49 protein-coding genes, 1 other RNA gene, 1 pseudogene and 1 other annotated feature are annotated in these 57,283 nt (G+C 45.5%); of the genes and pseudogenes, 28 read left to right on the forward strand and 23 right to left on the reverse strand.

Annotation, left to right across the window (positions count from 1 at the left end; genetic code table 11):
• Positions 1 to 127: 127 nt before the first annotated feature.
• Both Q1A40_RS16035 and Q1A40_RS16040 read left to right on the forward strand, forming a co-directional pair.
• Positions 128 to 1,354: a hypothetical protein gene (locus Q1A40_RS16035; protein WP_300001862.1), complete on the forward strand. Its 1,227-nt coding sequence runs from the start codon at positions 128 to 130 to the stop codon at positions 1,352 to 1,354.
• Positions 1,355 to 1,948: 594 nt separating this feature from the next.
• Positions 1,949 to 2,224, forward strand: a complete 276-nt coding sequence (locus Q1A40_RS16040; RefSeq protein ID WP_300001865.1) for a hypothetical protein — start codon at positions 1,949 to 1,951, stop codon at positions 2,222 to 2,224.
• A gap of 130 nt (positions 2,225 to 2,354) precedes the next feature.
• On the opposite strand, the gene Q1A40_RS16045 is transcribed toward Q1A40_RS16040, so the two are convergent.
• The gene (locus Q1A40_RS16045; protein WP_300001868.1) at positions 2,355 to 2,939 is read right to left on the reverse strand and encodes a hypothetical protein; all 585 of its coding nucleotides are present in this window, start codon (positions 2,937 to 2,939) and stop codon (positions 2,355 to 2,357) included.
• Positions 2,940 to 3,138: 199 nt separating this feature from the next.
• Here Q1A40_RS16045 and Q1A40_RS16050 point away from each other — a divergent pair, with 199 nt between their 5' ends.
• The 3 genes from Q1A40_RS16050 (at position 3,139) to Q1A40_RS16060 (ending at position 7,610) form a co-directional block, all read left to right on the forward strand.
• A complete protein-coding gene (locus Q1A40_RS16050) occupies positions 3,139 to 3,909 on the forward strand; it encodes a hypothetical protein (protein WP_300001871.1) in 771 nt (256 codons plus the stop codon).
• A gap of 116 nt (positions 3,910 to 4,025) precedes the next feature.
• A complete protein-coding gene (locus tag Q1A40_RS16055) occupies positions 4,026 to 6,053 on the forward strand; it encodes an alpha-amylase (protein ID WP_300001873.1) in 2,028 nt (675 codons plus the stop codon).
• 216 nt (positions 6,054 to 6,269) lie between these two features.
• Entirely contained in the window at positions 6,270 to 7,610 is a 1,341-nt protein-coding gene (locus Q1A40_RS16060; RefSeq protein ID WP_300001876.1) for an anaerobic C4-dicarboxylate transporter, read from the forward strand.
• 277 nt (positions 7,611 to 7,887) lie between these two features.
• On the opposite strand, the gene Q1A40_RS16065 is transcribed toward Q1A40_RS16060, so the two are convergent.
• Complete coding sequence (locus tag Q1A40_RS16065) at positions 7,888 to 8,853, reverse strand: AraC family transcriptional regulator (RefSeq protein ID WP_300001879.1); 966 nt, start codon at positions 8,851 to 8,853, stop codon at positions 7,888 to 7,890.
• Positions 8,854 to 9,191: 338 nt separating this feature from the next.
• Between Q1A40_RS16065 and Q1A40_RS16070 the strand changes: the two genes are divergently transcribed.
• The 3 genes from Q1A40_RS16070 to Q1A40_RS16080 are packed head-to-tail and all read left to right on the forward strand — an operon-like array spanning position 9,192 to position 13,451.
• Entirely contained in the window at positions 9,192 to 11,183 is a 1,992-nt protein-coding gene (locus tag Q1A40_RS16070) for a TonB-dependent receptor (RefSeq protein ID WP_300001881.1), read from the forward strand.
• Positions 11,173 to 12,204 carry a methyltransferase gene (locus tag Q1A40_RS16075; protein WP_300001883.1) on the forward strand — a complete coding sequence of 344 codons (1,032 nt, stop codon included), beginning with the start codon at positions 11,173 to 11,175 and terminating at the stop codon, positions 12,202 to 12,204. Before Q1A40_RS16070 ends, Q1A40_RS16075 begins: the two co-directional genes overlap by 11 nt.
• On the forward strand, positions 12,201 to 13,451 hold the full coding sequence (locus Q1A40_RS16080) for an MFS transporter (protein ID WP_300001886.1): 1,251 nt from the start codon (positions 12,201 to 12,203) through the stop codon (positions 13,449 to 13,451). The genes Q1A40_RS16075 and Q1A40_RS16080 overlap by 4 nt, the downstream gene beginning before the upstream one ends.
• 51 nt (positions 13,452 to 13,502) lie before the next feature.
• On the opposite strand, the gene Q1A40_RS16085 is transcribed toward Q1A40_RS16080, so the two are convergent.
• Positions 13,503 to 14,357, reverse strand: a complete 855-nt coding sequence (locus tag Q1A40_RS16085; RefSeq protein WP_300001889.1) for a PA4780 family RIO1-like protein kinase — start codon at positions 14,355 to 14,357, stop codon at positions 13,503 to 13,505.
• A 410-nt stretch (positions 14,358 to 14,767) separates the two neighbouring features.
• On the opposite strand from Q1A40_RS16085, the gene Q1A40_RS16090 reads away from it, so the two are divergent.
• Positions 14,768 to 15,466: an RluA family pseudouridine synthase gene (locus Q1A40_RS16090; protein ID WP_300001892.1), complete on the forward strand. Its 699-nt coding sequence runs from the start codon at positions 14,768 to 14,770 to the stop codon at positions 15,464 to 15,466.
• An 11-nt stretch (positions 15,467 to 15,477) separates the two neighbouring features.
• Here the strand turns inward: Q1A40_RS16090 and Q1A40_RS16095 are convergent, their stop codons facing one another.
• Positions 15,478 to 16,017, reverse strand: a complete 540-nt coding sequence (locus Q1A40_RS16095) for a DUF2058 domain-containing protein (RefSeq protein ID WP_300001895.1) — start codon at positions 16,015 to 16,017, stop codon at positions 15,478 to 15,480.
• 321 nt (positions 16,018 to 16,338) lie between these two features.
• On the opposite strand from Q1A40_RS16095, the gene Q1A40_RS16100 reads away from it, so the two are divergent.
• Positions 16,339 to 17,649 carry a porin gene (locus Q1A40_RS16100; RefSeq protein ID WP_300001897.1) on the forward strand — a complete coding sequence of 437 codons (1,311 nt, stop codon included), beginning with the start codon at positions 16,339 to 16,341 and terminating at the stop codon, positions 17,647 to 17,649.
• A gap of 10 nt (positions 17,650 to 17,659) precedes the next feature.
• Positions 17,660 to 18,580: a ParB/Srx family N-terminal domain-containing protein gene (locus tag Q1A40_RS16105; RefSeq protein ID WP_300001900.1), complete on the forward strand. Its 921-nt coding sequence runs from the start codon at positions 17,660 to 17,662 to the stop codon at positions 18,578 to 18,580.
• Between the two features lie 158 nt (positions 18,581 to 18,738).
• Here Q1A40_RS16105 and Q1A40_RS16110 read toward each other — a convergent pair whose 3' ends face one another.
• The 8 genes from Q1A40_RS16110 to Q1A40_RS16145 all read right to left on the reverse strand — a co-directional run bounded on the left by Q1A40_RS16110 (position 18,739) and on the right by Q1A40_RS16145 (position 27,880).
• Positions 18,739 to 19,425 (reverse strand): GntR family transcriptional regulator, encoded by a 687-nt coding sequence (locus tag Q1A40_RS16110; protein ID WP_300001902.1) that lies wholly within the window; start codon positions 19,423 to 19,425, stop codon positions 18,739 to 18,741.
• Between the two features lie 192 nt (positions 19,426 to 19,617).
• Positions 19,618 to 20,901, reverse strand: a complete 1,284-nt coding sequence (locus tag Q1A40_RS16115; protein ID WP_300001905.1) for a TRAP transporter large permease — start codon at positions 20,899 to 20,901, stop codon at positions 19,618 to 19,620.
• Positions 20,898 to 21,377 carry a TRAP transporter small permease gene (locus Q1A40_RS16120; protein WP_300001907.1) on the reverse strand — a complete coding sequence of 160 codons (480 nt, stop codon included), beginning with the start codon at positions 21,375 to 21,377 and terminating at the stop codon, positions 20,898 to 20,900. The genes Q1A40_RS16115 and Q1A40_RS16120 overlap by 4 nt, the downstream gene beginning before the upstream one ends.
• Before the next feature lie 64 nt (positions 21,378 to 21,441).
• Positions 21,442 to 22,386, reverse strand: a complete 945-nt coding sequence (locus tag Q1A40_RS16125; RefSeq protein WP_300001989.1) for a C4-dicarboxylate TRAP transporter substrate-binding protein — start codon at positions 22,384 to 22,386, stop codon at positions 21,442 to 21,444.
• A 572-nt stretch (positions 22,387 to 22,958) separates the two neighbouring features.
• A complete protein-coding gene (gene yiaK / locus Q1A40_RS16130; RefSeq protein WP_300001909.1) occupies positions 22,959 to 23,984 on the reverse strand; it encodes a 3-dehydro-L-gulonate 2-dehydrogenase in 1,026 nt (341 codons plus the stop codon).
• A 45-nt stretch (positions 23,985 to 24,029) separates the two neighbouring features.
• Entirely contained in the window at positions 24,030 to 25,043 is a 1,014-nt protein-coding gene (locus Q1A40_RS16135; RefSeq protein WP_300001912.1) for a Zn-dependent oxidoreductase, read from the reverse strand.
• Between the two features lie 28 nt (positions 25,044 to 25,071).
• Positions 25,072 to 26,286, reverse strand: coding sequence for a D-mannonate dehydratase ManD (manD, locus tag Q1A40_RS16140; RefSeq protein WP_300001915.1), 1,215 nt, complete (start codon positions 26,284 to 26,286; stop codon positions 25,072 to 25,074).
• An 877-nt stretch (positions 26,287 to 27,163) separates the two neighbouring features.
• Positions 27,164 to 27,880 (reverse strand): GntR family transcriptional regulator, encoded by a 717-nt coding sequence (locus Q1A40_RS16145; RefSeq protein ID WP_300001918.1) that lies wholly within the window; start codon positions 27,878 to 27,880, stop codon positions 27,164 to 27,166.
• A gap of 185 nt (positions 27,881 to 28,065) precedes the next feature.
• Between Q1A40_RS16145 and Q1A40_RS16150 the strand changes: the two genes are divergently transcribed.
• The gene (locus Q1A40_RS16150) at positions 28,066 to 29,388 is read left to right on the forward strand and encodes a 6-phospho-alpha-glucosidase (RefSeq protein WP_300001921.1); all 1,323 of its coding nucleotides are present in this window, start codon (positions 28,066 to 28,068) and stop codon (positions 29,386 to 29,388) included.
• A 62-nt stretch (positions 29,389 to 29,450) separates the two neighbouring features.
• Complete coding sequence (locus Q1A40_RS16155) at positions 29,451 to 31,010, forward strand: alpha-glucoside-specific PTS transporter subunit IIBC (protein ID WP_300001924.1); 1,560 nt, start codon at positions 29,451 to 29,453, stop codon at positions 31,008 to 31,010.
• 270 nt (positions 31,011 to 31,280) lie between these two features.
• Here the strand turns inward: Q1A40_RS16155 and ssrA are convergent.
• Positions 31,281 to 31,644: a transfer-messenger RNA gene (gene ssrA / locus Q1A40_RS16160) on the reverse strand.
• Between the two features lie 646 nt (positions 31,645 to 32,290).
• Positions 32,291 to 32,773 carry an SsrA-binding protein SmpB gene (smpB, locus tag Q1A40_RS16165; protein ID WP_300001926.1) on the reverse strand — a complete coding sequence of 161 codons (483 nt, stop codon included), beginning with the start codon at positions 32,771 to 32,773 and terminating at the stop codon, positions 32,291 to 32,293.
• A 153-nt stretch (positions 32,774 to 32,926) separates the two neighbouring features.
• Here smpB and Q1A40_RS16170 point away from each other — a divergent pair, with 153 nt between their 5' ends.
• Positions 32,927 to 33,364, forward strand: a complete 438-nt coding sequence (locus Q1A40_RS16170) for a type II toxin-antitoxin system RatA family toxin (protein ID WP_300001929.1) — start codon at positions 32,927 to 32,929, stop codon at positions 33,362 to 33,364.
• Positions 33,354 to 33,644 carry an RnfH family protein gene (locus tag Q1A40_RS16175; protein ID WP_300001932.1) on the forward strand — a complete coding sequence of 97 codons (291 nt, stop codon included), beginning with the start codon at positions 33,354 to 33,356 and terminating at the stop codon, positions 33,642 to 33,644. Before Q1A40_RS16170 ends, Q1A40_RS16175 begins: the two co-directional genes overlap by 11 nt.
• A gap of 56 nt (positions 33,645 to 33,700) precedes the next feature.
• Here the strand turns inward: Q1A40_RS16175 and bamE are convergent, their stop codons facing one another.
• From bamE to nadK, 3 genes are all read right to left on the reverse strand, one after another.
• Positions 33,701 to 34,042, reverse strand: a complete 342-nt coding sequence (gene bamE, locus Q1A40_RS16180) for an outer membrane protein assembly factor BamE (RefSeq protein WP_300001935.1) — start codon at positions 34,040 to 34,042, stop codon at positions 33,701 to 33,703.
• Between the two features lie 217 nt (positions 34,043 to 34,259).
• On the reverse strand, positions 34,260 to 35,921 hold the full coding sequence (gene recN, locus Q1A40_RS16185) for a DNA repair protein RecN (RefSeq protein WP_300001938.1): 1,662 nt from the start codon (positions 35,919 to 35,921) through the stop codon (positions 34,260 to 34,262).
• Positions 35,922 to 36,005: 84 nt separating this feature from the next.
• Positions 36,006 to 36,884, reverse strand: coding sequence for an NAD(+) kinase (gene nadK, locus Q1A40_RS16190; protein ID WP_259052780.1), 879 nt, complete (start codon positions 36,882 to 36,884; stop codon positions 36,006 to 36,008).
• A 123-nt stretch (positions 36,885 to 37,007) separates the two neighbouring features.
• Between nadK and grpE the strand changes: the two genes are divergently transcribed.
• Positions 37,008 to 37,592, forward strand: coding sequence for a nucleotide exchange factor GrpE (gene grpE, locus Q1A40_RS16195; protein WP_300001943.1), 585 nt, complete (start codon positions 37,008 to 37,010; stop codon positions 37,590 to 37,592).
• Between the two features lie 305 nt (positions 37,593 to 37,897).
• On the opposite strand, the gene Q1A40_RS16200 is transcribed toward grpE, so the two are convergent.
• Together Q1A40_RS16200 and Q1A40_RS16205 are read right to left on the reverse strand one after the other, a co-directional pair.
• On the reverse strand, positions 37,898 to 39,181 hold the full coding sequence (locus Q1A40_RS16200; protein ID WP_300001947.1) for an HlyC/CorC family transporter: 1,284 nt from the start codon (positions 39,179 to 39,181) through the stop codon (positions 37,898 to 37,900).
• Between the two features lie 26 nt (positions 39,182 to 39,207).
• Complete coding sequence (locus tag Q1A40_RS16205; protein ID WP_300001949.1) at positions 39,208 to 39,996, reverse strand: inner membrane protein YpjD; 789 nt, start codon at positions 39,994 to 39,996, stop codon at positions 39,208 to 39,210.
• Positions 39,997 to 40,161: 165 nt separating this feature from the next.
• Between Q1A40_RS16205 and ffh the strand changes: the two genes are divergently transcribed.
• From ffh to Q1A40_RS16250, 9 genes and pseudogenes are all read left to right on the forward strand, one after another.
• Positions 40,162 to 41,523 carry a signal recognition particle protein gene (gene ffh / locus Q1A40_RS16210; protein ID WP_300001952.1) on the forward strand — a complete coding sequence of 454 codons (1,362 nt, stop codon included), beginning with the start codon at positions 40,162 to 40,164 and terminating at the stop codon, positions 41,521 to 41,523.
• 111 nt (positions 41,524 to 41,634) lie between these two features.
• Complete coding sequence (gene rpsP, locus Q1A40_RS16215) at positions 41,635 to 41,883, forward strand: 30S ribosomal protein S16 (protein WP_259052773.1); 249 nt, start codon at positions 41,635 to 41,637, stop codon at positions 41,881 to 41,883.
• Between the two features lie 18 nt (positions 41,884 to 41,901).
• On the forward strand, positions 41,902 to 42,450 hold the full coding sequence (gene rimM / locus Q1A40_RS16220) for a ribosome maturation factor RimM (protein WP_300001992.1): 549 nt from the start codon (positions 41,902 to 41,904) through the stop codon (positions 42,448 to 42,450).
• Between the two features lie 46 nt (positions 42,451 to 42,496).
• Positions 42,497 to 43,262 (forward strand): annotated as a pseudogene (trmD, locus tag Q1A40_RS16225) (tRNA (guanosine(37)-N1)-methyltransferase TrmD).
• Between the two features lie 43 nt (positions 43,263 to 43,305).
• Complete coding sequence (rplS, locus tag Q1A40_RS16230) at positions 43,306 to 43,656, forward strand: 50S ribosomal protein L19 (protein ID WP_300001954.1); 351 nt, start codon at positions 43,306 to 43,308, stop codon at positions 43,654 to 43,656.
• 1,366 nt (positions 43,657 to 45,022) lie between these two features.
• The gene (locus Q1A40_RS16235; RefSeq protein ID WP_300001956.1) at positions 45,023 to 45,514 is read left to right on the forward strand and encodes a hypothetical protein; all 492 of its coding nucleotides are present in this window, start codon (positions 45,023 to 45,025) and stop codon (positions 45,512 to 45,514) included.
• A gap of 692 nt (positions 45,515 to 46,206) precedes the next feature.
• Positions 46,207 to 47,277, forward strand: coding sequence for a 3-deoxy-7-phosphoheptulonate synthase AroF (gene aroF / locus Q1A40_RS16240; RefSeq protein ID WP_300001959.1), 1,071 nt, complete (start codon positions 46,207 to 46,209; stop codon positions 47,275 to 47,277).
• A gap of 11 nt (positions 47,278 to 47,288) precedes the next feature.
• Positions 47,289 to 48,410 (forward strand): bifunctional chorismate mutase/prephenate dehydrogenase, encoded by a 1,122-nt coding sequence (gene tyrA, locus Q1A40_RS16245; RefSeq protein ID WP_300001962.1) that lies wholly within the window; start codon positions 47,289 to 47,291, stop codon positions 48,408 to 48,410.
• Positions 48,411 to 48,480: 70 nt separating this feature from the next.
• Positions 48,481 to 49,356, forward strand: a complete 876-nt coding sequence (locus Q1A40_RS16250) for an SMP-30/gluconolactonase/LRE family protein (RefSeq protein WP_300001965.1) — start codon at positions 48,481 to 48,483, stop codon at positions 49,354 to 49,356.
• A 55-nt stretch (positions 49,357 to 49,411) separates the two neighbouring features.
• On the opposite strand, the gene pheA is transcribed toward Q1A40_RS16250, so the two are convergent.
• From pheA to bamD, 4 genes are all read right to left on the reverse strand, one after another.
• Positions 49,412 to 50,572 (reverse strand): bifunctional chorismate mutase/prephenate dehydratase, encoded by a 1,161-nt coding sequence (pheA, locus tag Q1A40_RS16255; RefSeq protein WP_300001967.1) that lies wholly within the window; start codon positions 50,570 to 50,572, stop codon positions 49,412 to 49,414.
• Between the two features lie 21 nt (positions 50,573 to 50,593).
• Positions 50,594 to 50,718, reverse strand: a sequence feature (Phe leader region).
• Positions 50,670 to 50,717 carry a pheA operon leader peptide PheL gene (gene pheL, locus Q1A40_RS16260; RefSeq protein WP_300001994.1) on the reverse strand — a complete coding sequence of 16 codons (48 nt, stop codon included), beginning with the start codon at positions 50,715 to 50,717 and terminating at the stop codon, positions 50,670 to 50,672. (Overlaps the previous feature by 48 nt.)
• Positions 50,719 to 50,838: 120 nt before the next feature.
• Positions 50,839 to 51,183: a ribosome-associated translation inhibitor RaiA gene (gene raiA, locus Q1A40_RS16265; protein ID WP_300001970.1), complete on the reverse strand. Its 345-nt coding sequence runs from the start codon at positions 51,181 to 51,183 to the stop codon at positions 50,839 to 50,841.
• A 461-nt stretch (positions 51,184 to 51,644) separates the two neighbouring features.
• Entirely contained in the window at positions 51,645 to 52,382 is a 738-nt protein-coding gene (gene bamD, locus Q1A40_RS16270; protein ID WP_300001973.1) for an outer membrane protein assembly factor BamD, read from the reverse strand.
• Positions 52,383 to 52,515: 133 nt separating this feature from the next.
• Between bamD and rluD the strand changes: the two genes are divergently transcribed.
• The 3 genes from rluD to clpB all read left to right on the forward strand — a co-directional run bounded on the left by rluD (position 52,516) and on the right by clpB (position 56,919).
• Positions 52,516 to 53,496, forward strand: coding sequence for a 23S rRNA pseudouridine(1911/1915/1917) synthase RluD (gene rluD, locus Q1A40_RS16275; protein ID WP_300001976.1), 981 nt, complete (start codon positions 52,516 to 52,518; stop codon positions 53,494 to 53,496).
• Positions 53,493 to 54,224 (forward strand): purine nucleoside phosphorylase YfiH, encoded by a 732-nt coding sequence (gene yfiH, locus Q1A40_RS16280; RefSeq protein ID WP_300001978.1) that lies wholly within the window; start codon positions 53,493 to 53,495, stop codon positions 54,222 to 54,224. Before rluD ends, yfiH begins: the two co-directional genes overlap by 4 nt.
• Before the next feature lie 121 nt (positions 54,225 to 54,345).
• Positions 54,346 to 56,919: an ATP-dependent chaperone ClpB gene (gene clpB / locus Q1A40_RS16285; protein ID WP_300001980.1), complete on the forward strand. Its 2,574-nt coding sequence runs from the start codon at positions 54,346 to 54,348 to the stop codon at positions 56,917 to 56,919.
• Positions 56,920 to 57,283 lie beyond the last annotated feature (364 nt).

Here is a 57,283-nt window from a genome sequence, read left to right on the forward strand (position 1 = left end):
TTGTTGTATTAGCGACAACTTCCAGTCGTTGCAAAAATGCAACTTCATGTTAATCAGGTAATATAGGTTACAGGTACCGTTTTGAACAAACGGCCAAACGTGAGTAAACAATAGGCTGAACTACGATATGACCAATTATACGGATGTAACGGTGAAAGCGCAGAATGCTGGACCTGGCCTCTGCTTTTTGTTGTTGTTAGCTGTTTGGGCTGGCGTGTTTTTCATACCGGAAGCGATTTTTCTTGTTGTTCCCGGGATGATTGTTTTTGCACTTCTGTTTTTTATTTACTATCTGGCATCGGAAGGGCACCTTGCGGGTATTCTGGGCGGGATCATTGTTAGCGTCATTTTGATGGCAATCGCCGTTGCGATACCCGTTATAGGCTGGATAATCCTAATATGTTGGATACTGTACAACATCGCGAGGGCATTTGAGAGCATTAAGAATTTGCTGCCGGATGCCCTGCTGAGCGCTGCGTTGTATGCCAGCCTCTTAATTCCTGTCATCTATCAGTTTAACCATTACGATACCAGTAATGCGTTACTGACGGCAGGATGCGGAATTGTCTACTTTTTCGCAGCGGCGGGAGCTATTGTGCGTATCAGCGAGCGTTCGGATACGCCAAAACATAGTCTGTTTCTCTTCTCCGTTATGTTGCTATCTGTACCGATGATTGTGCTGTTGTTTGCATCTATTGTCGCCTCGCTGCGTACTGCATTCCAGACGAGCTTGGTTAAAACGACCGCAAAACTTCCCCAGTCGGTGAGCGGATACACCACTGCACGAGGAACGGTCGTTGCCGATTACACGCGCAACGTTACCCAAACGGTGGTTACCTCCACGATCGTTCCTGGAGGTGGAGCCGTGGGTGCATCGTTAACCGGTTCACTGGCTGAATTAAGCACCCCTGCTGATGAACAGCCCGCCAGGCAGTTGAATCATGAAAAAGAACAGCGCTACGAGACGCATAAAGATCATCACTTTTATCGTTACGATGGACTGAATGATAAAAAAATCGGTAATTTTCTTCAGGCTGTTGCCGCAGCTGGAACATTGCCGACTCTTAACAAAGAGGATGTCCTTGTTTACTTTGATGAAACGCTGATGGGAAAAGGCGATCGTGGTGTAGTGCTAACCGATGAGGCCATCTATTGTTTGCCGGGCATGTTTGAGGATGAAGAGAAATTCTTCACACGGTTCAGTGATATTGAGAAAGCCACTTTTTCAGGAGCGATGAATAAACAAATAACGCTCTGGCTGAAAGAGGGGAAAAAACAGAAAATCACGCTGACGCAATCCAACGCCGGTGCGAAAAAAGTCTTCGAGATGATTGAGCTAGCGATTGCCTCATAATTAGGCTCAGTGCCAAGGAGTGCCTTTTGCGATTATCATCCAGTGAAACTGCATCAGGCATGTCCGGCATGCCTACGTCCGGGACTGCCGGGAAGGTGAGCACTGTGAACAGCAACCGGTAGCCCCGGAGGTGATTGCAGTCGCAATATTGATTACAATTGAACCTTGCACACTACGACAGGTATATTCCGCTTGGTGTCTACAGCAGATATTATTGCACTGACTCTGCATGTGCCTGGCCGATGAGAATTGATAATGAAAGGAGCGTTAGCAGGAAGTTCTTTTTCTGATAAAGTTACCGGGTGTATAACGAGCCAATATAAAGCGGCAATAGCCATAATAGTGAATGTGATAATCTTTTTCATGGGGTTTTCTTCTGGGATAAAGCATCAATTACTTACCCAAAAGGAAGCCTGATGTTAGCTAAGGTGATTATAAACCAGGTACGTTTATATAGAACTGACCATTATTATCAGTTTTCTGTATATCATAGGTTATTGGTAGTTCGGTCGTGTTCGACAGTTTTGATTGTTCATCTGTCATGGTCATTTGAAGACTGTCTGTGCACTGATAAGTATCGACAGAAGAGTCATAGTGCGTTGTTCTGACCTTAATAACCCTCAGTATCAAGCTATCGGTATTACCGGGAACCATGCCTTCCAACTGAGAGTTTCTGAGTTGCTAAAATTGGTTTTTAATCTGTTTGTGAACTGCATGACAGAGACAACGAAGAGTAAGCCATCTCGTGCTGACATCGTTCGCTCAGTTACAACGTCTACGGCTGTTGAAGCCGGTCAGTCCTCTGCGAAGATTGAAGCTTCCCTTGAAGCGACGCGTAAAAAATTTGCTCATTTACGTCTTGTGGTTTAATCCCTTCTTAATGTCTCTCTGAACCAGTGTTTGGCTGGTTCGTCGTCCATTGATACGCCAGCATGGATAGTCGAGATATACTGGGTTTTGTTTTACTTCCGGTTTTGGTGAACCAGCGGTTATATATGAATCACATCACAGGCCGAATGATAACCTGGATGGCACCCACGGCAACAAAACACTTTGTTGCGGCCCATAGTATATTATCAGCCTCTATCAATAGATTATTATTAATAGTGACAGATAATTGATTGTTACTGGATTCTTGAATAGAAGTGAGGGCATGAAGGGATTTTTCTTTTACCCACCGGGCGGCACTTTCAAGTGAATCTATTTTAGACTTATAATGATTTGAATTCGCGATAAAAAATATCCACGCCTCTGATGTATCATTGTCATTAATATTTTTATTTTTTATTATTTTGTTCTTAACATCACTGATGATGCTTTTGATATCTTTATGTGTTGATGGGTAAACAACCTTAAGTTCAATATATTCATTGCCACTGGCTGTCTTTATTTTTAAATCAATTTTATTGACTTCATCAAACGCCCACTCACCTGGTGAGTTTATAAAGTTATGGTCAAGTTTGAAATTCATCACTTTACATATTTCATTTCGTAACCAATTTTCACAAGAGGCGAACAAAAAATTTTCTTTGTAGTCTTTTTGATGATGTGAAATGTATTCGCAAACTTCAATGAATCTGTTCATCAAAACCTCGATTTGGAATAAACGTATACTCATAACCGTATAGTTACTCTATTACATCCGGGATGAAAATCGAATAAATACTATTTGTCAGAATACTGCTCTGGTTATACCTATAGGGTTATTATAACATAATGACCCATACAAAATTGGTATTAATTCTGCTTCGGATGTCAGCGAGATAATGAGAAATGGAGTTCTTGTGCTTAAGCCCTGTATCCTGGTATTTGCCACACTAATGGCATTATGTTCTCTGACATACGCAAATATGCGTGCGCCGATGCGCATTGATTATGCTCCTTCCTTTTCTTTGAATGCGCCGAAAGCCAGTCAGCTTATCGTAGAGAGAGAAAAGCTGAATATCGATTGCAACTATCAATATTGCGACGTGCAGGCGGTTTACTTTATTCACTCAGAGGTATCGGAAGAGCTGGCATTTGTGTTTGTTTTGCCAGAAAACACTCCCGTTGAGGTAAGAGTGACCGGGGCCCTGCGGCCGAGCAAGGTAACACAGGATAAATCGCAAACCTGGATATTGCCGGAATGGCATTCCCGGCCCCTGCCACTGTATCAGGCCGCATTTAGCGGGAGCGTAAGAACGGGTATGAATATTATTAATATTAAATATCGCCAGTCGTTAACCATTCTGGAAAGAAGCTATGGTTACTTTACTGCCAGTCGCTCAATTGAACAATTTACCTACCAACTGGGGCCATTAAAAGAGTGGACGCTTGCGGATAATTTTTCACTGCAAGTGACGTTATCTTCTTTACGTCAACGCCCAGACCGCGACGGTGGCTGGAGTCTTATGAAATCGCGAGCCATCAGTTGTTTAACGGCCGGTCAGATTCTGGAAAATGACCGCGATCACCTGAATCTGACGCTAACCTTCGGAAAAAATTTTCCGGATACGCTGGTGTGTCAGGCAGGGGATAGCGATCTGCTGGACAGTACGGAAGAGTCGACAGGCTAACGCGTGACTTGGCTCACTCATCCCTTTTAATCCTCCCTGGAAAACAACCGGCAGGATGAGTTCATTACCCCAGGATACGGGCAAACTGAGTAAAATACCCTTCACAGGATCGCTCAATGAAACTCACTGTGCTTGCGTCATTACTTTTACCCGGAATGGCTTTTGCCGGCTGGACTAGCGCTGATTTCCCTGCTTTTACTGAACAAGACACTGGTCGATTTAGCAGCCAAAATGAGGTTGCAAAAGGCACTCATCCGCTACGGGTACATTTAGACCAGCAGTGCTGGCAGCCCGCCGCCACAATTAAGCTCAACCAGGTTCTTTCGCTGGAACCCTGTCGCGATGCCGCACCACAATGGCGAGTATTTCGCGATGGTCGCTATATCCTGGAGATTGATACCCGATCAGGAACGCCAACTCTGATTGTCTCTCTGGAAGATAAACCGCTTGTAGCGGCGACACCACAACTTAAGCAATGCCCTGAATGGGATGGCAAGCCGCTGACAATTGATGTCAGCCACTCTTTTGCCGAAGGGGAGAAAATCCGCGATTTCTACAGCGGTAATATTGTCAGCGTAAGCGATGGCAAAATTACCTTGAAACCTGCGCCTGACAGTAATGGCTTACTGTTACTCGAGCCTGCCCGGACCCAAAACATTGCGCCGTTTAACTGGCACAACGCGACGGTGTATTTTGTTCTGACGGACCGTTTTGTGAATGGAAACCTGGATAATGACCATAGCTATGGTCGTCAGAAAGACGGTATGCAGGAAATCGGTACCTTCCATGGCGGTGATTTACAGGGCTTAACCAGTAAACTTGATTATCTGCAACAGCTTGGCGTTAATGCTCTGTGGATAAGCTCCCCGCTGGAACAAATTCATGGCTGGATTGGGGGAGGTACTAAAGGTGATTTTCCGCATTACGGCTATCACGGATATTACACCCAGGACTGGACTCGGCTGGATGCGAATATGGGGACCACGGACGATTTGCGTCGTCTGGTCGACGAAGCGCATAAGCGTGGTATCCGTATTTTGTTTGATGTGGTGATGAACCATACCGGTTATGCAACCTTGGCGGATATGCAGGAGTTTCAGTTTGGTGCGCTGTACCTTCAGGGTGATGAACTGAAAAAAATATTCGGTGAACGCTGGACGGACTGGAAGCCCGGCAAGGGACAGAGCTGGCACAGCTTTAACGACTATATTAATTTTGTTGATAAAGACGGATGGGAAAAGTGGTGGGGTAAAAAATGGATCCGCACCGATATCGGTGATTACAACAGCCCGGGTTTTGACGATTTAACCCTGTCTCTGGCTTTTTTACCTGATCTGAAAACGGAGTCTACAGAACCATCTGGTTTGCCTAATTTCTATCGCCATAAGCCAGACACCATGGCAAAAGAAATCCCCGGCTATACCCCTCGGGATTATCTGACTCACTGGCTGAGTCAGTGGGTGCGCGAGTATGGTATCGATGGCTTTCGCGTTGATACAGCTAAGCACGTGGAGCAAGCTGCCTGGCAGCAATTAAAAAACCAGGCAACAGAAGCCCTGGTGGAATGGAAGAAGGCCCATCCTGACAAGGCGCTGGATAACGCCCCCTTCTGGATGACAGGGGAAGCTTGGGGGCATGGCGTGATGCAGAGCCATTACTATCGCCACGGCTTTGACGCGATGCTGAATTTTGATTACCAGGACCAAGCGGCAAAAGCGGTAAACTGTCTGTCCGATATGGATCTTACCTGGCAGCAAATGGCAGAAAAATTGCAAGATTTTAATGCCCTGAGTTATCTCTCCTCACACGATACCCGCTTGTTCCGGGAAGGGGGACGTTCTGCGGCTGAGTTGCTGTTGTTAGCGCCAGGGGCGGTGCAAATATTTTACGGCGATGAATCTTCCCGGCCATTTGGCCCAACGGGGTCCGATCCGCTACAGGGAACGCGTTCGGATATGAACTGGCAGGATATCACTGGTAAAGCTGTGAGTAGCGTTGCTCACTGGCAGAAGCTGGGACAATTTCGTGCCCGACATCCGGCAATAGGTATGGGAAAACAAACCCAGCTCTCGCTGCCAGAAGGCTACGGTTTTATCCGTGAGACAGATAATGACAAAGTGATAGTTGTGTGGGCGGGCCAGTAGTCACTGGCTGACGAATAGCTCCTCTGGATATCAGGGGAGCCAATATTTATTTTTCTATCTTTCTATTTTTATACTTTCCTCACTGTTATGAAAAAACGCCTGTATTTTCCGTATCACAATATCGTTTAAATCAAAAAGTAATCAAATTATGCCTCCTATAGTGGATTTATGTGAGCTAGGACGACGGTTTATTTAAAACTCTAAAAGGGGCTAGTTATGGATTTTTTTATCCAGCTTATTGTCGTGTTGATCTGTCTGTTTTACGGGGCCAGGAAGGGGGGAATCGCGCTAGGATTATTAGGAGGGGTAGGCCTGATTATACTGGTTTTTGTCTTTCACCTTGCACCGGGAAAACCACCAGTAGATGTAATGCTGGTTATTATTGCTGTTGTTGCCGCTTCCGCGACATTACAGGCTTCTGGGGGACTGGATGTTATGCTTCAGATAGCCGAGCGGCTGCTGAGACGTAACCCTAAATATGTTTCAATCGTCGCGCCTTTTGTTACCTGCTTACTGACAATTTTGTGTGGTACCGGGCATGTCGTCTATACCATATTACCTATCATTTATGATGTAGCGATTAAAAATAATATCCGTCCGGAAAGGCCGATGGCTGCCAGTACTATCGGTTCCCAGATGGGGATCATCGCCAGCCCCGTATCAGTCGCCGTGGTGTCGCTAGTGGCCATGCTTGGCGATGTGACATTGAACGGCAAACATCTTGGATTTGTTGATTTACTGGCAATTACCATTCCTTCAACGCTTATCGGAATATTGTGCATCGGAATATTCAGCTGGTTTCGCGGCAAAGATTTGGATAAAGATCCAGATTTTCAGGAATTTATTTCAAAACCGGAAAATAAAGAATATGTCTACGGTGATACCGTTACCTTATTGAATAAAAAACTACCACGTAGCAACTGGATAGCCATGTGGATATTTTTAGCTTCCATTGTTGTTGTGGCATTACTGGGCGCATTTCCTGAATTACGACCGATGTTAGATGGTAAAGCGTTATCGATGGTATTAGTGATTCAGATTTTTATGTTATTTGCAGGTGCGTTAATTATTATTTTTACCAAGACTAAACCGGCTGATATTTCAAAAAATGAAGTCTTCCGTTCCGGGATGATTGCGATTGTTGCAGTCTACGGTATTGCATGGATGGCAGAAACGATGTTTGGCGCGCATCTCGGTGAGATCAAATCGGTACTAGGAACGCTGGTTACAGAATACCCTTGGGCCTATGCGATTGTTTTATTGCTGGTATCAAAATTTGTCAATTCTCAGGCAGCTGCGCTTGCTGCAATCGTACCTGTTGCGTTGGCGATTGGCGTAGATCCGGCTTATATCGTCGCATCTGCTCCTGCTTGCTATGGCTACTATATTCTTCCTACTTATCCAAGCGATCTTGCTGCTATTCAGTTCGATCGTTCCGGCACGACGAAAATAGGGCGGTTTGTGGTTAATCACAGCTTTATTTTCCCGGGATTGATTGGAGTCAGTGTTTCCTGTGTATTTGGCTGGGTTTTCTCTGCGATGTATGGATTCTTGTAGTTTTGCTGGATAACAAGTAGATCTGGATACTCAGTTTTTTAACGCAATGGCGTGGTTCTAACCCGCGCCACTGCTGAACTTACTGGTAATAGTTCTGCACGTTGTGAACGATAAAAGTCTGTTAGATGTAGTAGGGGTAAATAGAAATGTTCCAGTTATTACCCACGATTTACCAGCAGCCAGACAAATTTTCACCACAACTCCGTATTTAAGCTGCAGGGATATTTAAAGGCATATGAAAAGACGGTCTTTGATGACGTCGATAAACGCCGCTAAATTATTTTTTATGGAATACTGACTTTGGTGAATAACCAAAGAACTGATTAAATGCCACGCTGAAATTATTGGGATGACGGTATCCAACATTCCAGGCTGTTTGTGCAACCTGGTAACCTGATTCTAATAACAAATGCGCTTTTCTCATGCGCATTTCTAATAACATTTTATGTGGTGTGGAATTAAACAGATAACGGAATCCCTCTTTAAGCTTGCTTCTACTGATACCCATTGCTGTACAAAGAAACTCTTCGGTGATCGGTTCTGCGATATTCTTTTGCATCAGATCTTGTACTTGTTCTAGTTGCCTGATTTCATCAGGAGACAGTTTTTGTTTACTGGTCTTTTCCGGTGGTAATAAGGATTCGAGTTGTTCAGAGAGTAAACCGAGACTGTGCATATGTAAGGCTAATCGGTTGGTTCCTGCATCATGATGGCTCATGTGGCGGGCTAATATTGATGCATGAGAAAGACTGGTTGGTGAGGTTTTCTGATGCAGGAGCTGGGTTAACTGACCATCGCCTAATAACAGGCTCGCCCGCTCGTGACCGACATATTGCTGAAGTAAATTCTCACCAATGATTAGACGTAATTGGGTCGTGGTGCTTGCCGCATGATAATAGCGCTGGCCTGCACTATGGCGAAATGAATTGATAGTTGTGTATCCCGCGCGAAAATTAACCGTTGGAGAAGCCTGAGTGGACTGATAACAAGAGATTCCATGAAGCCCTAAGGTTATCACCAGAACATGGCTATTATGTGGATTATCACCTTGATTGATCGTCAGGTCACAGACTGGGCTGTAATGTAAGTGTACCAGGGTGAGATCAGGGGCAAGGGTAATTTGGTCAGAATAGCAAACCCCTAAACTTTCAATCGGCTGGCTACGAATAGCGCCAGTCTGTTCACTGCGATTGCAATGAAAATGCTCTTTACTGAGTCGTTGTTCCTGTTTCAATGCCTTCAAAATTCACCATTTCCCTCGTCCCGATCTGACTGTGAGATCAGTGATTTTTACAGAAAAAATGATAATGATTATCAATTGTGTTTATAGCATAACTGTTTTTGCTCTACAAGGCGTGCTTCCTACAACCCACAGGTACTGACAGTCATCAGTCCGAAGAGTGTCTGTTATGTCTCCAATCTGCAGATCCACTAATAATTCATACGAAACAAAACTGATCTCATAGTAATTCAAAAGATATTGATAATCGTTATCAAATAAAATGCTATGGCTCAACCACGGAGCCCCTCTTTATTTGGCCTGATTGTGGTCATAGATTCTTATTGTCTGAGAATAACTGCATGAATATATTAAAAATAACAAGACTCCCTTTTTACCGGACTGCCTGCCTGGGGTTATGCGGACTCATCTCTGCATTCAGCTATGGTGATGATTCAACGATTATTGTTACTGCAAATAAAACCGCACAGGCTGCCGAAGACGTCCCGACCAGCTTGTCGACTTTTTTTACTGAGGACTTAGCGCGTCAGCATATTAATGACTTGATAACGCTTGCACGTAAAACGCCAAGCTTTAGCTTCCAGGATACCGGGCAAACGGGTTTTAACCCACCCGTTATTCGTGGCCTGACATCCTACGCCACCGCTTTTTCTTCTTCTATGCTTTTGACGGTTGATGGTGTTCCGATGCTGACCAGTCAGGGATTTGATAATAATTTAGTGGGCGTCGAGCGAGTAGAAATATTACGCGGTCCGCAATCGGCGCTGTACGGTAAAAATGCCGAAGGGGGAGTATTAAATATTTATACCCGACAGCCGGATAATAGCCCCTATTTACGTATTGACGGTGAAATGGGCAGCCGTAATAAACGTGTTTTACGCCTGGATGCCTCACATCCGCTGATTGACGATACGCTCTATCTGGGCGTGGCCGCGCAGTTTCGTGAGCAGGATGGTTTTATCCACGATCGCTACAATGGCGGCTGGGCCGATGACCGTAAAAGTTATGATGGCCGGGTGGCTCTCCGTTGGACACCTGACGATCGTAGCGATATTTCACTGCGTTACAGTCATGTTACCTATCGGGATGGGGCTTCTGCATGGGGAAGTGTTAAAGGTTTACGTCATGAAGTTAGCTCTGGCACACCAAGCTGGAACCGCTCAGAAGGGGAAACCTTCTCACTCGATATGGCGCATGAATTTGGCTCAGGGATTTCACTGCGCTCAATCACAGCAAAAACAGACTACCGCGACAGGCTAAAACAAGACTCAGATTTTATGCCGACAGAATTATTTTATTTGCAGCGTAAGTACCATCTGAGCAATCTCTCTCAGGAATTCAGATTATCCGGGGACCATGATGAGGCCAGCTGGCTGGTTGGCCTGTATGCGGATAAAACCGACAATGATGTCTCTTTTACCAATAAGACACTGATAAATCTTCAGACGATAAATACCTCTCTGGAAGCGCACTCGGTTTCACTGTTTGGTCAATGGCTACAACCCATTACCTCCCAGTGGTCGTTGACTCTGGGAGGACGTATTCAGCAGGACAGCGTTAAAGTGAAACCTGAATATGCTGCCAGTCAGAGCCAGAAAGATAATCAGTTTTCTCCAAAAGTTTCTTTGCAATACCAGTGGACACCTGAACATAACCTCTACCTGACCTATTCAGAAGGTTTCCGGGCGGGAGGATATAACCTCTTTTCACCTGGCGTTAATTATCCCGCATTTTCACCGGAAAAAGTCCGCTCTTATGAGACGGGTATGAAAGGGCTGATTAAACCGCTTAATCTGCGCTATTCACTCGCGGCGTATTACATGCAAATTGACGATATGCAGGTTCAGCAAATCGTGGGACCAGGAGTAACCACCATTACGAATGCGGCAACGGCCCACTCCAGCGGTATTGAAGCCACGCTCGATTACTGGTTGAACGCAGAATGGAGTTTTGATGCGACGCTCGGGCTGAATAAGACCCGCTTTAATCACTATCGGGATGGCAGCAATAACTACGACGGTAACCGAAATCCTTATGCTCCGGACGTCACCTGGCACCTTGGTGTCCGCTATGACGCTGAGAGCTGGTATGCGAATGCTTCGCTGGACGGTATCGGTCGTACTTACCTTGATCCCGGTAATCACTACCAGCGCGGAGGATATCAGCTCCTTAATATGCTCGTTGGCTACCCGGTGAACCCGCATCTGACCTTAAGCGTTTACGGGCAGAATCTGACCAACGAACACTACGATGCCATCGGTGAGATGAACGGAAATGTCATAATTTACAGCCAACCCCAGGAATTTGGAGTCCGTGCCAGCTATGAATTTTAATCAACCTGCAATTTTACAACCCTACTGGGACCTGGCGCTGGCCAATGTGAAAGCCGATGCATTACGGATAGCGCTCGAATGGGACGTATTTCGCCGGCTCAATACACCAAAAACAGCGAGTGATATTGCGACAAGCCTTGGCGTTGACAGCAGCAATATGGGGTATGTTTTAGAGCTACTCTGGAGCATGGATCTACTGGAGCGGGAGCCTGGAGATCCTGTTCGCTATCATAATCAGGATATCGCTCAACACTATTTCGCTTCTGACGCCGAGCGCTATCTGGGGGATGCTTTTTTATTTCGCTTAGCCGGATTGCGTCATTTTGGCGGCCAGTTAGCACAGCAGGTACAGTCAGGCATGATTTATAGCCAGGCACCAGATGCTGTTACTACGCAAGAAAACTGGGCAAAAGCGGCAAATGTCCAGATAGCACAAGAACAACGTGCCATCACGACAGGGGTGGTTCAAGAATTTATGACCCGTATACCCGAATTTCAGCAAGGCGGCTGTCTGCTGGATTTAGGCGGCGGACCTGGATTAATTGCTATCAGCCTGGTGCAAACTTATCCGTTATGGAGCGCTGCGGTATTCGATTTTCCAGAAACAGTCAAAGTTGCCCAAAGTAATATCGACAAGGCCGGATTGACCGAGCGAATAACGGTGATGGGGGGGGATCTGGCAACCGACCCGATAGGTGATAACTTTGATTTAATCTGGTGTTCCTCGGTACTGCATTTTATGCCGGATATTGAGGCGACATTAACGAAGATATGGGCCGCACTGAAACCCGGAGGGGTGTTTATCAGTGCCCATGCAGAAGTACCGATGACAGCCACAGCTGCCAGAAAAATCCTGCCGTATTACTTAGCGATGCGCATGAAAGGTTGCCATGTGACTCAGCAAGATGAACTGGCAGCCCGCATGAGCAAAGTCGGCTTTACCCGGATAGAGCAGCACCCACAAGTGGCATTTCCTGTTGCCCCTGTCACGGTGATTATTGCCAGAAAAGAGGCGTTATGAGTCAGATAACCACTCAACGTTATGGCCTCTGTCAGGCTATATTCGGCTGGATGAACTTTGTGCTGGTGATCCCTGGAATCTATCTGTTACTGGGCTTGCCACTGACTATGCGGGAATATGGTTGGTCCGGAACCGAGATTGGACTTTTTCAGTTAGCCGGTTTACCCGCCGTGTTTAAATTTCTGCTGGCACTGCCGGTTCAACGCTTTCGTCCGGGCAAACGTCATTACAGCAACTGGGTCTTATGGCTGGTACTTCCTCTGGCGGCCTTGCTCTGGCTGATAAGCGACCAGAGTATACTGGCACATCGTATTCCTCTGTTCTTATTGGCTCTGGGTATCAGCTTGCTGACAACCTGGGTGGATATTCCTCTTAATGCGCTGGTGGTTAAGCTTTTGCCGCGCAGCGAACAGATGCGTGCGGGGAGTATCCGCTCAATGGCGCTTTTTTTAGGTGCCATTGTCGGCGGTGGCGTGATGCTGGTTCTACAAGGGTTATGGGGGTGGGAAGCGCCGTTCTTTCTGATGCTGGCAGGTCTGTTAGTCGGTTTGTTGTTGATGAGTTTACTGAAAGAAGACAAATTATTAACCACAGCGCCAGAGATACCGCATCAGCCCCTGACCGATTTTGCGGGCTTTTTTCGCCAGCCAGAAGCCCGGCTCTGGACATTATTGCTGATGACCTGCTTTCCGTTTGTCGGCGCGGCCTGGCTCTATATGAAACCTCTGTTACTGGACTCTGGTGTTAAGGCCCAGGATGTCGCCTGGATAGTGGGAGTCGGTGGTGGAATTGTCGGCGCAATGGCCAGTGTGTTCAGTGGACGATTAGTCCGCTATTTAGGGATAGCCAGAGCCATTCCTTGTTATCTGCTGGCGGCTTTACTGGCACTGGGGGCTTTAACTCTGGCAGTCGTATTTAAATGGGATCAGCGATGGTTGATGAGTTCTATTTTCCTGGTGGCTGTGGCGATGGGCGGGATCTCTTCGTTGATGTTCGGGCTGATGATGTTTTTTACCCGTAACGAACGGCGTGCGGCAGATTATGGTCTTCAGGCGAGCCTGTTTGTTGTTACCCGGTTAACTTTTCCCATTGGGGCGGGGGCCTTACTGGACCTGGGAGGATATTCACTGATGCTCAGTGCGCTGTGCTGCGGTGTGCTGGCGGTACTGGTAACGGTTTTGCTGGTCAGAAATTCTCTTGTCAGGATGACACAGTATACCGCCCGGCTATCCGGACGAGACTCTTAACCGTTCGTGACTTACCGTATCAGTATTCTCTGATACGGTTTTAACGGAGAATTAGTCCTCTTCACGCTCTTTGCTGGCGCGCTGGCGATCGTAATACTCGTCTTCTGCGGAGATTATCTCGTCTATCAGGGACCCCATATCCACTTCATGCAGTTCTTCAACGAACAGACCAGTAAGCGTGACCTCAGGGGTGAGTTTTCCCTCTTCATACAGTTGCCAGATCTCTTTGGCATAACAGGTTTTCAGCAACTGTGGAGCAAACTGACCGTAGTAAGCGGTGATATTATTCACGTCACGTGCAAACATCGACTCAGCGTGATTATTCGCTGCGGCATCGACAGCCTGTGGCAAGTCGATAATCACCGGGCCTTCGGCATCCATCAGTACGTTAAATTCTGATAAATCGCCGTGTACCAGACCGGCACATAACATACGCACGATATTACGGATCATGGTATTAAAGTCAGCGATGGCGTTTTCTTCGCTTAAGGTGACATCGCTCAGTCGTGGGGCCACCATACCGTCGGCATCTGTCACCAGTTCCATCAACAGGACACCATCAAGGCAGATATAGGGCTCGGGAACACGTACTCCGGCTTTATCAAGACGAAACAGTGCTTCTACCTCGGCAGTCTGCCAGCTCTCTTCTTGCTGCTTGCGACCGAATTTAGAGCTTTTCTGCATCGCACGCGCATTACGCGAGTTACGCACTTTACGCCCTTCCTGATACTGCACGGCTTGCTTAAAGCTACGCTGGGTTGCCTCTTTATAGACTTTAGCGCAGCGCACAGTATCACCGCATAACACGGTGTAAACGTCAGCTTCCTTACCACTTTTCAGGCGCTGGAGGACTTCATCTATTAAGCCATCATCAACTAATGGCTGGATCCTGGCTGGGATTTTCATGCGGCGTTATACCTTATGTCTGCCGCTTTTGGTATCAACAGCATAGACGGCGAAAGTAGAAATAATTAACAGAGACTTCATTGTGAACTCCATTATTTTTTTGCATTTTCCTGAATTAATCCATGAGATAACACATTACTGAGTGTTTTTCATATAAAACAGCGGATTGTTGATTTTTATCGCACCATATCCCTGTGATATTACGGTCCATAAGCCTAATGCGCAAAGTTTCTTGAATGATAAATAACTTTTTGATGGTAGCTCGACTCTTCATTATGAACAAAAATCGTACCCGCGATAAAGCACTATCTGTAGTATAAAAAATCGATATCATCGCTATTTTTACACCCATTCGTCAGACTGATTAAAATTGGTTATCATCAGCGCCCACTCTTTGCTCTGGTTACCTGATGTCTGAGATTATTGATAACTTTATTGCCCCTCCGTGCCATGATGAAATCGACATTCTGTGGCAGGATGAGCACTTGCTGTTGATTAATAAACCCGCCGGGTTACTTAGCCTGTCAGGGAAAAATCCTCAGAATTTTGACTCTGTCCATTATCGGCTGGTGCAGAAATTTTCCAGCTGCACGCTGGTACATCGCTTAGACTTCGGCACTTCCGGGCTGATGGTGATTGCCCGCAATAAGGCAATTAATGCTGCATTATGTCAGCAGTTCAGCCAGCGTACTGTCAGCAAAGTTTATAGTGCATTACTCTGCGGACATCTGGAAAACGATACCGGAGTGATCGATGCGCCCATTGCTAAAGATCCGGCGCTATTTCCGCGGATGACGCTCTGTGCTACCAACGGCAAACCTGCCCGCTCCCGTTATCGCGTGCTGGAGCGCTTTTATCAGCGCCAGGAAGAGGGGAGCGTCCTGCCACTCACCCGGGTCGAACTGATACCGGAAACCGGGCGAACTCACCAGCTCCGCATTCACTGCCAGCAGCTGGGACACCCTATTCTTGGCTGTGACCTGTATGGCGGACTTTTACTGCCCGGAACTGAACAGACCCCTCGCTTGATGTTACATGCCAGTGAACTGCAGTTTGTTCATCCGGTAAGCAAAGCGCCTGTTCTGGGTAAAAGTACCAGTCCGTTCTGAAAAGACGACAATTACCACATCAGATCGTCAGGAATTTTAAAGTCTGCGTACGGATCGTCTTCATCCTGCTCTTCCTGACTTAAGGTGCTGTTTAAGACGATACTTTCGGCATCACGCTGGGCGATTTTATCCGCGACAACCGCCGGAATAATCGCATACTGGCTTTCGCCACTGCTATCAATCACTAAACGGGCAATCGCCAGGCGACCACTGATCAGCTGGTTTTGAGTCAGCTTATCGACGACCACTTTCTTGATTAAGTTATTGTCCGTGAAGTTAAAATCAATATTGCCTTTAGCAACAACGATTCTGTTCATCTCAATCAGTTGCTTAACCTGAGCCTTATATTCTTTGGCCAGGGTGGCCTGTTTTTGTTGCTCGCTCAGCTGCTTGTCACGCTCAATCTGCGCTTTTTTATTCTCTTCTACTGCTTCTCTGGCCTCACGAGCCTGAACCCGTGATTTTTTGGCGGTTCTCTGGACTTTAGCCACTTTCTTGCTGGTCACTAAACCCGCTTTTAACATCTGCTCTTGTAAGGTGAGTTTTGTCATCTTTGCATTTAAACCAATCAGATAATTTATGGGGATTATACCTGTATTTACTGAATTGGCTAAACACCCGATGTTGATGAGGCATATCGTCATTCAGGGGGATTATGCGTGAGACTGATAGTTATCCTGCATGACATAGCGATAGCGATAGCGATAGCGCTGCGGTTTGAGAGAGGGTGATATACCTATTGATTAATGATGGCTATGCATAAGGTTATCTTTGCCTGTCATTATTTCGTCATCCAAGTGAAGCCATACTGAAACAATAAGCCAATAAGTTATAGCCACTTTTATGATCAATGCATGAAATAAATGGGCGTAATGAAAATAAATAAATATAACTTGTTATTATTATTCTGTTTCAGTTCTCAAGTGGCTAATGCAAATGATGATTTTTCTTATTCAAGTAATCTCAAAGAGGGTTTTGGCCTTTCTGCTTATGGATCCAGCATCAATTTAAAAGGGCGTCTTCAATACGACGTCGTCAACTTCAAAGACTATTCCGCAGCCAGTCAGGATACCCCCTTCAAGGACAGCACTAATGGGATTGTCAGACGCGGAAATATTGGTGTAGAAGGGACGCTGATTAATATTCTGCCCTATGAGGTCCGCCTTGCTTATGACAGAAAAGAACACTCATGGGATGTTGATCGTGCATGGGCAGGGTTTACTGGATGGCAGTATGCTGATTTTTATTTCGGTCGTGATAAATTTGGTTTTGGCCTGGAAGGGGCAACCAGTTCAAGCTGGGCTCTGGCAACTGAAAGGCCCATTATGTATGACCTGACCTCTGGCCGGGATGATATTGACTATGGCTATGCGGTAAAAACATCAGGTAGTAATTACAGTGCAGGTGTCCAGGCTGCGAAGCTTAAATATGGTATTAGCGATAAAAATAGCAACGATAACTTTGGTTATTATGGGCGGCTGACTTACGCCCCTGTTTTAAGTACCAATCAAGTTTTGCATCTTGGTTTCAGCTACCATGATGCGAATCCAGATAAAAATGACACAAAAATTTCTACCCGCCTGGAAACCAGAACCCGAAACGATGACAAGTTACGTTTTGCTGATGTCAGTAATACCACTAAAGATGACGAAGGCATTATTGAGCTAGGCTATCAGTACGAGGGCTTGCGTCTGCAAAGCGAATACTTCTACCGAACGGTAAAAGGCGCAGATATAGAAACAAAAACTAAAAAAGGAATGACGACCACAACTATCGATCCACAGAAAGTACGACTGGAGGGGGGATATTTACAGGTATCTTATCTGTTTGACTCCAGCCGTCGCTACAGTGTTGCGGAAGGTAAATGGGGAAAACCTAATAAATTTAATACCTTTGAGCCTTTCTATCGATTTGAATACAGCAGCATTAAACCCAATAAAGCGGCCAGCAAGAAACAGCTGAATAATAATATCAATGGGGTAAATGCTGTCGATCGTGATGACAAGTACGTGGTTAAGAGTTCTGTGTTAGGCGTAAATTATTTCTACACTGAAAATTTAAGCTTTAATGTTTCCTATGTTCACTCACATATCAGCAATATTGATACCTCTAAATCCATTGATGGTAAAAGCGTAAAAAATAGTAACGACACGCTTGTCGCCAGAGCTCAATTTATATTCTAAAGGATCCGTCATGAAATATTTAAATTATGTTTTGTTATCTCTGTTAAGTGTGACGGCTCAGTCTTGGGCTACTGATCATATTGCTAATACACCCGGTGTGATACAGTTAAAAGCGGCGGATTTGAGACCTACACAACCGAGTATTGGCGATCAGCAAGTCAATTATAAAATTGCCAGCTATGCTTTAAATCCTAAAAAACTATATGCTGATTACTGCGAAGATAACGGCGCTGAAGGCGTGGATTCTTTTACTGAAAAATCGTCGTTGCTTGATCTAAATTCTTTCAAATGCCTTGAACCCTATGGATCGAAAGTTAAAGATCTTAAAACCGCTGTGATAGGACCGGATAAACAATATTACTTAACCGATGGGCACCATCTGGTTAGTATGTTAAACAAAGTATCGGGTGGCGATACGCCAGTCTTTATCCGTATTACCGATGATAAATCCGCTATGGGATCGATGGAGGCGTTCTGGAATTCCCTGGCAGAAGAGAATCTGACTTGGTTAAAAGACGCCCAGTTTAAACCGGTAAACTATTCGTCTCTGCCGAAAACTGTGTCAGAAGAAAGTTTACAGAACGACCAGTATCGCTCAATCATGTATTTCCTCCGGGGTGTCTCCTATAAAAAGCCCAAATCAACCAATATTCCCTTCTTTGAATTTTATCTTGCCGAGTGGCTGAATAAAAAAGTTCCTGTGGATTCGCTGAAGCTGGATACTCGGGAAGACTACTATAACTCACTGCAGAAAGTCGCTGATGCTATGCTTTCAGTTCCGGCAGATGAAGTAGTGGTTGAGTTAAAAGATAAAAAGTTTACCGTCAGTGATTTTGGGGTATTTAATGCCATCAATAAAAAAGAGCTGAATAAACTCATCGATCAACATGGCAAGCTGACGGTCTTATTCACGGCAGCACAGAAAAGCTAATATTGTTATATACCCGTCATACTTCAAGCTGCTTGGGTGTTGCGTGCATGAGGTGCGCTTACAAGCAACTCGAATTATTTTGGGTATCGTATTCACGGCAAAACATCACCAAAAGGCAGGGTTCCTGTTTTTGGTGATGTTATCATTTAATGATGCGCTCAGGCGCGATCGAACCAGTCGCTATTTTGTTGCGCAATAGGAGTGATGGAATGAATAATTTCCTGCAAATGCTCACGAGCCGCTTTTTCAGCTGCATCAGGATCGCGTGCTTTCAGGGCATTAAAAATCATGTAATGCTGCTGGATCAAACTGGAAGGGGGAGAAACCTGACTCAGGCTGAGAAAACGCACCCGATCCATGGTTGCTTTAATCGACTCAATCGTTTCCCACGCCAGTGGACAGTTAGCAATCTGCGTTAAAAGCTGATGGAAATTATCATCAAGAATAAGAAATTCTCGTGCCCTGTCATTCTGCGCGGCCAGTTCCTGACTATGTAAATTGTGCGCAAGTGTCAGCAGTTGTTCCTCTGTGACCATTTCTGCTGCCCGGCGGGCAATAGCGCATTCCAGTGCCTGACGGATAAAGCGGGCATCTGATACCCGCTGTTCGGATATTTTCATCACAAAGGTGCCACGCTGTGGCAGGATCTGCACCAACCCGGCCTCTGCGAGCTTGATAAATGCCTCCCGAACCGGTTGGCGAGAAACACTAAAACGCAGGGCGATTTCTTTTTCGGACAGTAGCTTACCCGGTGGAATAGTACATTCCACAATGTCTTTTCGCAGTATGCGATAAATTTGTTGATTGACTGGTTCGGTATGGTTGAGCTGAAAAGAGATATCCATGTCGTTGTATTTACCCAATAAATTTTTGATTTATTATTTATGACTATACTCGCCATACTTGTCAGCTGTCGACTCAGCTGCGTATTCTTCCCTGCAACCTTCACGCAAACTGAGTTTTTCAGCAAAAGACGCTTAAAAGTATGGCGAGTACATGTTCTCTGTTTACAAATATATCATCAAAATAATATGGCGCTATGGCATCAGTAAATCAGGTAAAAACATGACTGTTTGCGGGAATACAAAAAGAATCGCCGTGAAAATGAAAAAGGCAATTAAATAAGGTACCGACGATTTCATAAAATCGACCGTATCGCATTTCAAAATTCCACAAACAGTATACATACAAATACCGACTGGCGGCGTATTCGCCCCCAATAACGTGAGCGTAACAAACATAATGCCAAAGTGAATCGGGTCATAGCCAAGTTCAGTGACAATAGGTAATAAAATTGGCGTCAGTAGCAATATCAACGGACTGGCATCCAGAACCATACCAATAACCAGTATCAGTGCAAAAATCAACAGCATGATACCTGTTGGATTCTCTGTAAAGTCGGTAATAAATTCCGTCATTGCCTGAGGCAGCTGATCCAGCACGCTGATATGCCCAAGAATGAAGGCTGCCATCACTAATAGCATGACAATACCCAAGTCAGTGAGCGTTTCAGTTAAGGTATCAAGCATCCCTTGCCAGGTCAGTTCTTTATAAACCAAACCACCGACAATAATGGCATAGAGAACAATAAATGCCCCGGCTTCTGAAGTCGTGAATAACCCTAACCGGATGACTACAATAAGGATAATAGGGAACATTAGTGCCCAAAAACCGCGGCGGAAACTGGCGGCAACCTCTTTAAATGTTGGCCTGGAGAGTGTTTCCGGTTGAATTTTCATGCGACGAGCCATGATATAATTCGTCACCATTAACGTTATCGTCAATAAAACACCCGGTATAATGCCTGCAAGGAACAATTTTCCTATAGAGACATTACCGACAAAGCCAAACAGAATTAATAAAATACTGGGGGGAAGTGTTGCTGTTATCAGTGAGGCAAAAGCGATAACAACCGCGGTGTAGGCCCGAGGGTATCCGCGTTCAATCATAGAGAACCCAAGCATACGTGACTGCATGGAGGCATCTGCGACTGCCGAACCGGCAACTCCCCCCATCAGCATTGAGAGTAAAACGTTAATTTGCGCCAGTCCACCAATCATCCACCCGGTCAACAGACGCGCAAAATCCAATAAACGCTCAGTAATGCCTGTTCGCGTAAGTAAATTTCCAACCAGGATAAATAGCGGAACTGCAATCATCGGAAATGACTGTGTGGGTGCGGCAAATTTTTGAAAAGCGATGCCCAGAGGCAGAAAGTCGGATGTGAAAAAAAAAGCCAGGCTTGATATGGCAATGACGAATCCTACCGGCATACCCATCAGCATAAACACAATAAACAATACACCGGTCAACCACATCATGGTAGATTTCCTCTAACAGATAATGCTCGATTAGAATTAATTTTATGAATTAATTGTTCAATACAGGTGAATATCATTAACAGACATCCTGTCGGAACTGCTGCACTTAAAACCACATGGTTTATTTCTGAAATAGGTAATACGTGTGAGCGGGTGTCCCACATGAAAATATATCCAGAGCAAGTCCCGAAGCCGAGGAAGGCGATAATTAAGACTCTGTTAATATAATCAACGGCCTCTTGTACCTTCGCCGGTAGCCGTTTTGATAAAATGTCAATTCCCATATTACGTTGGTTGACTTGAGCATAATGGATAGAGAACATACTCACCCAGGCGAATAAAACCATGGATATTTCTATAGACCAAATCAGAGGGTATCCTGCAGCTCGTCCAATAGCAGCAATCAAAATAAGGATAACCATGATAATAAATAGAATTTTCGCAATGGCTGTTTCTATTTTAATCAATGTTTTCATCTGTAATATCTCACTCAACGTCCCACCCAAAGGGTGGGCGTAATATAGAAATGATCAAACCCACTTATTTAATATCTAACGCGGTTTTTAAACTGTTTTGAGCCTGTTCCAGCCCAAGTTTAGCCGGCACATTTGCGCATGCTGCAATAAACGGGGTGAGATCGATCTCATTGACTTTTGCACCGCTTTTAACCATTTTTTCTAAAACAGCATTACTTTGCTCGATAATTTTTTGCGAAGTAAACTCTCCGGCATTATAAGACTCTTCCTGAAGAATTTTCTGATATTCGGCTGGGAGCTGATTAAACCATTTATCGCCAACAATAATAGATGTCATTAAATGGTAGTGATTAGTTTTGGTGACATCTTTCGCGACTTCATTGAGTTTAGAACCATATAGCGCAGTCGGGTGCGCTTCGGCTGCATCGACTACCCCCGTCTGAATAGCGGAATAGACTTCGGACCAAGCCATAGGGGTGGGGGACCCTCCCATACAGTTGATGGTTTCGATAGCGATGGGGGAGTCAGGAACCCTAACACGAACGCCTTTTAAATCAGCTGGTTGTGTAAAAGGCTTTTTCGTCATCATCATACGAGAGCCCTGATACCAGTTGAACGACAGGCTGACTAATCCCGATTTACCTTGTAGCTTCGACTCCCACTCTTTAAAGACCGGTGTAGCGACAAATTTTGCTGCCTGCTCATAGTCAGACAGTAAAAAAGGAGCATTCAGTATTGCCAGCTCCGGAACGAATTGCGCCAGTCTGCCGCCATCAGTAAGCACTCCCACATTACTTCCTACCTGAGCCTGTTGAATCAACTCGCCATCAGCCCCTAACTGACCACTGGGAAACAATCTGACACGCACATTTTTATCCGTGCGTTTCTCAACATTTTTCTTAAATTCTTTAAATCCGGCATATACAGGATCGTCTGGCGATAACGCTGTGCTCAGGTTGAATTCATATGTTTTAGCGGCAAATGAAGACAAGGCAAAAAGTGAAAGCAATGAGCCTATTGCTATTTTTTTATATATGCCAGATTTCAGGGTGTAAGAATAATTCCTTTCGAAATGTAAGGTATATTTTGACATGTTGTTCTGTTCTCCAAAGGAAAGGTTATGGGTTTAAAATACGTCCAGGACCGTTTATCACCTGGCAACGTTAACGTCTATATAGCCAAGACATCAGAGATATAACCGTTAACACAATTGTTTAATATTCCTCTTGCATCTGACATCAGTTTTACTCAGTCATTATTTATGTATAGACAGACATTTGTTTCTACTTTTCATAAAAATATTTCTTTGTTTGTGATGTTAAACAGAGTTTTTCTATAAGGAAATGAATTTTTATTTCAACGTCAAATGATTATTTAGCGATATTTGTCACAAAAATATTTTTTCTGAATCGATAATCATAGGACGTTAATCATTTCATTTTTTAGTTTAATCAATAAAGGTAATGCTTAATTTGGCATAATGAGTATCGTTATAAAGATTAGATGATTTTTGTCATCTCTCATTGAGCCTTTTTTCAGCGTTACCCTTATTGTTAAAGCATTATTGGATATTCTCCGTCATCATTTTTCGCTATCTTGGGCGAGTGCAACCACTTCGGCCCAAACGCTGTCGTCAACGGGGATACCATTGGTACGATTTTCTTGCCGATTTTTAGCAGAATGTTCGCCGGGATAATAAACCTCTTTCTGACCTTCTGCCGCCGTCGACGTTTTGACATAGTCTGCCACGCTGTCAGCCATTTTTTCACTAAACTCATGGCCACCGAGCTGCGTTGGATCGAACACCATAAAAATCTGGCTGGCTCCAGTACAACTCCCTTTCCCGACTTTATCGATCTCATTTGTTGGATGCCCTGCGGACAGCAATGCGGCCATGGCATCTAATAAAACAGCCATTCCGGATCCTTTCCAGTATCCGGTCGGAAGGATCCGCATCGACTGCTCAATTGGTCCGGGCTCATCCGTTAAATTTCCCTGCTGGTCGAAACCTCCGGGAAAGGGTAAGCGTTCATTTTTAAGCCGGGTGACCTGTAATTTTCCGTATGAGTATTGCGACATGGCCATATCTAACACGACAGGCCCCTTTTCTCGTGGTACCGCCATTACAAAAGGATTATTACCGAGGCGGGTATTTTTGCCTCCCCATGCCGGCATACAGGACTCCGTATTTGTCCAGCAAATCGCGGCAAGACCTTGCTCTGCTGCCCTCCATCCGTATGTGCCTCCTCGCATCCAGTGGGTGGTATTACGTAAAGCAACAATCCCTATACCATTCTGGCGCGCCAGCTCTGCTGCCTTATCAACGGCAAATAAAGCATTAGTAATACCGATCCCTTGGTTACCGTCATAGATCTCAATGACGCCTAATGACTTAACCTGAGTCGGTTCTGCCTGAATGTCGATCCAGCCCTTTTTAACGTAGTCAACAAAGCGGGATACGCGGTTTAAACCATGCGAATAGACGCCATCGCAGCTGGACTCGGTGTGAATTTGGGCGCAGATATCCGCTTGTTGTTCACTTAATCCTGCATTTAAAAATGCCTTTTTTACTGTCTTTTTTATGGTGTCAAAACTGATTCTTTGCATTTTTTTCATCTCGTTATGAAGATCAATATTCCACGATAAATGTCATTACGCCTGAATATCTAAAATGACTTTGCAGCAACCCCGGGGGTCTTGTTCGAATTTACTCATCGCATCTTCTGCCTGAGAAAGCGGTAAATAATGGGTGACTAATTTTTCAGGTTCGAGCAATCCACGCGTCAGCCAGTCAATCACTGCGGGGAAGCGTTTGCTATTAAGACGCGAGGTAAAAAGCGACAGCTCCTTACTGGTAAGACCCTTCTGGGTAAAATGACAGGCCTCGTCTGAAAAACCGAGCAGCCCGATACGTGCTGCAGGGGAGGCCAGGGCAATCGCTTCTGACAGAATAGAAGGGTGACAAGCCGCATCAATAATCAAGGTTGGTTTAATGCCGGCTAACTGTGTTGACAGCGGAACCTGACTATTATCCAGCGTCAGATCTGCACCATTATTACGAGCCATCAACAGTCGTTCCGGTAAACGATCGGCCACAATGACCTGATCCACACCATAAACACTTTTCAGTACCTGAATCGCCGTTAATCCCATTGGACCTGCGCCATAAATCAGGGCGATATCACCGGGAACTGGTGAGAGAAAGGCGCTGATATTCGCGGCAATCGTAAAGGGCTCTATAAGGCTTGCCAGTTGATCGGGTATTGCATCAGGAACAGGATAAGCATTAGCAGCCGGTACGCAGCTGTATTCGCTAAATCCACCATCCCGATGTACACCGATAACCTGTAATTCGGTACACACATTAGGGCGGTTAACCGAGCAGGGATAACAATGACCGCAGCTCACGACCGGATCCACCGAAACACGCTCTCCAAGTCGTGAGGCGTCGATACCCTCTCCAACAGCATCAATTACGCCGAAAAACTCATGCCCGATAACACGCGGATATTGGGCAAAAGGATTGTGGCCACGCCAAATATGGACATCTGAGCCGCAGATACTGGCATAGCGGACTTTCACCCGAACTTCACCTGTCGCGGGTTGTGGGACAGGGCGTTCTTCAATCTGCAATTTGTTGGGCTGCTGTATCACAATGCTTTTCATTTTTAACCTCTGATAATCGGGTCTGCTATTACCAGTTCCACAGAGTGCCATCTTCCAGACGGGCAACCGGCAAATGGGCGGGATCATAGGGGTACTTTGCGGCCAGCTTTTCATCAAACTCAATGCCTAATCCTGGTTTGTCGCCCGGGTGCATATAACCGCCATCGAAAGTCCAGCTATGCGGGAATACTTCCAGCATTTGTTCTGAATACCCCATATATTCCTGAACACCGAAGTTCGGTACCCAGAGATCAAAATGCAGTGCTGCTGCCATACAGACAGGAGAGAGGTCGGAGGGACCGTGTGAACCTGTTCGTACCTGATAGAGAGAGGCAAAATCGGCAATGCGACGCATACCCGTAATGCCGCCCGCATGCGTAATTGTGGTGCGGATATAGTCGATGAGTTGCTCTTCAATCAGCTGTTTACAATCCCAGATGCTGTTAAACACTTCCCCCACGGCAATCGGCGTGATGGTGTGCTGACGAATTAAACGAAAGCAGGCCTGATTTTCGGCAGGAGTTGGATCCTCCATCCAGAACAGGCGATAATCTTCAATACTTTTACCAAAACGCGCGGCTTCAATAGGGGTCAGACGATGGTGCATGTCGTGCAGCAAATGCTCGTTGAAACCAAATTTTTCGCGCACGGCCTCAAACAGCTTCGGCGTAAAATCGAGATATTTTTCTGTCGACCACAGTTGTTCTTCCGGATAGCTGCCTTTAGTTGCGGGCTCATAGGCGAGTCCTTTTCCTTTCGCCATACCGTAAGTGGTTTTCATACCCGGCACGCCACACTGCACGCGAATTGCCTTGAATCCTTCATCACGATGTCTGGCATAATCATCCAGCACTTCATCAATCGAGTGGCCTGTAGTATGGCAATAGACCATAACACCCGTGCGCGATGCGCCTCCCAGCAACTGGTAAAGCGGCATATTGGCGGCTTTGGCTTTGATATCCCACAACGCGGTATCCACTGCTGAAATCGCGGACATCGTCACAGGGCCACGACGCCAGTACGCCCCTTTATATAAAAACTGCCAGATATCTTCGATATGATGCGCATCACGCCCAATAAGCTGTGGACAGATATGATCTTTGAGGTAAGAAGCAACTGGTAGCTCACGGCCGTTGAGAGTGGCATCACCCAGACCGGTTAATCCGCTGTCTGTCGTAATTTTCAAGGTGACAAAGTTACGCCCAGGGCAGGTGACAAATACTTCAGCACTGACAATCTTCACGCTAGTTATCCTTTTTATACGTACAGACACTCTTCAATGCTTACTACCATACAACCATATTTATGGAGATTATTTGAACAGCTTCACATTTAGTTAACATTGTTGATGTTTGTTTAAAGACTGTGATGAATGACCAGAGTTATGGATTACGTTATGTCCGATGTATGATCGGTTCCCCGTTATTTGAGAACGATTTGATTCGCGTTTTCTGAGTATTTTTCGATATATCTTTCGGGGACGATTATTTATGTTTTTCTGGTTTTAACCTTGCTGTCAAACCGTGTTTTCACTTTGAGTTGACGTAATAATTCAAAGTGAAAAATACTTAAAACCCCCCTCCTAAATAAATTATTAAATGTCTTAATAAATCCGTTATTTTTATTGTATCTGAATGATTTATTTGGTTTTTTAATGAATGGATAACTCTGTCTGCAGATAAAGAACAGCCAGGGATTTCACATGTAGCCTCATCAATAACATTCGGGATACTGGAAGGCTCTCAGTAATATAAACCATCATAAATAAAATCCAATGCTCACTGGATATCAGACTGGTTTACAAGAACTCACGGCTTTCTCTCTTCCGAATTTATTTTTTATCCGACGTTTAAGATTTATATTTAACCGACAATGCATCTGATAAAGACATTGATGACTGGAGATAATTCCTTTAAATCTGAGATGACAATCACATTTTCAGAAGTCAGACCGATTTGGCTCAGACATAATATCCTGAACGGTATCTGTTTAACTCCTGAAAATGAAAGGTTGTAAATATCATTACAGATGTCTCAATCCAGCGAGGGGATGCCTTTAAGACTTCTGGTTAATGGAGCTGGCGAAAAATCAGTGCAGCACAAAACCTGAAATATTATTTTCTATTGGGGTTTGCGATAAGCCGTAAACTCGAAGCTGTACTGCTTTAACCTAAAATAATTGATGGTAAATTCAAAAGGAATGCCATTTGTTAACTTACTGACTGATTCAACACGCAAAATGGGTGTACCTACAGGGCTGTTCAGTAACGGTGCAATCTCTTCCGTTAATGTATCAGGTCGAACGACTTGTTTGCTTGAGGCAATAGTGAGTCCTTTCTGATTCTCAATATAATCATATTTTGAGGTTTGCATTATTTCCAGACTTAAATCAGTAAACATTTCTACTGGCAGGTAAGTACATTCTAATATTTCAGGCTCTTTATCAATCAAGCGTAAACGTCTGATTGCATAAATGAGTTGCCCTTCTTCTATCTGTAATTTTTTGGCAATAAGGGCATTACTGGGTTGAATTTCAAAGGTAATGACTTTAGAAGAAGGTTTTCTGCCTTGTGCCGAGACTTCCTCAATAAAGCCAGTCAGCTCGAAAGCATTATGCTGCGTTTTTGGGGCTTTTACGTAAGTGCCACTTCCTCTGACACGATTCAGGAGATCTTGTTCAAGTAACACTTCCATTGCCTTGCGGATAGTGACACGACTAACGACAAAGGTATCCTGTAGTATGGCTTCAGTTGGCAGTAATGTACCCGGTTTATATTTTCCGTTTTTAATCTCTTCGATCAGCTGTTCAGCTATCTGCAAATATCTTGGTTTATCCACGCGAGTGTCCCTCCAACAGGCATGATTCATGATAACAAAAATGTGATCGATAATACATTTAAAGTACATTTTAACAATTTTATTGCTACCTGGTTCAAAAAATGACCTCAAATGTATTATTAATGTATTGTTTGTTTGGTACTTTAATAATACAAATCGACCAGTCATAGAACGGGGATGAAAGCATGAAAAAACAAAAACTCACTATAGTTGGGGCAGGGAGTACCTACACATTAGGAATGATCAACAGCCTGATTGCAGAAAAAGAGAATTTTCCGCTCAAAAAAATTACTTTCTATGATATTGACGAGCAACGTCAGGCTTCTAATGCTATGGCAACCGAAATAGTCTTACGTGAAGCTTATCCGGAAGTGGAAGAGTTTATTTATACGACGGATAAAGCTGAGGCATTCAGTGACAGTGATTTCTTTTTCATTCAGATCCGCACGGGTGGTTTAGCGATGCGCGAGCGTGATGAACAGATTCCACTCTCATTTGGCTGTGTAGGGCAAGAGACTTGTGGTGCGGGAGGGATGGCTTATGGACTACGTTCAATAGGCGACATGATAACGCTGATTAATGAAATTCGACACTACTCTGCAGATGCCTGGATCCTCAATTATACCAACCCAGCAGCAATAGTAGCGGAAGCTCTAAACCGCGAGTTTCCCGATGATAAACGTATCCTGAATATCTGCGATATGCCGGCTGCAATCATGGTCAGTTACGCTCAGTTACTCAACTGCGAAATTTGGGATCTGGTACCTGAATATTTTGGTTTAAATCATTACGGATGGTTCACTAAAATTCGTAACCGTCAGGGGGACGATCTGACGGGTAAAATTAAGCATATTATCCTGGAAAAAGGGATCACTGCGGTGGATGCTGAAATTGCAGATGACCCTTCATGGCAGGCAACTTTTAAGAATATGCAAATAATGTTGCGTGACAATCCTGAGTATCTTCCTAACACTTATTTGCAATATTACCTGTATCCGGAAAAAATGGTGGCCAAAGAGGACATCAATAATACCCGCGCGCGCCAGGTCATTAATGGTCGAGAGAAACGCGTTTTTGAACTTAACCGCCGTATTATTGAAGCTGGAACAGCACAACAGGAACATCTACATGCGGATATTCATGGGCGCTATATGGTGCGAGTCGCAGCTTCATTAGCTTATAACCAGGGCGAGACCTACTTAGTTATCGTGCCTAATAATGGTGCAATTGCAAATATTCAAGCTGATGCCATGGTTGAAGTCCCGGCAGCGTTAACCAATGATGGTCCTAAACCTTTTGCTGTCGGACAGATCCCTACTTTCCAGAAAGCCATGATAGAAACACAGCTTGGTTACGAGAAGTTAGTCGTTGATGCATGGTTTAGTGGTTGCCGTCAAACCTTAGTCAATGCATTGACATTAAACCGTACCGTAATAAATGTGCCCGCTGCGCAAGCGATTGTCGATAAATTACTCGCAGAGAACGCCTCTTATTTACCTCAATTTTAATATTTTATCAGGCCCAATTAAACGGGCCTGATAAAACAGTTTAACCAAAGGATGAGGCTGTTATGAAAGATATTATCCAACGTTTTGGCGCTGCGATGTTTGTTCCAGTACTTCTGTTTCCAGCTGCCGGTATGCTACTTGGACTTTCGGTCATGCTGCTTAACCAAGATTTATTTCCTTGGGCAGTGGAAGGGAGCAATTGGGTTAAAGTTTCCACGATTTTGCTGCAAGCTTCATTAGCCGTATTTAAAAATATGTCTCTAGTATTCGCTGTCGGACTACCTATTGCTTTAGCAAAATCAGCATCAGGTCGGGCTGTACTGGCAACCTTGGTTTCCTATATTACCTTTAATTATGTTGTGGGAGGCATACTGCAATTCTGGGGAGCAGATTTAGGCGTTAATTATACTGCTGGAGAGCGTGGTCTGACCGATATAGGTGGGATCTTAACACTAGATACTAATCTGATTGGCGCTATTGCTATTGCCGGGATCTCTGTTTGGATCCACAACCGTTATTTTGATAAGAGACTACCTAATTGGGCGGCAGTATTTGGTGGTACACCATTAGTCGTTATTATCAGTTTTCCTGTCATGGTATTACTGGCGATCATTACCTGTCTAATATGGCCAAGTATCCAGCATGGTATTAATAATTTACAAACCTTTTTAGTTTCAGCAGGTTCTTTAGGTGTATGGGTCTTTACCTTTCTTGAGCGTATTATGATCCCAACAGGGTTGCACCACTTTGTGTATGGCCCCGTATTTTACGGTCCTGTCGCTGTTGATGGTGGAACAGTAGCCTACTGGATCCAACATATTCCAGAGTTTGCTGCCAGTGATGCACCACTGACTGAGCAATTCCCTCAGGGAGGACTAATGCTAACGGGAATGGGCAAAGTGTTTGGTTGTACGGGGATAGCTTTGGCCTTGTATTCGACAGCAAAATCCAAAAATAAAAAAATGGTATTAGGTTTGGTTCTCGGGGCTGCGTTGACAGCGATACTTACCGGTATCACTGAACCGATAGAGTTTACCTTCTTGTTTATCGCACCGCTGTTATTTGCCTTACATGCTGCACTAGCCGCCACAATGGCAACGATTGCCTATCTATTTGGTGTTTCGGGTAACTTTCAAACCGGTTTAATTGATTTTATTTTCCAGAACTGGCTCCCCCTGGGAAGTAATCATGCAGGCACTTATGTGATTCAGGCGCTGATCGGTTTAAGTTTTACAGCTATCTACTTTATTGTATTTCGCAGTTTAATTTTAAAATTCAATATATTAACCCCGGGTCGTGGTGACTCTGAGGCGAAGCTGTATACCAAATCCGATTATAAACAGGCGAAGAAAGACTCATCGGCAAGTGACTCTCAGGACAATCAAGCCCTGGCATTTATTCATGGTCTGGGGGGAAAAGACAATATTGCTTTATTAACCAACTGCGCTACTCGTTTAAGAGTGAAGGTTCATAACCCGGATATTGTCACTGAGACGGAGTACTTTCAGCAGCATGGGGCAATTAATGTAGTCAGAAGTGGTGATAGCTTCCAAATCATCGTTGGCTTAACCGTACCACAGGTCAGAGAAGAAATGAGCCAGTATATGCGGTCACCTTCTTAACAGAAAGCCAGCTATCGCTCCCGCCATTTTCTGGGGGAGCTTTTTTCTGTCTTTTTGTTGTCTAGCCAGGATTTGCACACCACATTTATCACTGCCTGTGCCCCAAATCTTTCTGTATTTCAAAACCAACAATAATTTCTATGCTTATGATTTAATAAATTATTTTAAAATATACGAATGAATTAAATGAACAAAAAAACCCGCAAGGCTTGCACCATGCGGGTTCTTAGGACTTCATCGGATGACTCTGGTAATCACCGATGGAGAATTTGGTGGAGCTGGGGGGATTTGAACCCCCGTCCGAAATTACTACACTGTCGGCACTACATGCTTAGTCAAGTCTTTACATTCGCCGGGCAGCTGCGGGCTGACACGCCACTACCAAACTAGCCTGATTAGTTTTAGCACTTCAGCCCCAGGCAGGACTTCCATGCGATCTCTTTTGGGTTTGACTCCTCTTGATCCCCGTCTTAAGAGCGGAAGCTAGGGAGAGGAGGCTTCAAAGCAGGGTATTAAGCTGCTAAAGCGTAGTTTTCGTCGTTTGCGACTATTTTTTGCGGCTTTTTACGAGGCAAACCGCCCCTCGGCATGCACCTTGAGTTTCGCAAATCCCGTCGAATCCAGAATCAGCCCCAATGTGTAGGGCGAGTATAACAGATTTATTAAGCGTCTGACTAGCGCTGTACAGAGAATTACTCAGATGCAGGTTATTGAATCACTTCTTGTTATCTGGAATGAAAAGGATGTTTAAATACTGTGCATTACGGTGGTTTTTAATTCAGGTACGAGGGAAGGTCGCATTAACCTGCTACTGCGTTGAGCCTGGAAAAGAGCGTTGATTGGTCGTGTGCTGATACCGGACTGCGCGAACAACGTTATTCACTTTCTTGTCGTTAATGCGCTGTTTTATATATGTTATTTATTTCATGGGATTGTTTTTTGTTAACAGATGAACACGCAAGAGTGTTTATTGTTTAATAGCGGTAAGCGTTCTGACCTATGGTATTTGTAAATAACATAAGGAATAAATGAGCAAAATTGTACTTCGATCTTGTCTGCGTTTTCCTGCTGCTGGAGTCGGCACCCGAGCCACAGACTCCTTGGCAAGTAGCGGCTTCAACTACTTTGTGCCGGTATAAATCGTTCTGCCGTTCACGACACGCTTTCATCGCCGCGGAATAATAAGCATCGTGGTGACTATTATTCCACCAAGTACTCTTTCCCTGCTTCATCACGGGCGTTGAAGAAAACTGGCCCGCCAGTGATAGCGGGCAGAGTGATTAGCGTCCTGCGTGTTTCATAATGCGCGCTTTATCCATCGCCCATTCACGATCTTTCAGGTCGGTACGCTTGTCGTGCAGTTTCTTACCTTTTGCCAGGCCAATTTTGATTTTGCACCAGGCGTTTTTCCAGTACAGAGAGAGAGCTACAACGGTAAAACCGTCGCGGCTGACGCTACCGAATATATTATCCAGTTCTCTTTTATTCAGCAGCAGCTTACGCGTCCGCGTTGGGTCGCAGACCACGTGGGTGGAAGCCACGGTCAGCGGGGTAAAGGTTGCACCGAACAGAAAAGCTTCGCCATTTTTAAAAATGACATAGCTATCGGAGATATTCGCTTTTCCGGCGCGCAATGATTTAACTTCCCAGCCTTGCAGCGCAAGACCCGCTTCAAATTCATTTTCAATAAAGTATTCGTGGCGGGCGCGTTTATTTTGCGCAATGGTGGCTGAGCCTGGTTTGTGTGCTTTTTTCTTTGTCATAGTGCCGCTCAGTATACGTCATCCAGGAGTTCAAGGACATCCCCGGGCCATGCACGAGGAATAAGGGAGTATCTTAGCATGGAGGCAGAGAATTTTTCTTTGCCTGCTGATAAATGTTATTATTTTCCGGTTTTATGACTCCCGGGAATTGTTATGCCTCAAATTAGCCGCACAGCGTTGGTGCCCTACAGTGCCGAGCAGATGTACCAGTTGGTCAATGATGTGAAGTCTTATCCGCAGTTTTTACCTGGCTGCTCAGGAAGCAGGATATTGGACGAGTCCGCCAGTCAAATGATGGCCGCTGTCGATGTTTCCAAGGCGGGAATAAGCAAAACTTTCACTACACGTAATACTCTGGTCAGTAACCAGAGCATTATCATGCAACTGGTGGAGGGCCCGTTTCGAAAACTGGTAGGAGGCTGGAAATTTACGCCGATTGGTGATGATGCCTGTCGGATTGAGTTTCAGCTTGATTTCGAATTTACCAATAAACTGATTGAGCTGGCATTCGGTCGGGTGTTTAAAGAACTGGCGGGTAATATGGTGCAGGCATTCACTGTGCGCGCAAAAGAGGTTTACCGTGTCACATAATATTCGGGTCGAGGTGGCGTACGCACTACCCGAAAAGCAGTTCTTACGACAGGTTTCTTTACCGGAAGGGAGCACGGTTGAGCAGGCGATTATCGCTTCTGGTCTGTTAACATTACGTACAGATATTGATCTGAAGAAGAATAAAGTTGGTATTTATAGCCGCTCGGTAAAACTGACGGATGAAGTACACGAGGGGGACAGAGTAGAAATTTATCGTCCTTTACTTGCCGATCCTAAAGAGCTACGTCGGCAACGTGCTGAACGTTCGGCCAAGAAATAATAAAAAGGGGTGAAAAACACAGTTTTCACCCCTTTTTCTATGCCCGACAAGAGGCATTATTCGTTAGTCAGCTTCGGTCTGTTCACCAGATCAGTCAGAACGCCGTTGCTGTCAAAGGTCATGATCAGCGTCTGTTGGGTCGCTGGCTCATGGCCAGGTTCCTGGCGGAAGACATAAAACCAGGTATTGGTACCAAACGGATCGTTCATCAACGGTGTACCCAGTGTGTAGGCCACTTGCTGCTGTGTCATACCCGTATGAATTTTAGCGACATCAGTGGGTGTCAGATAGTTACCCTGGTTGATATCCGGGCGATAGACCACTCGTTCCAGAGTGGAACAACCTGCGGTCAACATCAGAAGAGCCGCTGCTGCTACAGTCAGCATTTTACAACGCATAGTAATTTGATCCCTTTTCTGGCCCGAGTCGTACGTGGCACATTCATTTTATGCCGATGATAATAGACCTTTAATCAGTTTTAAACCTATAAGGCGCTCAACTCTGACCGCAGGAGTACAAAAAAGTTAGTTAAAAAGCATCTGATATCGAAGGAAAAATATTAAATGCTATTCTTTTCAAATTGTTAACACCAACTTCACTGTGTTTTGGGGTAAATCAGGCTGCCAGCAGTTCTTTCGCATTGGCAAGAGTATTGCGCGTGACTTCACTTCCCCCTAACAGACGAGCCAGCTCCTGTAGTCTGGCACGTTTGTCCAGCGGTTGCATATGTGTTTCTGTCATTTCGCCGTCAGTTTCTTTACTGACAAAGAAGTGATGATGCCCACAACCCGCTACTTGAGGTAAGTGTGTTACACACATCACCTGAGTCGACTCACCCAGTTGTCGCAGTAACTTGCCCACGACAGCAGCGGTCGGGCCACTGATACCGACATCCACTTCGTCAAAAATAAGGGCAGGGGTTTCCATCTTACGGGCAGTAATAACTTGAATGGCCAGGGCAATACGTGACAGTTCGCCGCCAGAGGCCACTTTTGCCAGCGCTTGTACTGGCTGACCTGGGTTGGTACTGACTCGGAAGTCGATTTTGTCAGCCCCTGTTTCGGTAAGTACGCTTTCGTTAAATTCGACGTTAATCACCAGAATGCCGTGTGGCATTGAGAGGGTCTGCATACTACTGGTGATAAGCATTGAGAGTTCTTCTGCATATTTAACTCTACTGAGATGCAGAGTACGTGCCACGGCTAAGGCTTGTTGATGGTGATGAGCAACGGCTTGCTGTAAGGCTCCCTGTGAGTCTGACTGGGCTTCCAGCTGCTGCTGTTCGTCCAATAATTTTTGATAGAATACAGGGAGTTCCTCCGGGCTAATATGATGCTTACGTGCCAGGGATATTTGCCGTGAGATACGCTGTTCCAGTTCATAGAGCCGGTTGGGATCCAGGTCCAGCCGTTCGCAGTAGTGCTGGAGTTCATCAAAGGCTTCGGAAATCTGAATTTCAGCCTCTTCCAGCAAGGTCAGAACGCTGGTGAGCTTGCTGTCCATAGCGACCAGGTCAGTCATTAACTGACGTACGGTATAAAGCTGGCTTTGTAGATTGGCCTCTTCGGCTTCACCAAGAATATTTAAAGCGTGCTGGCTGGTAGAGAGAAGCTGGCCGCTGTTCGCGAGGCGTTTATACTCTTCGTCGATAACCTCAAATTCCCCGGCGACGGGGGCAAACTCGTTCAGTTCTTTAAGCTGATAGTTGAGTAATTCTACTCTGGAAGCACGCTCTTGAGCTTGCTGCTGATGCTGAGCCAGCAGGCGGCAACTCTGATGCCATTCACGATAGTATTCGCGCATTTGCTGCATCATGCCTTGTTCACAGGCATAGCCGTCTAACAAACTTTTCTGATGTTCTGGTTTAAGCAGAAGCTGGTGGGCGTGCTGACCGTGGATCTGAATTAACAGCTGACCCAATTCACGTAACTGAGATACGGGGACGGCAGTACCATTAATAAAGCCACGAGAGCGGCCGTCATGGCTCACTACGCGGCGTAACAGACATTCATTGCCTTCTTCCAGCTGATTTTCTTCAAGCCAGCGTAGCGCCGCTGGCGTGTCTTTTAATGAGAAACGAGCGCACAGGTCTGCACGTTGGGCCCCACGGCGTACCATGTCCGCTTCACTGCGGCTCCCCAGACACAACCCCAAGGCATCAATTGCAATAGATTTACCGGCCCCGGTTTCACCCGTGATGGCCGTCATTCCCTGCTGAAAATCAATTTCAAGTTCGCGAACGATTGCAAAGTTACTGATGGTGAGTTGTGTCAGCATAGCCACCTCTGTATGAAAAACCATAACTGTGTTTGTATACAGTATAAACTGGTTTTATATACAGTAAAGTGGCAATGGCGATTTTTAGAATAATTTTTTTGACCAACCTAACTTTGAGCTTAATGTATTGAAGTAACTGTAATCTTTCGGGTGGATTAAGTTCAGGTGATAATCGCAACGTCGGATCAGCACACTTTCGCCATCTTGTATTGGCAGGGAAATCTGGCTGTCACAGCTGATTTCCAGATCGCTGCGCATATGCGAGAAGCGCAAGCGAATGGTGCTGTTGCTGTTGATAACCAGCGGGCGCGCCGACAAGGTATGCGGAAACATGGGGACCAGCGTTATGGCATCCAGTGACGGTGTCAAGATTGGGCCACCGGCAGAAAGCGAGTAGGCTGTGGAACCGGTTGGTGTAGAGATAATGAGCCCGTCTGAACGCTGAGAGAAAGCAAATACCTCATCGATATATACCTCGAACTCAATCATATGGGCAATTTTACCCGGATGCAGTATCACCTCATTGATAGCAGTACTCAGACGCGTCGGCGTATCTTGATGATAGACTTGCGCTTCCAGCAAAAAACGTTGCTCGGTAATGTAATGCCCTTCCAGCACCGCAGACAGTTGCTGATGAGCATTATCAGGGTCGAGATCGGTCAAAAATCCTAAATTACCGCGATTAATGCCAATCACTTTAATATCGTAGCGCGCCAACACGCGAGCGGCACCCAGCATATTACCGTCACCGCCAACTACCACGGCTAAATCTGCTTGTTGGCCAATCTCTGCCAGAGTACCGGTCTTCACTTGTGTAAGATTAAGGTCATGCGCTATTTGTTGTTCTACAATAACTTCATAACCTTCACTGTGCAGCCAGCGATACAGCATTTCATGCGTAGTCAGGGCTGTAGGATGCCGTGGATGCCCGACAATACCGATACAATTGAAATGTTTGTTCATTATCCAGCTTATCCTTAATCACAGATGTTACTGCGACAATATGTCAGGTTCCCTTGAAACCCTGAAACAGATCCCCATAATAAGCGAACCAGCGAGATTAATGCTAAACACGCGGAGAATTTCATGAGCAGTAAAGAACACAAAATACCAGATGAGCAAGTTTCAGACGAAATGGTAACAGAGCATCACGATGATATTGAAGCCGTAGACGGTGTCAATACAGCTGATCAACGCGAGGACCAGATTGCGACGTTGCAAGCTCAGTTGGCGGAAGTTGAGCAGCGCGAGCGTGATAACGTGTTACGCATCAAAGCTGAAATGGAAAACCTGCGTCGCCGTACTGAATTAGATATCGAAAAAGCACATAAATTTGCGCTCGATAAATTTGTGAACGAGCTACTGCCGATTATCGACAGCCTTGATCGTGCCCTTGAAGTTTCAGATAAAGGCAATGCTGATATTGCACCGATGATTGAAGGTATCGAACTGACCAAAAAATCGATGATTGATGTGTTGCGTAAATTTGGTGTTGAAGTGGTTGGCGAAACCAATGTTCCGTTTAACCCGGATGTACACCAGGCTATCGCTATGGTCGAATCTGACGATATTGCTCCGAATAATGTCCTGATGGTGATGCAAAAAGGCTATATCCTGAATGGCCGCACCCTGCGTGCTGCGATGGTTTCAGTGGCGAAAGCGAAAGATTAAATCAGTCAGCACCTGGATACAGAGTCAGGACGGCTCTGTTATCTGTAATATTAAGCCAGCCGGTAACCGGCTGGCTTTTTTGTAAGTGCGCTCTGACAGATATTCTCTGTTAATTGAGATGGTTAGCGTAGTGGTGCTTTCTGATGATGCTGGAGTAACACTAGAAAGTACTAGAGTGCGAGGATTGTCGAAGTAACGATAGCGGTAATCCAGGTTACATCGCGTCCAGCCGTTGCGCCATACGGAACCATAACACGGTGGTGTGAAAGGGGGACGGGAGTGATCCCGTCCCTTACGCGATTCTGTTATTCGTGAGAAGGGCGTGATGAGCGCAGGGGGACAACGCGCACTTGCTTAATCATATTGTCGTGAACATCCAGGATCTCAATCTGATAATGTGAGAGACGAATATGGGTTCCCGGTGCCGGAATTTCTTCAATTGCTTCCAGTAGCATACCGTTCATTGTCCGGGCTTCTTCTTCCGGTAAGGTCCAGTTAAAGGCTTTATTCAGTTCCCGAATATTTGCAGTGCCATCGATAATCACTGAGCCATCGGACTGGGGGTGGACCTCTTCGGCCAGAGTGGGTGACATCGAGGTGGTAAAATCACCCACGATTTCTTCCAGAATATCTTCAACCGTCACCAAACCTTGAATATCACCGTATTCATTAACGATCAGACCGACTTTTTTCTTATTCCGCTGGAACTTCACCAGCTGTACGCTCAGTGGCGTACCTTCCGGGATAAAATAAATCTCATCGGCTGCGCGCAGCATCATCTCTTTTGTGAATTCGTTTTTCTCGGTCATCAATCGGTAGGCTTCTCGCAGACGCAGCATTCCAATGGCGTCGTCCAGAGAATCACGGTAGAGCACGATACGTCCGTGGGGAGAGTGGGTGAGCTGACGGGCAATCGCTTTCCATTCGTCATTGATATCGATTCCGACAATTTCATTACGCGGGGTCATAATGTCATCGACGGTCACTTTTTCCAGGTCAAGTACCGACAGCAGCATGTCCTGGTTGCGCCGCGACATCTGGGATCGTGACTCGTTAACCAGCGTGCGGAGTTCTTCTTTGCTCAGGGCTGAACTCATCACATTATCCACTTTTATGCCGAGCATACGCATTAGTAAGCGTGTAATGGTATTCAGTAGCCAGACGAGAGGCATCATCAAAATCTGTAGCGGTTTTAAGAGGATGCTAAACGGATAGGCAATTTTTTCTGGGTAAAGCGCGGCAATCGTTTTGGGTAAAACTTCAGAAAAAACTAAAATAACAAAGGTCAGAACACCGGTTGCTATGGCCACTCCAGCATTACCGTAGAGGCGCATACCGACAATCGTGGAGATAGCAGAGGCCAAAATATTGACCAGGTTATTACCAATCAAAACCAGGCTTATCAGGCGATCGGGCTTTCTGAGTAGCTGTTCTACACGCAGCGCTGCACGGTTTCCTTGCTTCGCTTTGTGACGAAGACGATAGCGATTAAGCGTCATCATCCCTGTCTCTGCGCTAGAGAAAAAGGCTGATACCAGCACCAGGATGATAAGTGTAACAATCAGTGTGGTGGTTGATATATGTTCCAAAGCGATATCCTTTAAACTATGACGCGTTAGAGAATAAACTCTTGTAATACTCGACTACCAAAATAGGCCAGCGTCAGAATAATGGCTCCTGCCACGTTAAACACCACCACGCGACGACCACGCCAGCCCTGATGGTAATGCCCCCAGAGTAAAATAACGTAGACAAACCAGGCGATGATAGAAAGAACGGCTTTATCCGCATTTTCGATACTGAACAGATTTTTCATAAAGAATAAACCAGTGCAGAGCGTCAGGGTGAGCAGAACGACACCTATCTGGGTGATATGAAACATTTTCCGCTCAATTGCCATCAGTGGTGGCATCTCGCCATTAAACGCCAGACGCTTATTTTTTAGCTGGTAGTCAATCCAGGCCAGCTGTGAAGCGTAAAGCGCAGCAATAATCAGTGTTGCATAGGCAAATAAGGAGAGACCAATATGCACCATAACACCTGGCGTTGTCTCAAGATGTGTGATGAACTCATTGGGCATAAATGTCGCAAATGCGAGATTAATTAACGCGAAAGCATAAACAATAGGCAATAATAGCCAGCCTCTGTTGCGGGAGGCAACAATGGTCATAACGGTACAAATCATTAAACTGACCAGCGAACCGATATTCAGCAGGCTTAAATTTTGTCCACCGTCTTGGGTAAAAATACGCGTTTCGAGGGCAAGCGCATGGCTTACCAGCGCAATAACCGCTGACAAAATGGCAAAACGCCGCCAGCCACTGTTCTTCCTCAGCTGGCCGGGAATGATCAGCGCGAGGCTGAAAGAGTAAGCAACAAGGGCAAGGATGGCAAAAACAGGCATAGGGTGTTGTTCATATTAGCCAGATTAGAAAAAAATCAGTATAACGTTACCTGTCGCCCGCTCCAACCGTTGGATAGCACCTGAGGCACTTCATGTTATAATCCACCCAAATTCTGGCTGGTGTTCTTAAGACACGGCCTTAGTGATTATTTTAGGCAAAATACAATGTTTGATAACTTAACAGACCGTCTGTCGCGCACTTTACGCAATATAAGCGGCCGTGGGCGACTTACTGAAGAAAACGTCAAAGAGACACTGCGCGAAGTCCGTATGGCCCTGTTGGAGGCCGATGTTGCCTTGCCGGTAGTGCGCGATTTTATCAATCGCGTCAAAGAAAAAGCCGTGGGTCATGAAGTGAATAAGAGCCTGACCCCAGGCCAGGAATTCGTCAAAATCGTTCGCGCTGAACTGGTTTCAGCGATGGGTGAAGAGAATACCAGTCTGAACCTCGCCGCACAGCCACCGGCTGTGGTGCTGATGGCTGGCCTGCAAGGTGCCGGTAAAACTACCAGTGTCGGAAAGCTGGGTAAATTCCTGCGTGAGAAACAGAAGAAGAAAGTGTTGGTGGTTTCTGCTGACGTCTATCGTCCCGCGGCTATCAAGCAGCTTGAAACCTTAGCTCAACAGGTTGGCGTTGATTTTTTCCCTTCCGATGTACAGCAAAAGCCCGTTGATATCGTTAATGCCGCGCTGAAAGAAGCGAAGCTTAAGTTTTATGATGTTCTGCTGGTGGATACAGCCGGTCGCTTACACGTAGATGAAGCGATGATGGAGGAGATTAAACAGGTTCATGCCGCGATCAATCCGGTAGAGACCTTGTTTGTTGTTGATGCTATGACCGGTCAGGATGCGGCCAATACCGCGAAGGCGTTTAACGAAGCGCTGCCGCTGACCGGCGTGATACTGACCAAAGTGGACGGTGACGCGCGCGGTGGTGCGGCGCTCTCGATTCGTCATATCACCGGTAAGCCTGTGAAATTCCTCGGTGTGGGTGAAAAAACTGAGGCCCTGGAACCTTTCCACCCGGACAGGATCGCTTCCCGTATTCTGGGAATGGGTGATGTTCTCTCCCTTATCGAAGATATTGAAAGTAAAGTTGACCGGGCACAGGCGGAAAAACTCGCCAGTAAGATGAAGAAAGGTGACGGTTTCGACCTGAACGATTTCCTCGATCAGCTTAAGCAAATGAAAAATATGGGTGGTATGGCGAGTATGATGAGCAAACTACCGGGCGCCGGTCAGTTGCCGGATAACGTCAAATCCCAGATGGATGACAAAGTTCTGGTGCGTATGGAAGCGATTATTAATTCCATGACGCTGAAAGAACGTGCACAGCCGGACATGATTAAAGGTTCCCGTAAGCGTCGTATCGCGCAGGGTTCCGGTATGCAAGTGCAGGATGTTAACCGTTTGCTGAAACAGTTTGACGATATGCAACGCATGATGAAAAAGATGAAGAAAGGCGGAATGGCCAAAATGATGCGCAGCATGAAAGGCATGATGCCACCAGGATTTCCAGGCCGTTAAGCTGTTTTAGATTGCTTTTTGCGCCGAAATGAGTAAAATTTTCGGGCTTTTAATATAACACCGGGCTTGTCTCTCGACGGGCCCGGTGTTTTATTCACTATAGAGGATGTTATGGTTACTATTCGTTTAGCACGTCATGGCGCAAAAAAGCGTCCATTCTACCAGGTTGTTGTTACTGACAGCCGTAATGCACGTAACGGTCGCTTCATTGAGCGCGTTGGTTTCTTTAACCCAATTGCAAACGAAAAAGAAGAAGGCGTTCGCCTGAATCTGGATCGTATCGAGCACTGGGTTGGCCAGGGTGCAACCGTTTCTGATCGCGTTTCTGCGCTGATCAAAGACGCTAAGAAAGCAGCTTAATCTGTCACGGTGGTCATGATGAGCAAGCAACTCGCCCCAAAGGTTCCTGTTAACCCAATTATATTAGGGAAAATGGGCTCCTCCTATGGCATTCGAGGTTGGCTCAGAGTGTTTTCTTCCACCGAAGACGCCGAAAGTATCTTTGATTACCAGCCTTGGTTTATCAAGCAGGGTGGTCAGTGGCAGCCTGTTCAGCTGGAAAGCTGGAAGACCCACAATCAGGATCTGATCATCAAGTTAGATGGCGTTGATGACAGAGACGCAGCGAATCTTCTGACCAATTGTGAAATTGTCGTTGATTCCTCGCAATTGCCAAGTCTCGAAGAAGGTGACTACTACTGGAAAGACCTTATGGGTTGCCAGGTTGTCACTACTGAGGGATATCAGCTCGGTAAAGTCATCGATATGATGGAAACCGGCTCAAATGACGTTTTGGTCATTAAGGCAAACCTGAAAGATGCATTTGGTATCAAGGAGCGGTTGGTTCCGTTCCTCGATGGGCAGGTTATCAAGAAAGTCGATCTCGCTACTCAGACTATTGAAGTAGATTGGGATCCTGGTTTTTAGACCTCCGAAATATAACGGTAATCGTTCGCATAATGGGGATTGGCTTGTGTTTATTGGTGTAGTTAGCCTGTTTCCTGAAATGTTTAGTGCAATTACTGATTACGGGGTAACTGGCCGGGCAGTTAAAAATGGTTTGCTCAGCATTCAGTTCTGGAGTCCACGTGACTTCACATACGACCGGCATCACACCGTAGACGATCGTCCATATGGTGGGGGGCCGGGAATGTTGATGATGGTAAACCCTTTACGGGAAGCCATTCATGCAGCCAAATCAGCGGCAGGAGAAGGGGTCAAGGTAATCTACCTTTCACCTCAGGGGCGCAAGCTTGATCAAGCAGGTGTCAGTGAACTGGCTACTAATGAGAAGTTAATTCTGGTTTGTGGTCGTTACGAAGGGATTGATGAGCGCGTTATTCAGTCCGAAATTGACGAAGAATGGTCAATCGGCGATTACGTTCTCAGTGGTGGAGAGTTACCGGCAATGACGCTGATTGACTCAGTTTCCCGGTTTATACCAGGAGTACTGGGACATGCAGCATCAGCCAGCGAAGATTCGTTTGCTGATGGGTTGCTGGATTGTCCACACTATACCCGTCCTGAAGTGTTAGATGGCATGGAAGTTCCGGCAGTATTACTGTCAGGAAACCATGCAGAGATTCGCCGCTGGCGCCTGAAGCAGTCGCTGGGTCGTACCTGGCTCAGAAGACCTGAACTTCTAGAAAACCTGGCTCTGACTGAAGAGCAAGTAAGGTTGCTGGCAGAGTTCCAACAGGAACACGCTAAAGCAACATAAACATGATGGGTATGGTTGATACCACCCAATACATCAGTTTACCCAGGATAAGAGATTAAATTATGAGCAACATTATTAAGCAACTTGAACAAGAGCAGATGAAACAGAACGTACCTTCATTCCGTCCGGGTGATTCCGTGGAAGTTAAGGTATGGGTCGTTGAAGGTTCTAAAAAACGTCTGCAGGCATTCGAGGGCGTGGTTATCGCTATTCGTAACCGCGGTCTGCACTCTGCATTCACTGTTCGTAAAATTTCCAACGGCGAAGGTGTTGAGCGTGTATTCCAGACTCACTCCCCAGTAATCGACAGCATTACTGTTAAACGTCGTGGTGCCGTTCGCCAAGCTAAACTGTACTACCTGCGTGAGCGTACTGGTAAGTCTGCGCGTATCAAAGAGCGTCTGGGCGCATAAGACCAGCCTCACGCTGCATCCAAAGCGTGAAATAGAACAAGGGGTCAGCCATGTGCTGACCCCTTTTTTTATCTGTAGTCAGATGAGCTTATTGAAAGCTTTTATAACAGATACGGGTGGCAGATTAATATTGATATTCCTCTGTCTGGTGTAACTGGCTGGCGTATTGAAGGCCCATTTTATTATTTCAAAACCGCTATCTAATTTTGTCAGTAATCTGTTATTCGGCCTTCATAAAATATTGTTGTAGCCCAATGAAACGGCAGTTTACTGTGCAGAATAAACCACTATTCCATAATAGAATGTTTTTTTATATTAAATGAAAAACCATATTCTTCTGACAAAGTACATGAACGAATATTCGATGATTTGTTTATCGTCTTCTTTTACCCCAAAATCAGGGGGGATGTTATTCGATAAGAGGTTAATATATGAAAGACACAGTGGATTTGTCGCGGCCTGTTGTGTTTAGAATGTTAATTGAAATGGGATGACTACAAAAAGTGATATTGTTATGTTTTACAATGTCATAAACAAGGAGGGTTTTGTTCAAAAAAAGATTCATCAATAGTTGTATAATAAGCGAACTCAATCTTTGAAAGACTTATCGTCCCATTGATATTAATTGTATCGTGATGTGCTGAGTCAAAGAAACCTGGGGAAGTGTACTTTACTGATGGGCCTGAAGCGGTAATCAAAATTAATGAATTAAATAAATGCCAGTGTTTTTTGTTGTGACGATATTTTGTGTTTCTGAATAATCTGTAAGTTGTTTAAAAAACAATGCTGAAGATTACTTTTTATCATGAGGATGTATTATCCGGGATGTTCTGTATCTGTCTGCTAAAAATATTACTCTCGGAGTGTGTGTTAAATAAGGTTGGGTAGGGAAGACTATGTGAAGATAATAAACGTTATATCCTGCATCAATAACAAAGTCATCAATCCCGAAAGTTTTCTTATGAATATGTATGCCCGCAACGCATTAAGAAAAAACCACTGTATACCCGCATTACCTTAAGTTGCTGAGTGTTGCTGCGACGAGAGCTGCCGAGTTACATCTCTTGTCTGCGTTCATCGCTTGTCTGAACAGGGCGTCTGCAAGTTCAGACTATAGGTGTATTCTTTGTATGGTTTTTATCGTGGTATATCGGTTGGATATACATTGCCTTGCCTGTTTAGCTGGAAGTCGTTATGGTCATTTTATCATTCTATTTATATTGTTTAATCGATCATATTCCTGAAACCAAATATCATCGTAAATAATAACGAGAGGCCTATAAAATTGTTGATATCCGTTTATTGATCAAGTAATGTTGCGGGAATGTTAACCGTTTGAGCGGATTACCGTTCGGGGTCCTGTCTTATGAATAAGCTGATTTTTTTGATCTGTTCTTTGTATTCGTTAAATCTTTTTGCTGACTCATCAACTCTGACATCAGTGGCGACATGGAAAGCTGTTGCTACTAAAGATTCAATGCGTAATAAGAACAGTATGGAAATAAGTTCTTTAGGTGCTGCAAATTTAATACCTGAAACGACTACAGCAACGTATCTTAGTTCAGGTCATCAGCAGATATACACTTTGCCGCTCAAGCAAGATATACCAGAGTATAAACTGTTTACTAAAGTGATCAGCAATACGCTGTCCAATAAAGAACAAACAGTTGAATTAGATGTTAATGTTTATTATGGCCGTCAACCGATTACTAAAGACAGATATCAGCAGATACTGACTTCAGATAACCAGGACTCCTTTTCGTTTAAGACTGCGAATATCACCCATGCTGACGATTATTTTGATGGTAATGTTGATGTCGGCTTTGTTTTTTACTGGGATGACGTTAAATCTATTTAATATTAAAATATCATGACATTAAAAGACTATTAATATTTTATTATAATGTCATGCAAATTCATCAGTACTGAGTAACGGAAACTATACCCTGAATAATTCAAGTTACAGGGAAAATGTTAATGTTATTGCATGATGTAAAACACAAGTCCGTGTGGCGAGACGTATTTATGCGTCTCGTCACGCGGCAAGTAAGAGTGTCTCGATGTGCTTATCCGGGTCTTGGGAGCACGTGAATGAATGCAGCCAGCGCGTGCAACTTGAAGTATGACGGAGATACATAGCTATCCGACACGAACGATAGCAATTGAGTCAGACTGAACCTGAAATTTTCATTTCCAGTACGGGATTATTTGATACTGCATCAGAGAATCACCAGTCAGAAATTATCCACATTTGCCAGCCTGTCTTTTCCCTTGCTTGAACTCCCTGATTTTTCAGAGAATAACCTTTCTAATAGTACCGGTTTTTCCTGAACCCATCGTGACATAATGCCCTGATAAATCTTATTTCAAATGCGAAGTGTAATCTTTAGTTTACGAATTTTGTGTTAAAACCCTTTTAAATCGGCGATGTTTTAATTTCGTAACGAAAAATTTACGGTTAATGGATTGCATTCTTTACTGATGATGGTAAGGTAGACATATTCTCACTGAGAGACAAATCGCAAACGAGCTTAATAAAGGACGACGACCATGCAACAAGACGCGCTGAATAATGTTCATATCTCTGACGAACAAATACTGATCACTCCTGAACAACTAAAAGCAGAGTTTCCTCTGTCGGCGGAACAGGAAGCGCAAATCGAGCAGTCACGGCAGACTATTTCTGACATTATCGCGGGCCGCGATCCGCGTTTGCTGGTAGTTTGTGGACCTTGCTCAATCCACTCTCCTGAAGCTGCGATTGATTATGCTCGTCGTTTTAAAGTACTGGCTGATGAAGTCAGCGATAGCTTATACCTCGTGATGCGCGTTTACTTTGAAAAACCAAGAACCACTGTTGGCTGGAAAGGACTGATTAACGATCCGCATATGGACGGTTCGTTTGATGTTGAAGCGGGTCTGAAAATTGCTCGTAGCCTGTTGGTTGAGTTAGTTAGCTTAGGTCTGCCATTAGCCACCGAAGCTCTGGATCCGAATAGCCCGCAATACTTGGGTGACCTGTTTAGCTGGTCGGCCATTGGCGCGCGTACTACCGAGTCACAAACTCACCGTGAAATGGCTTCTGGTCTGTCGATGCCGGTTGGTTTTAAGAATGGCACTGATGGTAGCCTGGGCACCGCAATTAACGCGATGCGTGCAGCAGCAATGCCACACCGCTTTGTAGGAATTAACCAGGCAGGGCAAGTGTGCCTGTTACAAACCAAAGGCAATCCTGATGGGCATGTGATTCTGCGTGGCGGCAAGACCCCCAACTATAGTCCGGAAGATGTCGCTCAGTGTGAAAATGAAATGCAAAAGGCAGGACTCCGCCCGGCCTTAATGATAGATTGCAGCCATGGCAATTCAAACAAAGACTTCCGTCGTCAGCCGGGTGTAGCGGAATCTGCTACCGCTCAGATTAAAGATGGTAACCGTTCGATTATTGGGTTGATGATTGAGAGTAATATCTTTGAAGGCAACCAATCTTCAGAACAACCACGTAGCGCGATGAAATACGGTGTTTCTGTGACCGATGCATGCATTGACTGGGAAACAACCGACAAACTGCTGCGTGAAATCCACAATGATATGAGCACGGTACTGGCGTCACGCAAAGGTTAAGAGGTTTTACTATGGTGATGGAGTTGACCGCGCTGCGCGATCAAATTGATGAGGTAGATAAAGCGTTACTGGATTTACTGGCAAGACGGCTGCATTTGGTAGCAGAAGTCGGCGAGGTCAAAAGTCGTCATGGTTTACCTATCTATGTACCAGAGCGTGAAGCCTCGATGTTGGCTTCACGCCGTAAAGAAGCAGAGACACTCGGGGTACCACCTGACCTGATTGAGGATGTATTGCGTCGCGTAATGCGTGAGTCCTATTCAAGTGAAAACGATAAAGGCTTTAAAACCCTGCGTCCTGAATTACGTCCTGTGGTTATTGTCGGTGGGGCCGGGCAAATGGGTGGGTTATTTGAAAGAATGCTCACCCTATCAGGCTACCAGGTGCGTATTCTGGAAAAGGATGACTGGGATCGTGCACCAGAAATACTCGCCGATGCCGGAATGGTCATTGTCAGTGTACCCATCCATATTACTGAACAGACGATTGCCCGTTTACCGCCATTGCCTGAAGATTGTGTACTGGTGGATTTAGCCTCAGTCAAAAGCGGTCCACTGGAGGCTATGCTGGCGGCACATTCCGGACCGGTAGTGGGTCTGCATCCGATGTTTGGCCCGGACTGTGGCAGCCTGGCTAAACAGGTCGTCGTTTACTGTGATGGTCGGAAGCCAGAAGCCTATCAATGGTTTTTGGAGCAAGTCCAGGTTTGGGGAGCATTACTGCATCGTTCAAGCGCTGCAGAGCATGACCAGAATATGGCCTTTATCCAGGCATTACGCCACTTTGCCACTTTTGCTTATGGCCTTCATCTGTCAAAAGAAAATGTACAGCTAGAGCAGTTACTGACACTTTCATCACCTATCTATCGACTTGAGCTGGCGATGGTTGGACGTCTGTTTGCACAGGATCCACAACTGTATGCAGACATCATTATGTCTTCAGATAATAACGTCGCGCTAATCAAGCGTTACTATCAGCGTTTTGGTGAGGCTATCAAATTACTGGAAGAAGACAATAAACAGCCATTTATTGATAGTTTTACTCATGTAGCTGACTGGTTTGGTGATTACGCTAAACGTTTTCAGAATGAAAGCCGCGTATTATTACGCCAGGCTAATGATAGCCGTCAGTAACGGCAAAATATCTTTTATTTTAGCCAGTAGGTTCTCCTGCTGGCTTTTTTTTTTCGTAAGGATAACGCTTATGGCTGAGTTAACCCGCCTGTTTGATTATATTGGCCACCTGCCAGAATGCCCGACCTGGAGTGCTGCGCAAGGCGCGCTGTACTGGACGGATATTCTGCAAAATGAAATTCATCGTTATCACCTGTCAGCCAGGCAGCATTCAGTTATCTCGTTTCCTGAAGAAGTGGGGTGTTTTGCCTTACGCGAGCAGGGAGGATTTATTGTCGCCATGCGCAGTGGTATTTATCTGACCACTGAGAGCGGCGAGCTTACCCAAAAAGTGTGTGATAACCCCAGTAACCCGACACTTGCGCGTTTCAATGATGGCGGAACCGACAGGGACGGGCGCTTCTACGCCGGTACATTTTGGGGGCCTGGTGATTATAACGGCGCTCTGTTATGCAGGGTGGATAACAATCTTACCCCTCATGTGATCCAGCATAATATTCAGGGTGCTAATGGGTTGGCTTTTAGTCAGGACAGAAAATGGATGTACAGCTCTGATACGCCAAATGCCGTGATTTATCGCACTCCTCTTAATGAGCAAGGTGAGCCTGGGCTGCGCACTGTTTTCAAGCGTTTTACGCCAGGCGAAGGCATTCCTGATGGGGCTGCGATAGATGCCGAAGGCTATTACTGGACGGCACTTTATGATGGTTACCGTATCGCCCGTCTTTCTCCTGAGGGGGAGGTGGTTGAAGAGCATCGGTTACCGGTGCGTTGCCCTACTATGGTTTGCTTTGGCGGCAGCGATATGAAAACACTATTTATTACCACCACCCGTGAACATATGGATGCCGATGAACTGGCGTTACGTCCACTGTCCGGGACGATTTTTACCTTACAGACTCCAGTTGCCGGACTTTCGAAAAGCGATTTTCGCGAGACGACTTAAATTATAAGTGGCCTGCTTTTATGATGATGAGGGGAGCATATGCTCCCCTGTTGCATTAAGCGGGATTTACCGGGACCACGTTTTCACTCGGATAACTGCCGAGTACTTTTAGGGAACGTGTGATGGGCCCAAGTTCTCGCAGGGCGTTTTGGATAGCTTCATCTTTCAGATTTGCCTGAATATCCAGATAAAACATCTCTTCCCAAGGATTGCCGTAGATAGGACGAGATTCCAGTTTACTCATAATTAAATTGTGATTACGGAGCACTAATAGCGCTTCAACCAGGGCACCTGCTTGCTGACCGGTGGCCATCAGCAGGGTGGTTTTAGCGGGAACCTGGCTGGAAACATCAACCGCTTTGCGCGCAAGGACGATAAAGCGCGTAATATTCTGCGTCTGGTTTGCCAGGTTACGCTCCAGCACCTGAAGGCCATAGAGTGCTCCACCTGCTTCATTTCCCAGAGCGGCAACATGTGGCGAGTTGCTTTGTGCCACTTTTTCCATCGCGGCGGAAGTACTCTCACAGTATTCGATCTTCCAGTGCGGATAGCGGTTAATAAACTGGCTGCATTGCTGGAAAGGTTGGGGATGACTATAAACGGTATGAATTTTTTCAAGTTCTGTTGGCGCACAAACCAGTACGCAATGGTCGATAGGGATAGTCATTTCTCCGACAATCGACAGATGTGTATTTTGTAGCAAGTCATAAACATCGTTGATGGAGCCTGAGCTGGTATTTTCGATAGGTACAACGGCTAAATCCGCCTGACCGGTTTCCACTTGCTTAAAGATATCCTGGAATTTAGCGCAGCCACTTTCGATAAATTGCTCAAAATGGCGGGCTGCATACTGGCGAGCGGCCAGATGAGAATAAGATCCTTTAGGTCCAAGGAAGGCGATACGTGCAGATTGCGGATTTGTTTTATTCAGATGTTGCTGCAGTAAGGCTTGTTGGGTAAGGACTGAATCTTCGATAATCAGTTGATACAAACGGGTGATGTAGTGGGCGTCGAGTTGATGTGTTTTGCCAAGCGTAATCAGATGCTCCAACAGATCGCGTTCTCTGTCGATATCCCTTACCGGACGATGAGAATCCAGCTTTGCCCGACCCACTTCAACGGCAAGCGAACGACGTTCTGCCAGCAAAGCTAATAACTTTTCGTCCAGTGCGCTGATTTTTGTGCGCAGGTTGAGTAACGGATTTATTTCGGTCATAACGCTACCTTTTTGCTATCCATAAAAAAAGCCCCCCGGGTGGGAGGCTTGTCTGTTCGTCTTCGTATTCTTTATCATACGATGGAACGCCTCCTGGTCAGGGAAACGTAAAAAAGAATGCGAAGAAAAACAGCTCGGGTTTCATGGTGAGTTTTCCATTAGAGTTCGTGAGTTAAACTACCTGCAATGTTTTCATGCTGTCAACTAAAAGAAACCAAAAAACGCGCCAAGGGCGCGTTTATCGTATTGACTGCTGCGAAAGGGGCTTATTCTTCTTCAGCCTCGGCTTCCGCTAAGGAAGCATCTTTCACTGAACTCGATGCGCGACGGGCTTCACCCTTATGCTGTAATTTATTAAGTTGTCGCTCAAGCTTGTTAATGAGCTCATTGATCGCGGTATACATATCTTCATGGTGCGCGCTTGCTACCAGTTGACCATTCGGGGTATTAATCGTTGCATCTGCAACGAAGCCCTTGGGTTCTTTAGACAAAACAATATGCGGGTTAATAAGATGCGTTTGCCATTTTTCCAGTTTTGAGAGACGTTCTTTGACGTGTTGCAGAATAGCCGGAGTAATTTCCATTTGCTTACTGGTAATATTCATTGTCATAAAGTGACCTCTTATCTTTCCCGTCTTGGTAACTTCAGCATACCCGCTCTAATGTCAAAAAGCGTGATCAATATCAACTTTTTTTGTCGTTTTTTGTCAAGACCATTACTTTGTGAGGCAGGACATAATCTTTCTGCTGCGCGCTTGTAGTTCTTCGTAATTCAGGTCATAGTTGACAAGATTTATTGTCACGGAAATGTATACTGTTGCTGCAATAAAAAACAAAAAAATACAGTTTAAACATCGTGTTAGTGGCTACGTTTGACGACGAATGATAAAAAAGGCTCCAGGTAAAAAAACCAGGAGCCTTTTTTATAAACATCACGGAATCAACAGACCTTAATTTCATTAAGGGTTATTGACCGGGCCTGTGCTAAAGTAGGCAACAAGCACTTAGCCGCGTCAGTCAGTTTTGAGTGACTGACGCAGTCTTCAGGTCTTATTAAGCAACAGAACCAACGTTATGTCTGGCTACTATTCGCTGCGATAATTTTAGCAACTTTATCGGCTTCGTTTATCAACTGCATCTGACGATAGGCATTTTCCATCAGCGGTAGTGCCTGGCGTGTTGACTGGGTATCCGGATAATCACGCAGCATACCATCGACACGATTAACAACAGCCACCCATGCACCGCGTTTGGTGTAATATTGTGCGACAGCCAGTTCAAACTTCGCCAGACGATCTTTCAGGAATAGCATGCGTTTTGCCGCATCTGGTGCATACTGGCTGTTAGGGTAGTCGCGTACCAGTTTAGAAAAGTCATTAAAGGCAGCGTGTGCGTAGTGTGGATCCCTGTCGGAACGGTCCACACCAAAGAATCCCTGCAATGCGCTATCGTCTAATGCCATATCAGTCAGACCGCGCATATAAAGTACGTAGTCGATGTTCTGATGGGTTGGATTAAGGCGAATAAAGCGATCAATAGCCGCTTGTGCTAAACCGAGATCGGCATTTTTATAGTAAGCGTAGATGAGATCTAGCTGCACTTGCTGAGAATAAGGCCCGAATGGATATCGGTTGTCCAACGCTTCTAGTTGCGTTATTGCTGCTTTAAAGTTACCGTCCTGCAACTTTTGCTGGGCAGTCGCATAGATTTCAGCAGGCGGGCTATCAGGAACCTCATCCTTGGTACTGGAGCAACCAGCCAAAGCCAGGCTCAACGTGGCAGCTGCCACCAGATATTTCATGCGCGTCATGACGTTTGACTTTCCTAAGTAATGTTATTTCCGGGAGGAGCAATGTTTCGACTCCCGATAAAGACCAGCTACAATAGCACATTATATTAAACGGCATTGCCGTAAAACCCAAGGTTAACGAAAGAAGCTGTCTATGGCACAACTAGTACAACTCACAGAAACAGTATCAGAATCTCAACTGGGTCAACGCTTAGATCAAGCTTTGGCCGAAATGTTCCCTGATTATTCACGTTCTCGTATAAAAGAATGGATCCTTGACAAAAGGGTCACAGTAAATGGCGTCATTATCGACAAGCCAAAAGAAAAAGTACTGGGTGGTGAAAGTGTTACCATCAATGCTGAAATTGAAGAAGAGGCTCGCTGGGAACCGCAAGATATTCCACTGAATATCGTCTATGAAGATGAAGATATTCTGGTTATCAACAAACCTCGTGGTTTGGTCGTGCATCCGGGGGCCGGTAATCCGGATGGTACAATACTGAATGCATTGCTGCATCATTATCCGGCCATTGTCGATGTCCCACGTGCCGGTATTGTCCACCGTTTGGATAAAGACACGACCGGTTTGATGGTCGTTGCTAAAACAGTACCTGCACAAACGCGTTTAGTGGAGTCATTGCAACTGCGTGAAATCACCCGTGAATATGAAGCTGTCGCAATTGGTCATATGACCGGTGGTGGCACTGTTGAGCAACCTATCAGTCGTCATCCGAATAAGCGTACCCATATGGCGGTACATCCAATGGGTAAACCCGCGGTAACACATTATCGGATTATGGAACATTTCCGTATTCATACGCGACTGCGTCTGCGTCTTGAAACCGGTCGTACCCACCAGATCCGTGTGCATATGGCGTATATTGATCATCCTCTGGTAGGCGATCAGTTATACGGTGGTCGTCCACGCCCGCCAAAAGGTGCTTCTGAAGAATTTATTCAGACCTTGCGTAAGTTCGACCGTCAGGCTTTACATGCCACTATGTTACGTCTGTATCACCCTGTCAGTGGTATTCTGATGGAGTGGAATGCACCTATCCCACAGGATATGGTGGATTTGATTGAAACCATGCGTGAAGATGCCGAAACCTTCAAAGATCAACTGGACTGGCTATGACAAACTTGATTATCCCGCAATGGCCCTTCCCTGAAGGTGTGGCTGCTTGTAGTTCTACTCGCAGAGGGGGAGTGAGTTTACCGCCATATGACTCACTGAACCTTGGTGCTCACTGTGGGGATAATCCTGAGCATGTGGCAGAAAATCGTCGTTTATTTTATGCCGCAGGCGCATTACCTGTTCAGCCAACCTGGCTTGAACAAGTGCATGGGACAGCCGTTTTAAAACTTGAAGATGAACCCTATTTGAGTAAACGGGCTGATGCCAGCTATAGCGTTACCCGCGGTAAAGTCTGTGCCGTGATGACGGCAGACTGCCTGCCGGTGTTGTTTTGTAATACGGCAGGCACCGAAGTCGCGGCAGCTCATGCGGGGTGGCGCGGCTTGTGTGCGGGAGTACTCGAAGAAACGGTTGCCTGTTTTCAGGATTCACCTGCCAATATTATAGCCTGGTTCGGTCCTGCTATCGGACCGGCCGCCTTTGAAGTGGGGCCTGAAGTGCGCGAAGCTTTTATCGCCCAGGATAAAAAAGCGGTCAGTGCTTTTCGCGCTTCTGGGGAAAAATACTATGCTGATATTTACCAGCTTGCTCGTCAGCGCCTGGAGAATATCGGGGTGACCCAAGTATATGGTGGCGAACGTTGTACCTGGACTGAGTCAGATGACTTCTTCTCATACCGACGTGAAGGGGTTACCGGGCGTATGGCCAGTTTCATTTGGCTTAAATAGTCTCTCTGAGTTTCATATACGTCATGCCACATATATTTTATAGGTTATAAACCTTGAATAATTGAGGTATGACCTCATTTAATCTCCAGTAGCAAATTTGACCTATTTTATGGGAGGAATTATGCGTCTGGACCGCCTTACTAATAAATTCCAGCTTGCCTTAGCCGATGCCCAGTCCCTTGCACTGGGAAATGACAATCAATTTATCGAACCTCTTCACCTGATGAGTGCCTTGCTCAAGCAGGAAGGGGGATCGGTGCAACCATTACTGACTTCTGCGGGAGTCAATACCGGGCAGTTTCGTACTGCTGTCGAGCAGGCTTTAAGCCGTTTACCTCAGGTTGAAGGAACCGGCGGCGATGTGCAGCCTTCACAAGATTTGGTTCGAGTACTGAATCTGTGTGACAAACTGGCACAAAAAAGAAACGACAACTTTATTTCGTCAGAGCTCTTTGTTCTCGCTGTTCTGGAGTCCCGTGGCACTCTGACCGACCTGCTGAAATCTGCAGGGGCGACACTTGCGAGTGTGACTGCAGCAATAGAACAGATGCGTGGAGGCGAAAGCGTGAATGACCAAGGTGCCGAAGACAACCGTCAGGCATTGCAAAAATATACCGTTGATTTAACTGAGCGTGCGGAACAAGGGAAACTTGATCCGGTGATCGGCCGTGATGAAGAGATCCGTCGTACTATTCAGGTATTACAACGTCGTACTAAAAATAACCCGGTACTGATTGGTGAACCCGGAGTAGGTAAAACCGCGATTGTTGAAGGTCTGGCACAACGTATTATCAATGGTGAAGTACCTGAGGGTCTGAAAGGCCGTCGAGTTCTTGCTCTTGATATGGGCGCGCTGGTGGCAGGTGCAAAATACCGCGGTGAATTTGAAGAACGTCTGAAAGGTGTTCTGAACGATCTGTCCAAACAGGAAGGCAATGTCATTCTGTTTATTGACGAACTTCATACTATGGTCGGTGCGGGTAAAGCTGACGGCGCGATGGATGCCGGTAATATGCTGAAGCCAGCCTTGGCTCGCGGTGAGCTTCACTGCGTCGGCGCGACAACGCTTGATGAGTATCGTCAGTATATAGAGAAAGACGCAGCTCTTGAACGTCGCTTCCAGAAAGTACTGGTGGAGGAGCCTTCGGTCGAAGACACTATTGCTATTCTGCGTGGGCTGAAAGAGCGCTATGAACTGCATCACCATGTACAGATTACCGACCCAGCTATTGTTGCAGCGGCAACCCTGTCACACCGTTATATCGCGGACAGGCAGTTACCCGATAAAGCTATCGACTTGATTGATGAAGCTGCTTCCAGTATTCGGATGCAGATAGACTCAAAACCTGAAGAACTCGACCGTCTGGATCGTCGTATTATTCAGCTCAAGCTTGAACAGCAGGCACTGAAAAAAGAGTCTGATGAAGCCAGCCAGAAACGCCTCAATATGTTAAATGAGGAGCTGGAGCAAAAAGAGCGCGATTACTCGGTGCTCGAAGAAGAGTGGAAAGCAGAAAAAGCCTCTCTATCTGGCACGCAAACTATCAAGTCAGAGCTTGAACAGGCTAAAATTGCGATTGAACAAGCCCGAAGGGTGGGTGATTTAGCGCGCATGTCTGAATTGCAATACGGTAAAATACCTGAGCTTGAAAAACAGCTGGCTGCTGCGACGCTGAATGAAGGTAAAATTATGCGTCTGTTACGAAACAGAGTAACGGATGCAGAAATTGCTGAAGTACTGGCCCGCGCAACTGGGATCCCTGTGGCACGTATGCTGGAAGGAGAGCGTGAAAAACTGTTGCGTATGGAACAGCAACTGCATCAGCGCGTGATTGGCCAGAATGAAGCGGTTGAGGCGGTATCGAATGCCATTCGTCGTAGCCGTGCCGGGTTGGCCGATCCGAATCGTCCAATAGGTTCATTCCTGTTCCTCGGGCCGACCGGAGTCGGTAAGACAGAGTTGTGCAAAACGCTGGCAAACTTTATGTTCGACAGTGATGACGCCATGGTGCGTATCGATATGTCAGAGTTTATGGAAAAACACAGTGTCTCAAGACTGGTGGGAGCACCTCCAGGCTATGTAGGATATGAAGAAGGTGGCTATTTAACTGAAGCGGTTCGTCGGCGTCCTTATTCTGTCATCCTGCTGGATGAGATTGAGAAAGCGCATCCGGACGTTTTTAACATCTTGTTGCAAGTTCTCGATGATGGACGTTTAACCGATGGGCAGGGGCGGACGGTCGATTTCCGTAATACTGTGGTTATTATGACCTCGAACCTCGGTTCTGACCTGATTCAGGAACGTTTTGGTACCTTGGATTACGGCCATATGAAGGACATGGTATTGGGTGTCGTCACTCAGAACTTCCGTCCGGAGTTTATCAACCGTATTGATGAAGTTGTGGTCTTCCATCCATTAGGTAGCAAGCATATTGCTTCTATTGCACAAATTCAGTTGCAACGTTTATACAAACGACTGGAAGAGCGCGGTTATGATGTAGAGATAACGGATGATGCGTTGACGCTATTAAGTGAAAATGGCTTTGATCCGGTTTACGGTGCACGGCCATTAAAACGAGCTATTCAGCAGCAAATAGAGAACCCACTGGCCCAGCAAATTCTTTCTGGGGAGCTGGTTCCAGGAAAAACAATCAAATTGGACGTCAAAGACGACCACATTGTTGCCGTTCAGTAATCATACATGAAACTAAAATGGGCTCCTTTCGGGGCCCATTTTAGTTTGTTATTTGTTCGCAATTAAGACTCCTTTAACTTTTTCGCTGAAAAAATGTGCGGTTGATAAAATATTTTAAAATAGGGGTTGTCAGCCGCAAAGAACTCCCTATAATGCGCCCCCACTGACACGGAACAACGGTTTACGAATCACCGAGCCAGTCAAAGAAAAGCGAAAAATAAACGCTTGACTTTGAAAGAGGAAAACGTAATATACGTCACCTCGCGACAGCGCAATAAGATGCCTCGCACTGCTCTTTAACAATTTATCAGACAATCTGTGTGGGCACTCGCAAGATTGATATCTCAAACACCTTCGGGTGTCG

Source organism: uncultured Cedecea sp. (genome assembly GCF_947498825.1).
GTDB lineage: Bacteria > Pseudomonadota > Gammaproteobacteria > Enterobacterales > Enterobacteriaceae > JGM124.

Bases quoted from the DNA above. Each gene is read 5' to 3' on its own strand.
- Q1A40_RS16035 (WP_300001862.1), top strand. From the start codon at position 128: ATGACCAATTATACGGATGTAACGGTGAAAGCGCAGAATGCTGGACCT.
- Q1A40_RS16045 (WP_300001868.1), bottom strand. From the start codon at position 2,939: ATGAACAGATTCATTGAAGTTTGCGAATACATTTCACATCATCAAAAA.
- Q1A40_RS16055 (WP_300001873.1), top strand. From the start codon at position 4,026: ATGAAACTCACTGTGCTTGCGTCATTACTTTTACCCGGAATGGCTTTT.
- Q1A40_RS16060 (WP_300001876.1), top strand. From the start codon at position 6,270: ATGGATTTTTTTATCCAGCTTATTGTCGTGTTGATCTGTCTGTTTTAC.
- Q1A40_RS16070 (WP_300001881.1), top strand. From the start codon at position 9,192: ATGAATATATTAAAAATAACAAGACTCCCTTTTTACCGGACTGCCTGC.
- Q1A40_RS16075 (WP_300001883.1), top strand. From the start codon at position 11,173: ATGAATTTTAATCAACCTGCAATTTTACAACCCTACTGGGACCTGGCG.
- Q1A40_RS16080 (WP_300001886.1), top strand. From the start codon at position 12,201: ATGAGTCAGATAACCACTCAACGTTATGGCCTCTGTCAGGCTATATTC.
- Q1A40_RS16085 (WP_300001889.1), bottom strand. From the start codon at position 14,357: ATGAAAATCCCAGCCAGGATCCAGCCATTAGTTGATGATGGCTTAATA.
- Q1A40_RS16090 (WP_300001892.1), top strand. From the start codon at position 14,768: ATGTCTGAGATTATTGATAACTTTATTGCCCCTCCGTGCCATGATGAA.
- Q1A40_RS16095 (WP_300001895.1), bottom strand. From the start codon at position 16,017: ATGACAAAACTCACCTTACAAGAGCAGATGTTAAAAGCGGGTTTAGTG.
- Q1A40_RS16100 (WP_300001897.1), top strand. From the start codon at position 16,339: ATGAAAATAAATAAATATAACTTGTTATTATTATTCTGTTTCAGTTCT.
- Q1A40_RS16105 (WP_300001900.1), top strand. From the start codon at position 17,660: ATGAAATATTTAAATTATGTTTTGTTATCTCTGTTAAGTGTGACGGCT.
- Q1A40_RS16110 (WP_300001902.1), bottom strand. From the start codon at position 19,425: ATGGATATCTCTTTTCAGCTCAACCATACCGAACCAGTCAATCAACAA.
- Q1A40_RS16115 (WP_300001905.1), bottom strand. From the start codon at position 20,901: ATGATGTGGTTGACCGGTGTATTGTTTATTGTGTTTATGCTGATGGGT.
- Q1A40_RS16120 (WP_300001907.1), bottom strand. From the start codon at position 21,377: ATGAAAACATTGATTAAAATAGAAACAGCCATTGCGAAAATTCTATTT.
- yiaK (WP_300001909.1), bottom strand. From the start codon at position 23,984: ATGCAAAGAATCAGTTTTGACACCATAAAAAAGACAGTAAAAAAGGCA.
- Q1A40_RS16135 (WP_300001912.1), bottom strand. From the start codon at position 25,043: ATGAAAAGCATTGTGATACAGCAGCCCAACAAATTGCAGATTGAAGAA.
- Q1A40_RS16150 (WP_300001921.1), top strand. From the start codon at position 28,066: ATGAAAAAACAAAAACTCACTATAGTTGGGGCAGGGAGTACCTACACA.
- Q1A40_RS16155 (WP_300001924.1), top strand. From the start codon at position 29,451: ATGAAAGATATTATCCAACGTTTTGGCGCTGCGATGTTTGTTCCAGTA.
- smpB (WP_300001926.1), bottom strand. From the start codon at position 32,773: ATGACAAAGAAAAAAGCACACAAACCAGGCTCAGCCACCATTGCGCAA.
- Q1A40_RS16170 (WP_300001929.1), top strand. From the start codon at position 32,927: ATGCCTCAAATTAGCCGCACAGCGTTGGTGCCCTACAGTGCCGAGCAG.
- bamE (WP_300001935.1), bottom strand. From the start codon at position 34,042: ATGCGTTGTAAAATGCTGACTGTAGCAGCAGCGGCTCTTCTGATGTTG.
- recN (WP_300001938.1), bottom strand. From the start codon at position 35,921: ATGCTGACACAACTCACCATCAGTAACTTTGCAATCGTTCGCGAACTT.
- nadK (WP_259052780.1), bottom strand. From the start codon at position 36,884: ATGAACAAACATTTCAATTGTATCGGTATTGTCGGGCATCCACGGCAT.
- grpE (WP_300001943.1), top strand. From the start codon at position 37,008: ATGAGCAGTAAAGAACACAAAATACCAGATGAGCAAGTTTCAGACGAA.
- Q1A40_RS16205 (WP_300001949.1), bottom strand. From the start codon at position 39,996: ATGCCTGTTTTTGCCATCCTTGCCCTTGTTGCTTACTCTTTCAGCCTC.
- ffh (WP_300001952.1), top strand. From the start codon at position 40,162: ATGTTTGATAACTTAACAGACCGTCTGTCGCGCACTTTACGCAATATA.
- rpsP (WP_259052773.1), top strand. From the start codon at position 41,635: ATGGTTACTATTCGTTTAGCACGTCATGGCGCAAAAAAGCGTCCATTC.
- rimM (WP_300001992.1), top strand. From the start codon at position 41,902: ATGAGCAAGCAACTCGCCCCAAAGGTTCCTGTTAACCCAATTATATTA.
- rplS (WP_300001954.1), top strand. From the start codon at position 43,306: ATGAGCAACATTATTAAGCAACTTGAACAAGAGCAGATGAAACAGAAC.
- Q1A40_RS16235 (WP_300001956.1), top strand. From the start codon at position 45,023: ATGAATAAGCTGATTTTTTTGATCTGTTCTTTGTATTCGTTAAATCTT.
- aroF (WP_300001959.1), top strand. From the start codon at position 46,207: ATGCAACAAGACGCGCTGAATAATGTTCATATCTCTGACGAACAAATA.
- tyrA (WP_300001962.1), top strand. From the start codon at position 47,289: ATGGTGATGGAGTTGACCGCGCTGCGCGATCAAATTGATGAGGTAGAT.
- Q1A40_RS16250 (WP_300001965.1), top strand. From the start codon at position 48,481: ATGGCTGAGTTAACCCGCCTGTTTGATTATATTGGCCACCTGCCAGAA.
- pheA (WP_300001967.1), bottom strand. From the start codon at position 50,572: ATGACCGAAATAAATCCGTTACTCAACCTGCGCACAAAAATCAGCGCA.
- raiA (WP_300001970.1), bottom strand. From the start codon at position 51,183: ATGACAATGAATATTACCAGTAAGCAAATGGAAATTACTCCGGCTATT.
- bamD (WP_300001973.1), bottom strand. From the start codon at position 52,382: ATGACGCGCATGAAATATCTGGTGGCAGCTGCCACGTTGAGCCTGGCT.
- rluD (WP_300001976.1), top strand. From the start codon at position 52,516: ATGGCACAACTAGTACAACTCACAGAAACAGTATCAGAATCTCAACTG.
- yfiH (WP_300001978.1), top strand. From the start codon at position 53,493: ATGACAAACTTGATTATCCCGCAATGGCCCTTCCCTGAAGGTGTGGCT.
- clpB (WP_300001980.1), top strand. From the start codon at position 54,346: ATGCGTCTGGACCGCCTTACTAATAAATTCCAGCTTGCCTTAGCCGAT.